This is a genomic window from Erwinia sp. AC075 (genome assembly GCF_979253995.1).
Genome location: NZ_CEEDEU010000001.1, coordinates 279,817 through 337,317 on the forward strand (window position 1 = coordinate 279,817; position 57,501 = coordinate 337,317).

The window sequence follows — 57,501 nt, forward strand, 5'->3', positions numbered from 1 at the left end:
TTGATGCCGCCGGTCAGCATGGTCAGCCCCATGCCCAGCGCCAGTAAGCCTAAAACGGGCAGCTGGGTGGCAATCGACTGAAAGTTGCCCGCGCTGAAGAACCGTCCACCCAGCGTCAGCGAGAACAGCGCCAGCACAATGACAATCATCAGCAGCTGCAGGCGAATAATCCGGTCGCCCGGAAGGATTTTGATTATGGCGTTCATTTCACATCCCCTTCGCCAGTTTGCGTTTTTCATTCCACGCGGTGGCGCTGATGCTGACCAGAATAATCAGCCCGCTAAACACCATATGCCAGTAAGAGGAGACGGCGAGCAGCGTCAGGCCATTTTGCAGGAAGGCCAACAGCAGCACCCCCAGCAGCGTGCCGAATAAGGAGCCGCGGCCGCCGGTCATGCTGGTGCCGCCGAGAACCACGGCGGCCAGCACCGTGAGTTCATAGCCGACCAGCGAATTGGGCGCGACTGACTGGGTGGTCTGCGCCTGAACGATGGCGGCAACACCGGCCAGCAGTCCCATATAGCCGTAGACGTAAAAGTGCAGCGTCAGCAGGTTCATGCCCAGCCGGGAAGCGGATTCGCGGTTGCCGCCCATCGCATAAATCTGCCGTCCCAGCCGGGTATAGCGCATCAGCACGCCGGTCAGCACAAACACCGCCAGCAGGCATAAAAGCGGCAGCGTCAGCCCGTATTCATAGCCATCGGCGGCCGTGAAAGAGAACCAGTTGATGCCGTTCATAAACCACTCGGGGAAACCGTACAGCCAGGTGCCATCGGTAAACCACACCAGCAGGCCATAGAACAGGTTGAGCGTGGCAATAGTGATGATGATCGCCGGGACGCGTAAGAAGTAGACCAGCGCGCCATTGATCAGCCCCAGCAGCAGCCCGCACCCCATGGCAATCGCGAAGATCGTCACGAAGTTGCCGCCGTGCGCCAGCAGGGTACTGGCCATTGCGTACTGCGCAATCGCGGTCATGGCCGGGAAGGAAATGTCGATCCCGCCGGCGATCAGCACCACAAACAGGCCGCAGGCCAGAATACCGAGGATGGCATAGCTGGTGGCGACATCGGTCAGGTTACCGAGCGTTAAAAACTCGCTGGAGCGCAGGCTGAGGCCCGCAGCCAGCAGCAGGATCAGCATCCCCAGCCAGAACTCATGGTGGCCGATCAGATGTCGTAATTTGTTATTCATTGACCACCCCGGCAATCTCGTCTTCCTGGCACTGGTGCGGCGCAAAACTGGCGACCAGTTCGCCTTTCCGCATCACCAGTACGCGATGGCTGTTGTAATACGCTTCCGGGATCTCATCGCAAATCATCAACACGGCCATGCCGGATTCGGCAAGATCGCGGGCAATCCGGTAGATCCCTTCTTTATTGGCGATATCGACGCCGACGGTGGGCGAGTCAAGGATCAGCACTTTCGGATGGGTCGCCACCCATTTGGCGATGGCCACGCGCTGCGCATTGCCGCCGGACAGGGTTTGCACCGGCAGCTGGCTGTCCGACACCTTGATATTCAGTTCGCGGATCAGGGTGGCGACCTGATGACGGGCCTTTTTCTGGTCCATCAGCCCGGCACGGTTATGCAGCCGGTTAAAAATCGGCACCAGCATGTTGTCGAAAATAGATTGCTGCATCACCAGCCCCTGGGTTTGCCGATCTTCGGAAACATAGGCAATACCGTGGCGGATCGCATCCCGGTTGCTGCGCAGGCTGACCGGCTGGCCCTCAACGCAGATTTCACCACTGTCTGGCTGGGTCATGCCAAACAGGGACAGGCACAGCTCGGTGCGTCCGGCCCCGAGCAGGCCAACAATTGAGGTAATCTCACCCCGGCGCAGGCTCAGATTGATCGACTGATACTGGCCTTTGCGCGACAGGTTGCGCACTTCCAGCAGGGGCGTTTCGCTTTTATCGGCCCGTTCAGGCAGATGGCTGAAGGCAAAGCGTTGCCCGGTCATCAGGAACGCCAGTTCGTCGCTGTTCAGCTCGCTGGCCGGGAAGGTTCCCACCAGTTTGCCGTCGCGCATCACGCTGATGCGGTCCGCCACTTCCATGACTTCGTCCAGCTTGTGGCTGACAAACACCACGCAAATCCCGGCGGCTTTCAGCTCGTTGACCACCCGCAGCAGGCCATTGACTTCATGGCGGGTCAGGGAAGCGGTGGGTTCATCCATGATCACCAGGCTGGCATCCGCGGCCAGCGCGCGACAGATAGCCACTAACTGGCGATCGGCAATCGACAGCTTTTCGACTTTGCGGTCCGGATCCAGCGTCACACCAATGCGTTGCAGGGTATCGACCGCCAGTTTGCGCATTGCCGCTCTTTTTACCCAGAAGCCACCGCCGGGCAGATAGCGATGCACGGCGATATTCTCTGCCACCGTCAGATTGGGAAACAGCGACAGATCCTGATAAATCACCTGCACCCCGTAAAAGGCCGACAGGGAAGGGCTGAGATGGTTGAACAGCTTGCCATTGATGCCAATGTGCGAGCCTTTATCGGGCTGATACACCCCGGAAATCACTTTAATCAGCGTGCTTTTCCCGCAGCCGTTTTGTCCGGCCAGGCAGTGTACTTCGCCCTTATTCAGCGTCAGGCTGATGTTATCCAGCGCCTGAACGCCAGGAAAGGATTTGCTGATATGGTCGAGAGAGAGAAAGGTTTGCGACATAGAATTTACTCACCGTAGGGACTGTAGCCGCAGGCGGCCCGCTTGCCGGTCACCGATGTGACCGGCCGGGCCCAGCCATCAGAATCCGAGCGTTTTGGCGTTATCTTTGGTCACTTCCAGAATGCGGTTGAAGCGGATCACATGGGTTTTCATATCCACATCGGCTTTACCGAGGCCATCGATAGTCAGGTCAGGCGTGACCTGCTTGCCATCCAGAATCTGGTCGGCCAGACTCACCAGCGCAAAGCCGGCATCTTTCGGGTCCCACAGCAGCGCTTTTTTGATGTCGCCAGACGCCAGGTACGGCGCGGCCTGCGCTGGCATCGCGATACCCACTACGGCAATTTTGTTTTTCGCCCGTTTGCTTTTCACCGCCTGACCGGCACCAATCGGGCCGAGCGAGCCAAAGCCGATGATCCCTTTCAGGTCAGGGTAGGTGCGCATCAGATCGAGGGTGGTGGCGTAGGATTTATCAATACTCTCCGCCACAGGCAGGCGGGAAGTGACTTCATGCATATCCGGGTATTTCTGTTTCTGGTATTTGATGGCGGCGTCAGCCCAGGCGTTATGCAGTGGCACGGTCAGCGATCCGACATAAATCGCGTAACCGCCTTTGCCGCCCATCGCACTGGCCAGCTCATCCATGTTCTTTTCGGCATATTTCTGGCTGTCGATGGTTTCCACATCCCACTGACCAATCGGCTGATCCGGGGATTCATGGGTCAACACCACGATGCCCTGATCGCGGGCCTTCTTCAGCACCGGCTCCAGCACCTTGGCATCGTTTGGCACCACGATAATGGCATCGACTTTTTTGGCGATCAGATCTTCAATCACCTTCACCTGCTGCGCCGGATCGGGCGTTGAACCGCCGACCTGATAGGCATTGACGTCAAGCTTGGTGGCGGCTTCTTTCACGCCCACTTCCATGCGGGTAAACCAGGGAATGCCGGTGACTTTCGCCACCACAGCGATATCATGTTTTTCAGCTGAGAAGGAGGGTGTTGTAAACAGCATGCAGGCAGAAACCACACATGCATTGAGTAATGCGACGTTGAATTTCATAGCAATACCTTATTGTAGGGCGCGGACTCTCCGCTTTAGTTACCCGCCAGGCGCGAGCTTATAGTGGTCAGATATGGCGTTAGCCACCGGAGCAAGATAGCAAGCAATTTTCAGGACTCTGGCAGCCAGCTGAGTGAAGTGTGATCGCTGACTTTTTTAGTTAAAATTTAGCGTAAATATAGTTAAATAATTGTTAGTTAATTATAAATATTGGATTTATACGCCAAAATAATGTTTTTATTTTGTTAAATTCAGGTGATTTGATATCTTTTCATTAACAATTTGCTGGCAAGGCTAACGGTCTGATTCAAAAATGGCCAACTGTTGACGCCCGTGCGCATTTGATATGCAGGAATTGTGAGTTTCTTCGCAGTTGAAGGGTAAACAAGCCCGAGACTGGCCCAATTTCCCGGTAATTTCCGACGTAATTTGCTTACAGGCGCCCCGTTTACAAACGTTGACGGTTGGCGGACTTTCCTCCACACTTTCCACTCAAGATTATTCCCCTCAACGTCGCCACGATGTTGCGTAAGCGTCTAACGTCAAACAACGCGCCCCTGGCATTGCTCCGGCAATGGCACTTTTGGGCGCGTCTGAACCGGCGAGCCCTTACGTAAAACAAGGACACCCATGTCGACAACACTTTCTGAACGCTCAGCCAAGCCAACCACCTCGCTGGCGAGCATCTCTTTTGCCGTATTCCTCACCTATCTGACCGCCGGCCTCGCCTTGCCGGTGATCCCGCTGTTTGTGCATCAGGAGCTGGGATTGAATAACGTGATGGTCGGGGTCGCGGTCGGTATCCAGTTTTTTGCGACCTTACTGACGCGCGGCTATGCCGGCAGGCTGGCGGATCAGCGCGGTGCCAAACGCTCGGTGTTACAGGGCATGCTCGCCTGTACGCTGGTCGGACTGGCGTATGTGCTGGCGGCGGTGCTGCCGTTACCGGTGATGGGCAAGTTTGCGCTGCTGGTGGTAGGGCGTTTACTGCTGGGCTTTGGAGAAAGTCAGCTGCTGACCGGCAACCTGACCTGGGGAATGGGGCTGGTTGGTCCGAAACGTTCCGGCCAGGTGATGTCGTGGAATGGCATGGCCATCTATGGCGCGCTGGCGGCGGGCGCCCCGTTGGGTTTGATGCTGCATGACAAATGGGGCTTTATGGCGATGGGCATTGCCACCATGATCCTGCCCGTTGTCGCGCTGCTGTTTAATGTTTGGGTCAAGCCGGTGCCCACCCACGGCGGCGAGCGTCCTTCGTTGTGGACGGTGGTGGGGCAGATCCTCTCTCCAGGTTTTGGGCTGGCGTTGCAGGGCGTGGGCTTTGCGGTGATCGGCACCTTCACCTCTCTCTATTTCGCCAGCCAGCAGTGGGGGAACGCCGGTTTTGCCCTGACTGCATTTGGTCTTTCGTTCGTACTGGTGCGCATTCTGTTTGGCTGGATGCCGGACCGTCTCGGCGGTTTGAAAGTGGCGCTGATTTCACTGACGGTGGAAGCGGTTGGCCTGCTGGTGCTGGGCTTATCCACCTCGGCGTGGATGGCGTTGCTGGGTGCGGCGCTGACCGGTAGCGGCTGCTCGTTGGTGTTCCCTTCACTGGGCGTGGAGGTGGTCAAGCGCGTCGCGCCACAGGTGCGCGGCACGGCGCTGGGAGGATTCTCAGCCTTTCAGGATATCGCTTACGGTGCCAGCGGCCCGTTAACCGGTCTGCTGGCCACCTCGATGGGCTACGGCTCGGTGTATCTGGCCGGCGCCATCTGCGCGGTATTGGGCATTGCAGTAACGCTGAACTTTGCCCGCCATCAATAACGCAGCTTCGCCAGTTTCTCGACCGCCTGAATAATCTCTGCCCGTTGCAGAGCAGAGAAGCCTAATATCCATCCTTCCTGCTGCGCATCTCCAGAATATAACGGCGACAGGCGCGGCAGGATTATCCCCCGTTGCAACGCCTCCTCAGTCAATCGCGCTTCTCCGCCTTTTGGCAGCGTCACCGCCAGCTGCAGCCCGCTGCTGTGGCTTAGCGGCACCAGGTTATCGCCCAGCTTGCTGGCTAATTGCTCCAGTAATAATGCTCTGCGGCTGGCGTAGAGCTTGCGCATCAGCCGCAGGTGCGCCTGAAAATGGCCGTTATTGATAAAATCGGCGGTGACGGCCTGCATCAGTTGGGCACTGTGACCGTCCATCACGCTGCGCAGCTTAGACAGCGGATCAACCAGCGAAGGCGGCACCACCAGATACGCCAGCCGCAGTGAAGGGAACAGCACTTTAGAGAAGGTGCCGAGATACAGCACCCGATTGCTGTCATCCAGCCCTTGTAGCGCGGGCATCGGCTGATCCTGGTAATAAAATTCACTGTCGTAATCGTCTTCCAGCAACCAGCAGCCTTCGCGGCGGGCCAAAGCCAGCCACTGCAGGCGGCGCTGGAGCGTCATCGCCACGCCGGTGGGATACTGATGGGAAGGGGTCAGATACACCAGCCTGGCGGCTTTTTTATCGGGTATCGTTGCTCCTTCTTCATCCAGCGGCATCGGGATGACGTTGGCGCCGGCGCTGATAAAAGCATTGCGGGCACCGCTGTAGCCGGGCTCCTCAAGCCAGACGGTATCACCCGCATCGCACAATAGCAGCGCCAGCATTTGCAGCGCCTGCTGGGAGCTGGTGAGGATCATCACCTGCTCCGGTTCGCAGCGCACGCCGCGTGACTGTGCAAGGTAGCGGGCCACCGCGTGCTGCAGCAGCGGCAAACCCTGCGGATGACCATAGCGCATCATCTCTTCCGGCGCGTGCCGCAGGCGCTGACCCACCAGCCTGCGCCAGATGGCATGAGGAAAGGCGTGCAGGTCAGGGGAACCGGCGGCAAACGCCTGCGGAAACAGCGGATCCTGGCAACCGCCGGTGGCCACGATGCGGTTGCCACGGGCGGAAAGGGTGGCCGCCGTCGGCTCAGGCGGTTTTTTGCGTGGCGGATGGTCTGCCAGACTCACCGCCACGAAGGTGCCTTTTCCAATCTGGCGTTGCAGATAGCCTTCACTTTCAAGCTGCGCGTAAGCCGCCTCGACCGTGATTCTGGACAGCGCCAAATCACTGGCCAGCAGCCGTGAGGAAGGCAGGCGCTCGCCACTGGTCAACATGCCGCTGCGGATCAGCTGGCGCAAGGTGGTGCAGAGCTTTTCCCGTTTGGACTGGGCCTGTAGCGAGTCGAACAGCTGAATAATGGCAACCGTGGCGTGCGGCATAATGGTCTTATCCTCTCCTCTGAATGGGTACTATCGCTAAGGCCCATTCATCGTATCATCAGCGTTCACCCAATGCTCAGGAGTTAGCATGTCTCAATCAGCCGTTTTACAGTTTCCGCCACCTTCAGCAGCGACAAGCGAGGCGTGGCTCAGGGATAAGCTGGCGTATTACGCCGATGCCTGGGATGTGGCGCAGGATTTAGCGCGCGGTATCAGCGACATCGTGGTGCTGGATACGCGCTCCGCTGAGCAGTATCAGGCCGGACATATCTGCGGTGCAGTCAGCTTTCCACACCGCACGATGACGGCGGAAACCTTGTCACAGCTGAACAGCGACAAGGTGTACGTCACCTATTGTGATGGCATTGGCTGTAACGGATCGACCAAGGGGGCCTGGAAGCTGGCGGCGGCGGGATTTCGGGTGAAAGAGTTAATCGGCGGGCTGGATTTCTGGCTGCGTGACCGGCATCCGGTCACGCAGGGAGAAGCCGCAGGCGAATGGCCTGCGCAGACAATGCCTGAGGATTGTGGCTGCTAAGGCCTAGAGGAAAATCCACATCAGGAAAACAATCAGCACCAGCACCGCAAAGGCGGTGAAGACCGGACGATTGACCAGCGGCTGCAGCACGGGCGGCAGGTTGCCAGACAGCGGAGCGACAATCGGCTGAGGGTTGATTTCGCTGTCCGGCAGCAGCTGCTCGCGCAGGCGTTCCGCACGACGGGCAAACAGCAGGTTCATCAGATCCTGCGCCTGCGAGGTGGTCAGCACCGCCAGCGGTGGCTGCTGGAAACGTTGCTGGCTGGCATCTTCCAGCAGGCGTTGCTCGGCATGGTCCGGCGGCACTTTTAGCGAGGCTAACAGCATCGGTAAGGTCGGGGCCGGATGCTGGCTCAGCGTCTGGCTCGCCTGCAGGTATTGCGTCAGCAGCGGATAAAGGCGTGACGGGATGGGATCGCCGCTGTGCAAATTCACCATCTTCATCGCCGACGCCCACAGCTTGACCGGCTGTTCGCCGGTGGCGGCAGCCAGGCGGGAAATCTGCTGATTGAGGGTGTGATGCTCTGCCGGAAGCAGGGTGCGATCGGACACGCGACTCTGCTGCGGTTGAGGAATGGCCATCTGGCCGTTCTGCAACATGGTCAGCACCTGCCGCAGCTGGTCCGGGTTCAGCGAGCTGAGCACCGTGTGGCCAAACTGCTGGCGGATAAAGTCACTGACCGCCTGGCGGTTATTTCCCTGCGGCAGCAGATCGGTCAACTGCTGGAACAGCTGGCGGGTTGCATGGGTGTTCTGTACCTGCGACAGGCGCGTATTGAGAAACTGCTCCGCTGCCGGAAAATGGCGCGACAGCAAACCCGCATCGTTTTTCACTCCCACTTCGTGGCGCATTCCGGCCCACAGTTCAGGCGACTTCAGCGAACTCAGCGACATGATTTTGACGATCAGCCTTTCCAGCGTGGTGCGCTGTGCGGGTGATAAGGGTTGATCTCCCGGGCCTGGGCGGGTGGTGCCAGGTTTGGCATCGACCGTCGTCCGGTCGCCGGGGATCGGCGCACCGGGGCCGCTAAGAGGTTGCATGACAAAATCCTTCACTGAAAGGTCAACATCCGGGGCACGCCGGAGAAAGTATGATTGGCTATGATAACAATCCCGCCCGGTGATAGGTAGTGGCGAGGGCATGGCAGCGGGAAATAATTTACGCCGCAGGCAAAGAAAAGGCCGGAAATCTCCGGCCTGCATTTTTTACTCAGCAATGGTCTGCAAACGCCTGCGACGCCAGCGCTTCCAGATGAACGGCACCACCAGAACGGAGACGGCCAGCACTAGCAGCACTTTACAGATCAGACTCTCCCACAGGATAGGCAGACCGCCGTTACTGATCGACAGCGCGCGACGCAGGTTTTGCTCCAGCATCTCACCCAGCACAAAGCCAAGGATCAGCGGCGACATCGGGAAATCCAGCTTGCGCATGATATAACCGAAGATCCCCAGCCCAACCATCAACAGCAGATCAAAGGTGGTGCTGTGTACCGCATAAACCCCCACGGCTGAGATGGCGGCGATGGTCGGTACCAGGAACCACAGCGGGATGGTTAACATGCGAGCGAAGATATTAATCATCGGGATATTCATGATTAACAGCATCACGTTACCAATCAACAGCGCGGCAATCAGACCCCAGACAATATCGGGTTGTTCAGTAAACATTGCCGGGCCTGGCGTGATGTTATACAGCGTCAGCGCGCCGACCATTACCGCCGTTGTACCCGACCCCGGGATCCCTAATGTCAACATTGGAATGAAAGAGCCGCAGGCTGAGGCATTATTGGCTGCCTCTGGCGCTGCTACGCCGCGGATGTCCCCAGTACCGAAGGTTTCCCCGCCGCTGATTTTCTTTTCTGTCATATAGGCAATCGCACTGGCAATAGTGGCACCCGCGCCAGGTAATACGCCGACAAAGAAGCCAATGAAGGAAGACCGCAGTGTGGCACCGGTACACTGGGCGGCTTCTTTCATGTTGAACATCATGCGTCCGCTGGCACGCACCACTTTCTGCCCACCGCTGGTGGATTCCAGCATCAGCAGAATTTCGCTCACCGAGAACAGGCCAATCACCACTACCACAAATTGAATGCCGTCTGAGAGGTGCACGCTACCGAAGGTGAAGCGGTACACACCGGTATTGGCGTCCACGCCAACGGTAGCCATGCCAAGCCCGATTAAAGCGGCGAGGAACGATTTCAGCGGGTTCTGGCTCATCATGCTGCCAAGGCAGGCAATGGCGAAGACCATCAGCGCAAAGTATTCCGCCGGACCAAACGCCAGTGACCAGTTCGCCAGGATCGGCGCAAACAGGATGATGCCCAGAATGGCGATAGTTGAACCGATAAAAGAACTGACCGCAGAGATAGACAGCGCTACGCCCGCTCGTCCTTGTTTAGCCATCGGGTAGCCATCCAGCGCGGTCATGATTGCGCCGGCATCCCCCGGAACGTTAAGCAAAATAGAGGAGATTCGGCCACCATACTCACAGCCGATATACACCGTCGCCAGCAGGATTAGGGCAGATTCGGCAGGCAGATGCAGGGCAAAAGCCAGCGGCATCAGAATGGCTACGCCGTTGATCGGGCCGAGGCCCGGCAGCAGGCCAACGATGGTGCCGATAAAACAGCCGACCAGGGCTATCATCAGGTTGGTTGGCGTCATGGCGACCGCAAACCCCTGCATCAGAAAGGACCAGGTTTCCATCAGGTTTCCTTTAGCTCAGCCAGCTGCCGAGCGGTAAAGTGACTTCCAGCAGGCGGTCAAACGCGAAAAACAGCGCGACGCCCATAACCAGACCAGAGATCGCCGCAGCCCACCAGCGCGCACCGAACAGCATGCCGATGCCAAAGGTCAGCAGCGTGGTCATCAGCGGAAAGCCCAGGCTTTCAAAAAACCAGCCATAGACCATCAGCATGGCCATCAGCGCCAGCAGCCGCTTAAGGGTGTTGCGATTCGGCCAGTGAATGGTGTCGGGTTTGCGGAACAGCAGACAGAGGGCGCAAATCGCCATCAGCCCAAGGATAATCATCGGGAACGGACGAGGGCCAACCGGCTCGTAACTGTATTCGCTGGTGATCCCCCAACCGACAATCAGCCCGCCGATGCACAGCAGCAGCCAAGCGCTGGCAAAAATACGATCGCTCATCGCGTGCTCCTGTTACTTCGCCAGGCCAAAGGATTTGGCCTGCTCACGGTAATCGGCAACCTGTTTTTTCACGTAGCTGTCCAGCTCCTGGCCAAACATATTGAACTCAAACAGGCCACGCATGTCTCGCTGCTTTTTGAACTCATCGGTGGCGACCATTTTCTTGAACGCATCGGACCACCACTGATATTCGGCATCGGTCACTTTCGGGCCAAGGTAGAAGCCACGGATCACCGGCCAGACGATATCGAAGCCCTGTTCTTTGGCGGTTGGGACATCAGCCAGCTGGCCTGGCAAACGCTCAGGTGCCATCACTGCCAGCACGCGGAGTTTTCCTCCCTGCAAATGCGGCACCATCTCGCTCATGTCGCCAGAAACCACCTGAATATGGTTACCCAGCAAGGCTGTTACCGGCTCGCCGCCGCCTTCGAACGCCACATAACGCATTTTGCGCGGATCGATTCCGGCATCGCGGGCCAGCAAGGCGGTTTTCATCCAGTCCTGGCTACCAATCGAAGCCCCTGCACCAACCACCACTTTGTTCGGATCGGTTTTCATGGCGTCCATCAGCTCTTTCAGGTTTTTGTACGGCGAGTCTGCCCGCACCGCTACCATGCCGTAATCGGTGCCAACGGCTGCCAGCCACTTCACGTCATCTACGGAGTAGCGACCAAATTTCCCTTGAGAAAGGTTCAGTAAAGACCCGCCGGAAAACGCCACCACGGTGCCAGCTTCGGCAGGGCGCTGAGCAACGATGGCGTTATAGGCCACCGCCCCCACGCCGCCAGGCATGTAGGTCACGCGCATTGGCGACTCAATCTGTTTGGTTTCCTGCAGCGAGACCTGCAGCAGCTTACAGGTCAGGTCAAAACCCCCGCCGGGTTTAGCCGGGGCAATACATTCGGTTCGGGATGGGGCTTGAGCGGCAAAAGTGGCTTGAGAGGCCAGGGCCAGTAAAGCACCGGCCAGGGCGGTGCGGGTGAACTTTTTCATCATATGCTCCGTTCTTTTCTTCCAGAGTGTGAGCCTCGCCGAAAATCGAGGGTTATAGAATTGTTAAAACATTAACCTTTCATTTACCTTTCAATGGACGGAAAAACTGACAGGATGTGATATGCGTCTCTTACTGGTAGAAGACACGGCCGATTTGGCTTGCTGGTTACAAAAAGCCTTAACGCAGGCTGGCTTCGCCGTAGACTGGCTGGCCGATGGGCTGGCGGCAGATCAAGTGCTGCAAACAGAACAGTACTCGCTGGTGGTGCTGGATATTTCGCTGCCCAGGCTGGATGGCCTGGCGCTGCTGGGGCGAATGCGCAAACGAGGGCAGAGCACGCCGGTTCTGCTACTGACGGCAAGAACAGGCGTTGCTGACCGCGTGCGGGGCCTGAATCAGGGCGCGGATGATTACCTGAGTAAGCCCTTTGAGCTGGAAGAACTGGAAGCCCGCATCCGTGCTCTGCTCCGGCGCAGTAATGGCCAGAGCCAGCAGGCCCAAACCTTTGGCGAACTGGTTTTTCACGATGAAGGGTATTTCGAGCTGCAGGAGAAACCGCTGGCGCTGACTCCACGCGAATCCAGCGTGCTTACCACGCTGATGCAGCGTCGGGGGCGACCGGTTTCACGTCAGCAGCTTTACGAGCAAACCTTCACCCTGGCGGACGAGGCCAGCCCGGAAAGCATCGAGCTTTATGTCCACCGTGTCAGGAAAAAACTCTCTGGCAGTAACGTCTCGATCGTTACCCTTCGGGGCTTAGGCTATAGCCTGGAATGCCAGTTATGAGGCCAGTTTCACTGCGCCGTCAGCTGTTGTTATGGCTGGGATTGCCACTGATCCTGCTGTGGGGACTATCGGTCTATACCCACTATGCCAGCGCCATTCAGGCGGCGACTCAGGCCTACGATCGCTCCTTACTGGCTTCGGCCCGCACCGTGGCAGAACGCCTGCGGGTCAAAAACGATCATCTGGAAGTGGATGTGCCCTGGGTGGTGCTGGACAGTTTTGAACGCAATATGAACGACCAGCTATTCTACCAGGTGATTTCACCAGAGGGAAAAACACTCTCTGGTTATGACGATATTCCCCCTTTGCCTGCCGGTACGCCGCGATCGGTTAACTATCCTGCACTGGTCCATTTTTATGACGCGACCTACCGTAACCAGCCGATCCGGGTGGCGGCGCTGTGGCAACCGATTAGCGATGCGCGATTACAGGGAATGGCTTTGATTCTGGTGGCAGAAACCCTGACCTCGCGGGAGGAATTTGCTGGAAAACTGTTGAAAACGGCGCTGCTTAGCCAGGGCGCGCTGGTGCTGATGACGCTGCTGCTGGCGGCATGGATGCTGAAAAAAGTTCTCCGTCCGCTAAGACGCCTTTCCAGCCTGATGCTGAGACGCGATCCCGGTGATTTAACGCCGCTTCCAGCCGTGCTTCCGTGGGCTGAAATGCAGCCGCTGATCCTGTCCGTTAATCGCTATATTGAACGACTCCGCCAGATGATGGCTCGCCAGCAGCGCTTCAGTGCTGATGCGTCTCACCAGCTGCGAACACCGCTGACTATCCTGAAAACGCAGGTTGCGGTGGCGTTGAAAAGCGATCGACCGGAAAGCTGGAAAGAGAGTCTTGAAGGGATGCGTGTGACGCTGGATGAGACGATCCTGCTCACTGACCGGTTGCTTCAGCTGTCCCGTTTGCGGGCGCATCAAACGTCAGAACTGCCTTCCAAATCGGTCGATCTGGCTGAACTGGCGAAGGAGGCTTGCCTGTCGCATTACGCTCAGGCTAGGGCAAAACAGATCGATTTGGGGTATGAAGGGCAGGAGAGTTGCCTGGTGCGCGGCGATGCGCTATTGCTGAGTGAGCTGTGCGCCAACCTGATCGACAACGCGATTAAATACACGCCTGTTGCTGGCACCGTCACGGTAAGCGTACGCGGGGGAGAACTGCAGATTGAGGACAGTGGCAAAGGGATTGCCGTGGACGAGCGTCAACAGGCGATGCAGCCCTTTAATCGCCTTGAAGGCGCGGCATCGGTTGGCGGAGCGGGGCTTGGGCTGGCATTGGTGAAAGACATTGCCGACTGGCATGGCACCCACGCCGAACTCCGGGGCAGTCCGGCGTTGGGTGGTTTGCAGGTTAGTCTGCTTTTTTCAGTGCAGGATCGACCGCTGGTACTTTCTTCAAACGCAGAGGGGTTCGAAGACGCTGTGCCAAGATCACCCCAAGCAAGGTTACGCCACCGCCGATAAAATGATAGCTGTGCAGCTGCTCATGCAGGAACAGCACGGCGATAATGGCGGTAAAGATCGGCGCAAGATTCATAAAGATGGTCGCGGTGTTGGCACCCATCCGCATCACGCCGTGGATCCACAGGAAAGGGGCGAGAATTGAAGCGAACAGACCGGCAAACAGCACCAGCGGAATATTGTGCAGGTTGAGCGAAACGTCTTTCGCCATCAGAAAGTTCGGTAACAGCATCAGCACGCCAAACAAAATCTGCACATACAAACTCTGCCAGTTGGGCAGTGGGATCGCCCAGCGTTTGGTCAGCACGCCGTACAGCGCATAGGAGGTCGAGGCGGCGAACATCATCAGTTCGCCCTGGCCCATGCCGTGCGACAGTAACTGTTGCGGATGCCCCTGGCTGACCAACCACACCAGACCGCCAAACGACAGCAGGCTGCCGATAACGATACCCACCGTTGGCGCCACCCGCAGCAGCACAATACTGATTAACACCGTTAACAGCGGGATCAGCGCATTGAGGATACCCATAAACAGCGCGGTCACGCTGTGCGCGGCGTAATAGGCCAGGCTCTGATACAGCACCATGCCCAGCAGGCCAAGGATCAATAGTTTCCACCACACCTTGAGGATCTGCTGACGGTTACGCCAGACGGAAGGCAGCACAAAGGGCGTCAGGGTCAGCAACGCCAGCAGCCAGCGATAAAAGGAGATCGCCGCAGGATCGATCGCGCCAGCCGACACTTTGCTGACGATGGCGTTCACTGACCAAATCAGCACGGCCAGCAGGGGAAACAGAAAATTCATTGGTAAAACCCGGTTGGGAAGCAAGTGGAAACAGTGTACGCTTGTCGTTTTAAAGACAGATAGTGAATATCGGACAATAACCGTTACTGACCGGACAGAATGAACGCGCAAATTACCTATACCGCCCCGCTGGATGCCAGCAGCCTGCACTATTTCTTACGTTATGAGCAGGCCAACGCCAATACCGAATATTTGCCGCATACGCACGTCTGGGGACAGGTGATTTTTGTCCAGAGCAACGTATTGCAGATGCAGGTGGCGGGACAGCGCCTGCTGACGCCCACCGCGATCCCTATCTGGATCCCGCCCGGGATTGAACACACCAGCTTTAATCCGAAACAGGCCTTTTTCTACACCTTTAACGTGGCGGCGGAATTCTGCGCGGGCCTGCCCACCAGCGCCTGCCTGCTGAACGTCAATCCGATCGTTAAGGCGATCATGGAGGACTTCGCGCAGCGCGCCGTCTCGGTGCCTGCCAGTGAGGAAGATCGGCGACTGTGCGGGGTACTGTTGGATCAGCTCAAGCTGGCAGAAGAGCAGGAGAGTTATCTGCCGACCTCCGACGATAAAATCCTGTCGCCGGTATTGCTGGCGTTAGAACAGGATCCGGCGGATAACACCACGCTGGCGCAATGGGCGACGCGCGTGTTCACCACCGAGCGCACGCTGTCGCGGCGCTGCCAGGCACAGCTGGGGATGTCGTTTAGCGAATGGCGGCAACGCCTGCGCTTTCTGCATGCCATCTCGCTGTTGGAACAGGGAAAAACCGTGCAGGAGACGGCACTGGATCTGGGATACAACTCCGCCTCGGCATTGATTGTCATGTTTCAGCAGCAGTCTGGCACCACGCCGGAGCGCTATCGCCACGCATTACGGCCTTGTAAACGGACAACATCCTAATCACCGCACCTGAGGGTTATCCGGCCCGCGGGTTTATGGCAGAATATTGCCCCACCCGACCCAAGCAGGAACACGATAGTGAAAATCCTCGTTGATGAAAATATGCCTTACGCCCGCGAGCTGTTCAGCCGCACCGGAACCGTGGTTGCCGTGCCGGGCCGTCCTGTGCCGCAGGCCGAGCTGGACGATGCGGATGGTTTGATGGTGCGTTCCGTCACCAAAGTGAACGCGGAACTGCTGAGCGGCAAACCGGTGAAATTTGTCGGTACCGCCACCGCCGGTACGGATCATATTGATGAGGCGTTTCTGCAGGAGCAGGGCATTGCCTTCTCTGCGGCGCCTGGCTGCAATGCGATTGCCGTGGTGGAATACGTGTTCTCTTCTCTGCTGTTGTTGGCGGAGCGTGACGGCTTCCTGCTGAAGGACCGCACGGTCGGTATCGTCGGCGTGGGTAACGTGGGTGGCCGTTTGCAGGCTCGCCTTGAGGCGTTAGGGATCAAAACCCTGCTGTGCGATCCGCCGCGTGCCGATCGCGGTGATGACGGCGAGTTTCTGCCGCTCTCCACGCTGGTGGCCGACGCCGATATCCTGACTTTCCATACGCCGCTGTATAAGCAGGGTGACTATAAAACGCTGCACCTTGCTGACGAAGCGCTGCTGAAGGCGCTGAAGCCGGGCACCATCCTTATTAACGCCTGTCGTGGCCCGGTTGTTGATAACGCCGCGCTGCTGAAGGTGCTGGAACAGCGTGACGATCTGAGCGTAATCCTTGACGTCTGGGAGCCGGAACCCGAGCTGTCTCTGCCGCTGCTGGCTAAAGTGGACATCGCCACCGCGCACATTGCTGGCTATACGCTGGAAGGCAAGGCGCGCGGCACCACGCAGGTATTTGAAGCCTGGACGGCGTTCCTCGGCAAGCCCCAGCAGGTGGCGCTGGACACCCTGTTGCCGGCGCCTGAGTTTGGCCAGATCACCCTGCATGGCGAGCTGGATCAGCCAACGCTAAAAAGACTGGTGCATCTGGTGTATGATGTGCGCCGCGATGATGCGCCGCTGCGAGCCGTGGCCGCAATCCCAGGCGAATTTGATCGCCTGCGTAAGAATTATCTGGAACGTCGCGAATGGTCGTCACTGCAGGTGCAGTGCGACGTGGAGCCGGTCGCGGCGTTGCTGAAAAAACTCGGATTCAACGCCGTTTTTCAGCCGGCAACCTAAGGTTAGGATAAGCCTTAGTCCATAGTCTTATTCTGCGGGCGGTGTGAACACCGCCTTCTCTTTTTGTTTCATTTCTGGAGTTAACCAACATGTCTGACGGCTGGAACATTGCGCTATTGGGCGCTACAGGCGCAGTAGGGCGAGCTTTACTGGAACTGCTGGCGGAACGCCAGTTCCCGGTTGGTGAACTGCATTTGCTGGCCAGCGAACGCAGCGCGGGCGAAACTCTGCGTTTTGATGGCAAATCCGTGCTGGTGACGGATGCGAAAGATTTTGACTGGTCGCAGGTGCAGCTGGCGTTCTTTGTCGCCGGACGCGAAGCTTCCGCAACCTATGCGGAAGAAGCGGCCAACTCGGGTTGCCTGGTGATTGACAGCAGCGACCTGTTCGCGCTGGAGCCGGATGTGCCGCTGGTGGTGCCCGATGTCAATCCGCAGGTACTCGGCGATTACCGCAATCGCAATATCATCAGCGTTGCGGACAGCGTGACCAGCCAACTGCTGTGCGCCATCAAACCGCTGGTCGATCAGGCTGGTTTAAGCCGCATTCAGGTCACCAGCCTGATTGCCGCCTCGGCACACGGCAAAGCCGCGGTCGATTCCCTGGCCAGTGAAAGTGCCCGTCTGCTGAACGGTCTGCCGGTCGAAGCCGGTTTCTTCGATCGTCAGCTGGCCTTTAACATGTTGCCGTTACTGCCGGATGCGGAAGGTAGCGTGGTGCAGGAGCGTCGTCTGGTGGAGCAGGTGCGCAAAGTGCTGCAGGACGAAGGATTGCCGGTCTCGGTTTCTACCGTGCAGGCGCCGGTGTTCTACGGTAACGCGCAGATTATCCATCTGGAAAACCTGCGTCCGATGTCCGCCGAAGAGGTGCGCGAAGTGCTGCTTCAGGCGGAAGATATCGCGCTGTCTGACGAAACGGATTACCCGACTCAGGTTGGCGATGCCTCCGGCAACGATCACCTGAGCATCGGCTGCGTGCGTAACGATTACGGCGTGCCGGAAATGCTGCAGTTCTGGTCAGTGTCTGACAACGTCCGTTTCGGCGGCGCGTTGATGGCGGTGAAAACGGCCGAGAAACTGGTTCAGGAGTATATGTACTGATGTCAGAAGCAGCCTTGCCGGAGCAAACGCATAAGCTGGCGCTCGGCATTGAATATGACGGCAGCCACTATTATGGCTGGCAGCGGCAGCAGGAAGTCCGCAGCGTGCAGGAAAAGCTGGAAAAGGCGTTGTCGAAAGTGGCAGACCATCCGGTCAGCGTGTTTTGTGCCGGCCGCACCGATGCGGGCGTGCACGGCACCGGTCAGGTGGTGCATTTTGAAACCACCTCGCTGCGTAAAGATGCCGCCTGGACGCTGGGGGTGAATGCAAATTTGCCCGATGATATCGCGGTGCGCTGGGTAAAACCGGTCAGCGACGATTTTCATGCCCGCTTCAGCGCCACTGCACGCCGTTACCGTTACGTCATCTATAACCGCCGTTTGCGTCCGGCCATTCTGCATGGCGGCGTGACGCACTTTTACCATCCTCTGGATGTGGAAAGGATGCAGCGAGCCGGGCAGAGCCTGTTGGGCGAAAATGATTTCACCTCATTCCGCGCCGTGCAGTGTCAGTCCCGCACGCCGTGGCGCAGAGTGTTCCACCTGAACGTCAGCCGCTTTGGCGCTTACGTGATCGTGGACATTAAAGCCAACGCCTTTGTCCACCATATGGTGCGCAATATTGTCGGAAGCCTGATGGAAGTAGGCTGTGGTAATCAGCAGGAAAGCTGGATAGCAGAGCTGTTGGCAGCGAAAGATCGCACGCTGGCGGCGGCGACTGCCCGGGCTGAAGGACTGTACCTGGTGTCAGTCGATTATCCTGACCATTTTGAATTACCACGTCCGCCGATGGGACCGTTGTTCCTCGAGGATTAATTTTAAGCCTTACGAATTAAGGAAAGGTGTATGGAACTGATTCGTTTTGTAGTCGACTTTATCCTGCATATTGATGTCCATCTGGCGGAGCTGGTGGCGCAGTACGGCATGTGGGTGTATGCCATTTTGTTCCTGATCCTGTTCTGTGAAACCGGACTGGTGGTGACCCCATTCCTGCCTGGGGATTCGCTGCTGTTTGTCGCCGGTGCGCTGGCGGCGTTGCCGACCAACGATCTGAATATCCATGTGATGGTGGCGCTGATGGCCGTGGCGGCTATCGTCGGCGATGCGGTGAACTACACCATTGGCCGGTTGTTTGGCGATAAATTGTTCAGTAACCCGAACTCGAAAATCTTCCGTCGCAGCCACCTCGATAAAACCCATCAATTTTACGAGCGTCACGGCGGGAAAACGATTATTCTTGCGCGCTTCGTGCCGATCGTCCGGACATTTGCGCCGTTTGTCGCCGGTATGGGAAAAATGTCCTATCGCCACTTTGCCCTGTATAACATCTCGGGCGGGTTGCTTTGGGTGCTGCTATTCTCCTACGCGGGTTACCTGTTTGGTGATTTGCCGGTTGTGCAGGAGAATCTGAAGCTGCTGATCGTGGCAATAATCGTCCTGTCGATTCTGCCGGGTGTGATTGAAGTCTGGCGTCACCGTCGGGCAGCAAAGCAGCAAAAATCGCAGTAATACATCGCTAAACTGCCGCCCGGATACCAGATTTTTATCCACAGCATCGGGCGGTTATGGTTTAATGAGCGACATTATGGTCTGCGCTGCCTGCGGCGTGGAAAAAAGAAAACTGGTTTCACCAGGTTCAAACAGAAAGGTCATCAATGAGCTGGATTGAACGAATTCTCAATAAAAGCACCACCACTCCATCGCGTAAAGCCAGTATTCCTGAAGGCGTCTGGACCAAATGCGACAGCTGCGGCCAGGTCCTGTACCGCGCCGAGCTGGAACGTAATCTGGAAGTTTGCCCGAAATGCGATCACCACATGCGTATGCATGGTCGCGACCGCCTGCACAGCGTGCTGGACGAAGGCTCAATGACAGAGCTGGGCAGCGAACTCGAGCCGAAAGATCTGCTCAAGTTCAAAGACTCCAAGAAATATAAAGATCGTCTGGTTGCGGCTCAGAAAGAGACCAACGAAAAAGACGCGCTGATCGTGATGAAAGGGACGTTGCACGGCATGCCGGTCGTGGCTGCTGCGTTTGAGTTCTCCTTTATGGGCGGCTCAATGGGTTCTGTTGTTGGCGCGCGTTTCGTTCGTGCGGTTGAACAGGCGCTGGAAGACAACTGCCCGATGATCTGCTTCTCCGCTTCCGGCGGTGCCCGTATGCAGGAAGCGCTGATGTCGCTGATGCAGATGGCAAAAACCAGCGCCGCGCTGGCGAAAATGCAGGAACGCGGTCTGCCGTACATTTCGGTACTGACTGACCCAACCATGGGTGGCGTGTCTGCCAGCTTCGCGATGCTGGGCGATCTGAACATTGCTGAACCTAAAGCGCTGATTGGCTTTGCCGGTCCACGCGTTATCGAACAGACCGTGCGTGAGAAACTGCCACCAGGCTTCCAGCGCAGTGAGTTCCTGATCGAGAAGGGCGCTATCGATATGATCGTTCGCCGTCCGGTGATGCGCTTCAAGCTGGCCAGCATTCTGGCGAAGATGATGAATATCCCTGCGCCAGTGGAAGATACGCATAAAGAAGCGGTCCAGGACGAAGACGCGTCGCAGGGCCATGAGGCCTGATCAACGATTGAAAGGGGCGCACAGCCCCTTTTACCAATGAACCGTAACGTTGTGAACGGGACAAATGGATAATCTTCCTCAAGCCACGTCACCTTTGGTCACGTGGCTTCATTATCTTGAGAATCTCCATACTCAAGCTATCGAACTCGGGCTGACACGCGTCCATCGCGTGGCTACGTCGCTCGACCTGTTAACGCCTGCTCCCGTGGTTTTCACCGTCGCCGGGACCAACGGCAAAGGCACCACCTGTCGAACCCTTGAAACGCTGCTGATGGCCGCAGGCTATCGCGTCGGCGTGTTCAGCTCCCCGCATCTGCTGCGCTATACCGAACGGGTGCGCATTCAGGGCGAAGAGCTGCCCGAAGCCGATCACACCGCGTCGTTTGCGGATATCGACGCCGGACGGGGCGACACTTCACTGACCTACTTTGAATTCGGGACGCTCTCCGCTTTGTGGCTGTTTAAACGCGCTAAGCTGGATGTGGTGATCCTCGAAGTTGGGTTGGGCGGTCGACTGGATGCCACCAATATCGTCGATGCCGACGTCGCGGTGGTGACCAGTATCGCGCTGGATCACACCGACTGGCTGGGTCCGGATCGTGAAAGCATCGGTCGCGAGAAAGCCGGCGTGTTCCGTGGCGGTAAACCGGCGGTAGTTGGTGAACCTGATATGCCGTACACCATCGCCGAAGTGGCCGATAATCTCGGCGCGCAGCTGCTGAAGCGCGGCCGTGACTGGTCTTACACCGCGGAAGAGGGCAGCTGGTCATTTAGCGATGCGCAGGGCACGCTAAGCGCACTGCCTCTGCCGCAGGTGCCGATGCCTAATGCTGCCACCGCGCTGGCTGCGTTGCGCTGTTCCTCGCTGCAGGTGGATGATGCAATCATCTACCAATGGCTGGACAAGGCGATTCTGCCAGGCCGTTTTCAGACGGTCGCCGAGTCACCGAGGGTGATCCTGGACGTGGCGCACAATCCGCATGCGGCCAGCTATCTGGCGGGTCGACTCAGTGAACTGCCAAAAAGCGGCAAGGTTCACGCGGTGGTCGGTATGCTGCATGACAAAGACATTGCCGGTACGCTGGCCTGTCTGCAACCTGAAGTGGATTACTGGTATTGCGCGCCGCTGGACGGCCCGCGCGGTGCCAGCGCTGAACAGCTGAAGGCCCATTTGCCGACAGCGCAGACCTTTACCAGCGTGGCCGATGCTTATCGCCAGGCGCTGCAACAGGCTGAAGCGCAGGATATTGTGCTGGTGTGCGGATCGTTCCACACCGTGGCACAGGTTATGGAAACGAGGGAAACGGAGAACGGCAGTGGCCAGTAAGTTTCAGAACCGTTTAGTCGGGACCGTCATAATAGTTGCACTGGGTGTCATCATTCTGCCAGGCCTGCTCGACGGCAAGAAGAAGCACTATAAAGAAGAGTTTGCCGCGATCCCGCTGGTGCCTAAACCGGGCGACCAGCAGGAGAACGATCTGGTTCCTCCGGTAACGCAGTCTTTACCTTCGCAGCCGCCGGAAGGTGCAGCCACGGCGGTGGAAGGCAAAACGCCGGGCAATACCTCGCAGGCTGAAAGTGGCTCAACCGCGCCAAAATCCGTCAATAAGCCCAGCGTGATTTCCCCGCCGCCGATGGTCGAGTCTAAGCCGGTACAGCAGCCGAAGCCGGTGGAAAAACCGAAGCCGAAGCCGGTTGAAAAACCGGTTGAGAAACCGAAAGCACAGCCGAAGGCCGAACCGAAGCCAGAGCCGAAGCCAGAACCTGCACCTCAGGCCGCCGAGCCGGAGAGCGCACCAACCGGTCAGGCTTACGTCGTTCAGCTCGGCGCACTGAAGAATGCCAGCAAGGTGAACCAGGTTGTCGCCCAGCTGCGTCTTTCCGGTTATCGCGCCTTTACCGTGCCTTCCACGCCGGTTCAGGGCGAAATCACCCGTATTTATGTCGGGCCGGACGCGTCGAAAGCGAAAATGCAGGCATCAATCTCAGAGCTGAAAGGCATATCAGGATTGGGCGGCGTGGTGAAACCATATAGCGCTCGCTAACGTTAGCCTGTCGCTATTACTGTAAGAGTCTGCGCCTTGCCAACGGCCGTTTTCGGCCAGGCGCTTCACTCGGGTAAAACCGCCTTTTGGGCGGCTTACCCGATGCAAATCAAAAGATTGCAGTACCGGGCTGTCCGACAAGGTCGGATAGCCGCCAGCGCGCATGATTGCTGGTTTTTTTAGCAAATTGTTTTAATTAAACTGGCAAAGGAAAACCCTACGCAAACGTTTTCTTTTTCTGTTAGAATTCGCCCCGAACTGGATGCAGGGGCACAGTCGCTGGAAGAGTTCATGGTCTGGATAGATTACGTCATTATTGCGGTTATTAGTTTTTCGGCTCTTGTCAGCCTGATCCGTGGGTTCGTTCGGGAAGCATTATCACTCGTCACCTGGGGTTGCGCATTTTTTGTCGCCAGTCATTACTACTCCTTCCTCGCGGTCTGGTTCACCGGTTTTGAAGACGAACTGGTTCGAAATGGGATCGCCATTGCGGTGTTGTTCGTTGCCACGCTGTTAGTCGGGGCTATCGTCAACTTCGTTATTGGGTCGCTGGTTGAAAAAACCGGCCTGTCGGGTACCGACAGAGTGTTGGGAGTCTGTTTCGGGGCATTACGTGGCGTGCTGATAGTCTCAGCCATTCTGTTTTTCCTCGATACATTCACTGGATTTTCCAAAAGTCCGGACTGGCAACAGTCTCAGCTGGTTCCCCAGTTCAGTTACATCATCAGGTGGTTTTTTGACTACCTGAAAAGCACGTCGAGTTTTTTGCCCCGGTAATAGAACCTGGGTTGCGGCTTATGAGGAAATAACCACATGTGCGGTATTGTCGGGATCGCCGGATTTATGCCGGTCAACCAGTCGATTTATGACGCGTTAACGGTGCTCCAGCACCGTGGGCAGGATGCCGCAGGCATCGTAACCATTGATGCATTGAATTGCTTCCGCCTGCGTAAAGCAAACGGCCTGGTTAGCGATGTATTTGAAGCCCGCCATATGCAGCGTATGCAAGGCAATATGGGCATCGGTCACGTCCGTTACCCAACTGCGGGAAGCTCCAGTGCTTCCGAAGCGCAGCCTTTCTACGTGAACTCGCCTTACGGCATTACGCTTGCGCACAACGGTAACCTGACCAACGCGCACGAACTGCGTAAGCAGCTGTTCGAAAGCGGTCGTCGTCACGTTAACACCACATCAGATTCTGAAATCCTGCTCAATATCTTTGCTCAGGAGCTGGATCGTTTTCAGCACTTCCCGCTGGAAGCAGACAATATTTTTGCCGCTGTGGCAGCGGTTCATCAGCACGTTCGTGGCGCGTATGCCTGCGTGTCGATGATCATCGGCCATGGCATGGTCGCGTTCCGCGATCCTAACGGCATCCGTCCGTTGGTGATTGGCAAGCGTGGCATGAAAGACGGTCGCCATGAGTATATGGTTGCCTCTGAAAGCGTGGCGCTGGATACGCTCGGCTTCGAATTCCTGCGTGATGTTGCGCCGGGCGAAGCGGTTTATGTCACCGAGAAAGGTCAGCTGTTCACGCGTCAGTGTGCAGAGAATCCGAAATGCAATCCGTGCCTGTTTGAGTACGTCTATTTTGCCCGCCCGGACTCGTTCCTGGACAAAATTTCCGTCTACAGCGCCCGCGTTCGCATGGGCACCAAGCTGGGTGAGAAAATCGCCCGTGAGTGGGAAGACCTGGACATTGACGTGGTCATTCCAATCCCGGAAACCTCCTGCGATATCGCGCTGGAGATGGCCCGCATTCTGGACAAGCCATACCGTCAGGGGTTTGTGAAAAACCGCTACGTCGGCCGTACTTTTATCATGCCGGGTCAGCACCAGCGCCGCAGCGCGGTTCGCCGCAAGCTGAACGCGAACCGTGCTGAGTTCCGTGGTAAAAACGTGCTGCTGGTCGATGACTCCATTGTTCGCGGCACCACCTGTGAGCAGATCATCGAGATGGCCCGTGAAGCGGGTGCGAAGAAAGTCTATCTGGCTTCCGCGGCACCGGAAATCCGTTTCCCGAACGTGTACGGCATTGATATGCCGAGCGCAACGGAGCTGATTGCCCATGGCCGTGAAGTGGAAGAGATCCGTCAGCTGATTGGAGCTGATGGCCTGATCTTCCAGGACCTGGACGATCTGATCGAAGCGGTCAAAGAAGAAAACCCGGATATCGCGCAGTTCGAGTGCTCGGTGTTCAACGGGATCTACGTGACCAAAGATGTCGATCAGCAATATCTGGAGTACCTCCAGTCGCTGCGTAACGATGATGCCAAAGCGATGGCGCGCGTTAACGAAGTGGAAAACCTGGAAATGCACAACGAAGGTTAATCCCTGAGTGGTGTGGCAGGTCAGATGGGCCGGAAGAGATTCCGGCCCATTTCTATTTTAGCGTCGCAGATGGCATACTTCAGTCTTTAGCTACCCCCGCAGGATATTTATGAAACGACTTATTATTGGCATCTCAGGTGCCAGCGGCGTCATTTATGGCGTCCGTGCGCTGCAGATTTTGCAGCAGGTCAGCGGGGTGGAAACCCATCTGGTGATGAGCGCGGCTGCACGCCAGACGCTGGCACTGGAAAGTGATTATTCGGTACGTGACGTGCAGGCGATGGCCGATGTGGTCCATGACGTGCGCGACATTGCCGCCAGCATCTCCTCCGGTTCCTATAAAACCGACGGCATGGCCATTCTGCCATGCTCAATGAAAACCCTCTCGGGCATTGTGCACAGCTACTCCGACGGCCTGTTGACCCGCGCCGCCGATGTGGTGTTAAAAGAGCGCCGCCGGCTGGTGCTGTGCGTGCGTGAAACCCCACTGCATGTCGGCCATTTGCGGATGATGACCACCGCTGCCGAACTTGGCGCGATCATTATGCCGCCGGTCCCCGCCTTCTATCATCGTCCTGAAAGCATCATGGATATCGTCGATCAGACCGTCAATCGCGTGCTCGACCAGTTCGAGATCACGCTCGATAAAGATCTGTTTACGCGCTGGCAGGGTGCATAAAGCCGCCTGCTATGCACCATCATGGTGCTTTAATTGGTGCTGAATCGCATTTCGTGCATTGAGTGCACCAAAATGCAACATTGTTACCACCTCGAATGTACAAACCTGTTATATATTTCCCCACAATCAAGGCGTTTACGCCGCCAACAGGCGAAACGCGCTGATTGCGCAGCAATGGGGCAGGGCAGCACAAAACTGGCATGAAATCTGCAAAAGACAACTGTTCCAACTGCGCTAACAACATCACGACTGACATAATAAAAAATCATCTTCGAGGGTAATCTATGAAAAAGCAGGTCCTGGCTCTTTCTCTGCTGCTGGCTCTCTCCAGCGCAAGCAGCGCGTTTGCTGCTGCGCCGAAAACGCTGCGCATCGGCACCGATCCGACCTATGCTCCGTTTGAGTCTAAAAACGCTCAGGGGCAACTGGTTGGCTTCGATATCGATCTGGCGAATGAGATCTGTAAGCGTATGGAGACCAAATGTACCTACGTGGAAAGTGATTTCGATGCTTTGATCCCCTCTCTGAAAGCGAAAAAAATTGATGCCATCATCTCCTCGCTCTCAATTACCGAAAAGCGTCAGATGGAAATCGCTTTCTCGGAAAAACTGTACGCAGCTAACGCCCGTCTGATCGCGCCGAAAGGCTCGAAAATCATGCCGACGCTGGATTCGCTGAAAGGCAAAACCATCGGTCTGCTGCAGGGCACCACGCAGGAAACGTACGCCAACGAAAACTGGCGTCCAAAAGGCATCACCGTTACCCCTTACGCGAACCAGGACCTGGTGTATCAGGATCTGACCGCGGGACGTATCGATGCCGCCTTCCAGGATGAAGTTGCCGCCAGCGAAGGCTTCCTGAAGCAGCCTGCCGGTAAGGGCTTTGCCTTTGCAGGTCCGGCAGTAAAAGACGAGAAAATCTTCGGTGTGGGTACCGGGATGGGCATGCGTAAAGATGATGCCGACCTGAAAGCCGCGATCGATAAAGCGTTCGATTCCATGCGTAAAGATGGAACCTACGATAAGTTAGCGAAAAAATATTTCGACTTTGACGTGTACGGCGGTTAAGTAAAACCTGTCATGGGGGCCGACAGTCGGTAGACTGCGGCCCCTGTTTTGTACGCCACAGGCGGATGAAACGCGAAGTTAATCCAAAGACAGGACATCCTTATGCTGTATGGCTATTCTGAAGTGATTTTTAAAGGTGCGCTGGTCACGCTTGAGCTGGCTCTCAGCTCGGTGCTGCTCTCCGTTATCCTTGGGTTGATTGGCGCAGGGGCCAAACTCTCCAGCAATCGGGCGTTACGCCTGATTTTCGAAGGTTACACCACGCTGATCCGTGGCGTGCCCGATCTGGTTCTGATGCTGCTGATCTTCTACGGTCTGCAAATTGCGTTGAACCAACTCACTGATGCACTGGGCGTCGATCAGTTTGATATTGATCCGATGGTTGCCGGTATCATCACCCTTGGCTTTATCTACGGCGCGTACTTCACTGAAACTTTCCGCGGCGCCTATATGGCGGTGCCGAGAGGCCAGATTGAGGCCGCGACGGCGTTCGGTTTTACCTCTTCCCAGACTTTCCGTCGGATCCTGTTCCCAGGCATGATGCGCTATGCGCTGCCGGGCATCGGCAATAACTGGCAGGTGATCCTCAAGGCAACGGCATTGGTGTCATTGCTGGGGCTGGAAGACGTGGTCAAAGCGACCCAGCTGGCGGGGAAAAGTACCTGGCAGCCGTTCTATTTTGCGGTGGTGGCCGGGGTGATCTATCTGGTGTTTACCACGCTGTCCAACGGCGTGCTGTTGTGGCTTGAACGCCGTTATTCGGTGGGTGTAAGAAGGGCTGACCTATGATCGACATTATTCATGACTACTGGCAAGCCCTGCTGTGGACTGACGGATACCGTTTTTCAGGCGTGGCGATTACGCTGTGGCTGCTGATTATTTCCGTGGTGCTGGGCGGCTGCCTGGCGGTATTGCTGTCCATTGCGCGCGTCTCCTCGATTACCGCCGTGCGTTTCCCGGTGTGGCTGTTCACCTATATTTTCCGTGGCACGCCGTTATACGTGCAGCTACTGATCTTCTACTCGGGCATGTACACGCTGGAGATTGTGAAGGGCAACGATTTGCTCAACGCCTTCTTCCGCAGCGGCCTTAACTGTACGCTGCTGGCGTTAACGCTGAATACCTGTGCCTACACCACCGAAATCTTTGCCGGGGCAATCCGTTCAGTGCCGCACGGTGAAATTGAAGCGGCGCGGGCCTATGGTTTCTCCACCTTCAAACTGTATCGCTGCATCATCATGCCTTCCGCACTGCGCACCGCGCTGCCTGCTTACAGCAATGAAGTGATCCTGATGCTGCACTCGACGGCGCTGGCGTTTACCGCCACGGTGCCCGATCTGCTGAAGGTCGCCCGCGACATTAACTCCGCAACCTATCAGCCGTTTGTGGCCTTTGGCATTGCGGCGGTGCTGTATCTTATGATCTCGTATGTGTTGATTAGTCTGTTCCGCAAGGCGGAAAAACGCTGGCTGAAGCACGTTAAACCTTCATCAACTCATTGAGCAGAATTATGGCCGACAATAAATTAAGCGTAACTGAACTGCATAAACGTTATGGCGAGCATGAAGTGCTGAAGGGCGTATCGCTGCAGGCCAATGCCGGCGATGTGATCAGCATTATCGGCTCGTCCGGTTCAGGTAAAAGTACCTTCCTGCGCTGCATTAACTTCCTTGAGAAGCCAAGCGAAGGCACCATCGCGGTGAACAACCAGATGATTAACCTGGTGCGTGATACCGATGGCCAGTTGAAGGTCTCCAACAAAGAACAGCTGCGTGAACTGCGCACCAGCCTGACCATGGTATTCCAGCACTTCAATCTGTGGAGCCATATGACGGTGCTGCAGAACGTGATGGAAGCGCCAATCCAGGTACTGGGCCTGAGCAAAGCGGAAGCGCAGTCACGGGCGATCAAGTACCTCGATAAAGTGGGGATTGATGAGCGTGCGCGCGGCAAATATCCGGTGAATCTGTCAGGGGGTCAGCAGCAGCGTGTGTCTATTGCCCGCGCATTGGCGATGGAGCCCGAAGTGCTGCTGTTTGATGAGCCCACCTCTGCGCTGGATCCTGAGCTGGTCGGTGAAGTGCTGAAGATTATGCAGAAGCTGGCAGAAGAGGGGAAAACCATGGTGGTGGTGACGCACGAAATGGAGTTTGCCCGCCACGTTTCCAGCCATGTGATCTTCCTGCATCAGGGGAAAATTGAGGAAGAAGGACCGCCGCAGGAACTGTTCAATAATCCGAAAAGCACCCGTCTGCAGCAATTCCTTTCCGGTGCGCTGAAGTAACCGGTTCGCACCGCCATCAACCCCGGTTTCCGGGGTTGATGCTTGCGCTTACACCACGTCTGCCAGCGCCTCGTCCAGCTGATACCAGCGGAAGGCAAACCCCGACTCTTCCAGCCTCTTAGGCAACACGTGTTGCCCGCCCAGCACCAGAATCGCCGATTCGCCCATCATCAGCTTAATGGCGGTCGCCGGCGTGCGCATAAAGGCCGGGCGGTGCATGGCGTGCCCCAGCGTGGCAGCGAACTGTTCGTTGCGCACCGCATACGGCGCCACCATGTTGAACGGACCGCTTAAGCCAGGGCTGTCCAGCAACCACAGGATGGCGTTCAGCATGTCATCCAGATGGATCCACGGCATATACTGCTTGCCACTGCCTATCGGGCCGCCGATGCCCATTCTGAAGGGCAATTTCATTTTGCTTAACGCGCCACCTTCTTTCGCCAGCACCACGCCGGTACGCATCAGGCAAACCCGGGTATGTTCGCTGGCCGCCGCCAGCGCCAGCTGTTCCCAGTGCGCGCAAAGCTGATGGGTAAACTCATCGTGACCGGGATCGTCTTCGGTCAGCACCAGGTCGCCGGTATCGCCGTAAAAGCCGGTGGCGGAGCCGGAAATCAGCACCGAAGGCGGGTTACTGCTGGCATGGATTAGGCTCACCAGCCGTTCGGTGATTTGCCAGCGGCTTTCGCACAGGTGGCGCTTCTGCTGCTCGGTCCAGCGCTTATCGGCAATCGGTTCACCGGCCAGATTGATTACCGCATCAACGTCATTCAGATCCAGTTGTTGATCGAGGCCGGACCAGAGGTGCACTTCCGGGCCCAGCTTCGCCCGTGCTGCGGCGACGTCGCGTGTCACCACGCTGACGGTTTCACCCCGATGCAGCAGGCGGGGAATAAGGTGGCTGCCAATCAGGCCGGTGCCGCCTGTCAGTAAAATATGCATGCTGTCTGTCCTTAATCAGAGAAATAAAAAATCCAACAGCCTGCTTTCAGCTTAGGTGAAGTTTGGGGGATTGCCTTTATGTGAAAAAATGGGTAAACAGGTTGCAGACGCCGCCTTGTAAGGATATCAGGATGAATTACCCAAACGTAACGCTGTGGTCCGATGCCTGTTTTTTTAGCCCCTATGTGATGTCGGTCTTTGTTGCGCTGAGCGAGAAGGGCGTGCCGTTCTCGATGCAGCATGTTGATCTCGCCAGCCAGCAGCATCTTGAAAATGCGTTTGGCGAGATCTCGCTGACGCGTCGCGTACCGGCCTTACAGATTGATGATTTCCTGCTTTCCGAATCTTCCGCGATTGCCGAATATCTGGAAGAGCGTTTTCCTGCCCCGGAATATGAACGCCTGTATCCTAAAGATCGTGAAAAACGGGCCAGAGCGCGTGAAATTCAGGCCTGGCTGCGCACCGATTTTCTGCCGATCCGCCAGCAGCGCCCCACGGAAGTGCTGTTTGCCGATGAAAAATTTCCGGCCTTAACCGTAGATGCGCAGGCGTCTGCGCAAAAGCTGTTTGACGCGGTGGAGCGTCGGCTCTCGCCGGGCCAGCAAAACCTGTTTGGCGAATGGTCAATTGCTGATACCGACCTGGCGGTGATGATCAATCGGCTGGCTCTGCACGGCGATCCGGTGCCCGATCGCGTGGCTGACTATGCCCATTTCCAGTGGCAACGTGCATCCGTGCAACTTTGGCTCTCAGAATCCTCCAAGACCGCCTGTTAATCACACTCGCGGGTTATAATTTTTTTACGGTCCGTGGCACACTGTGCGGGCAAGAGTAAACGTGCGCTGATGCGCCAGAACAAATAAGGGTTACGGATGGTGGAGCAAGAGAGCGGCACGGAGTGGGTAGACATCGTTAATGAAGAAAACGAGGTCGTCGCACAGTCCAGCCGTGCGCATATGCGGGCACAATGTTTGCGCCATCGCGCGACCTACATCGTGGTACACGATGGGATGGGCAAAATTCTGGTACAGCGCCGTACAGAAACCAAAGACTTTATGCCGGGTATGCTGGATGCGACCGCCGGTGGCGTGGTGCAAAGTGGCGAAGATATGCTGGAATCAGCGCGCCGTGAGGCGGAAGAGGAGCTGGGTATTGCGGCGGTGCCTTTTGCTGAACACGGTCTGTTCTACTTTGAAGATCAGCACTGCCGCGTCTGGGGCGGATTGTTTAGCTGCGTCTCACACGGTCCGTTTGCCATGCAGGAAGAAGAAGTGGATGAGGTCACCTGGATGACGCCGGAAGAGATCACCGCCCGTTGCGATGAATTCACCGATGATTCACTGAAAGCCCTGTCACTGTGGCTCAGCCGTAATAACGAGTCCGGCCGTTCCAGCTCTGGCAGTTCACGCCAGGAGTAACCTCCGGCGGCTCGCCTGAGTGCAAAAAAAAACGCCTGATGAATTTCGTCAGGCGTTTTGCTTTTCAGCCATCGACTCTAGTTTGCCGGTGCCGACTGACGCATTTTCTCGCCGCGCCTTCTCAGCAGTTCCATGACGATCAGCAGGATCAAGGACGCGCCAATCATCAACGTCGCCGCCGCGGCGATGGTCGGGTCAAGATTTTCCCTGATGCCGGCAAACATCTGAATGGGCAAGGTTCGCTGACGCGGGCTGGCGAGAAACAGCGTCACCACCACTTCATCGAAAGAGGCGGCGAAGGCGAACAGCGCACCGGAGAATACGCCGGGCGCAATCAGCGGCAGCGTTACTTTGCGGAAGGTATACAGCGGCGAAGCCCCCAGACTGGCGGCCGCGCGCGACAGATTGCTGTCATAGCTCTTAAGTACCGCCACCACGGTGATCACCACAAACGGCACGCCAAGCAGCGCATGAGCAAGGACCAGCCCGAGGTAGCTGTTCAGCAGCGAGAGTTTCGCAAAGAAGAAGAACATCCCCACGGCGATGATCACCACCGGCGCCACCATCGGCGAAATCAGAATGGCCATCACGATCCCTTTGCCACGGAATTCCCCCCGCACCAGCCCCATCGCCGCCAGCACGCCCAGCACCGTTGCCACTAAGGTGGCCATCGGCGCAATCATCAGGCTGTTGCCGAGCGCATTCAGCCACTCACCTGAATGGAAGAAGGTCTGATACCAGCGCAGCGAGAAGCCGCTGAGGGGATAGCTTAAAAACGAACTTGAGTTAAACGACAGCGGCACAATCACCAGGACCGGCACGATCAGAAACAGCAGTACCGCCGCGCCATAAAAGGTGAAGAAGGCGTTCCACAGGCGAAGCAGTTGGCTTCCATTTTGTCTCATCATCGTCTCCTTAATGGGCTGCCGATTCGGCAGAGGTGCGGGTCACGCGGACATAAACCACATACAGCAACATCACGATAATCAGCAGCTGGCTGCCCAATGCTGCGGCCATGCCCCAGTTCATGGTGCTGTTAGTAAAGAACGCCACAAAGTAGCTGACCATCTGGTCATCCGGTCCGCCCAGCAGGGCGGGCGTTACGTAGTAGCCAATCGCCATCATGAAGACCAGCAGCGCACCCGCGGCAATCCCGGCGTAGGTTTGCGGCACGTAGACGCGCCAGAAAGCGAGGAACGGATGCGCGCCAAGGGAAATAGCCGCGCGCACATAGGTGGGGGAAATGCCTTTCATCACTGCATATAACGGCAGCACGATAAACGGCAGCAGAATGTGGGTCATCGAGATAAAGACGCCAATGCGGTTAAACACCAGCGTTAACGGGTGGTCGATTAAGCCCACTGCCATCAGTGCGCGGTTAATTAACCCACCTGACTGCAACAGCACAATCCAGCTGGCGGTGCGGACGATCAGCGAGGTCCAGAACGGCAGCAGGACCAGGATCATCAGCAGATTCGCGCGATTAGAGGGCTGCTTTGCCAGCCAGTACGCCAGCGGATAGCCAATGCCCACGCAGAGTAAGGTCACCACCAACGCCATCCACAGCGTGCGCAGCAGCACGTTAACATACAGCGCCTGCTCAGCCGGGATCTTCACTACCTCACCGGTTTTGACATCCACCTTACGATCGAAGACCGACAGCAGATAGTAGCTGGTCAGCGGTTTGGCGGCGCGTTGCAGCGTCTGCCAGGTAGACAGTTCGCCCCACAACGGCTGACGGGCGATCATCGCTTCTTTTACCTGGCTTCCCGAGTCGGGCACCAGACGCGGCGCGGTCACAATCAGCCGGCGGAAGCTGGGATCCTCATAGCTCATCCGTTTGGCGATGGCCGCAATCTGGCCTTGCTCGCGGGCGTTCTTCAGCTCTTTGCCCAGCGTGGCATACAGGGATTCATCGGGCAGGGCGTTGCCTGACCACTGCGCCAGCGCGGCGGTGGTTTCCGGCAGCGTGTCGTGGAACTCCGGGTTCTCAACACTTTTACTCAGAATGGAAACGATCGGAAAAAGAAAACAGGCCACCACGAAGATCAGCAAAGGCGCTATCAGCATCAGTGAGCGGCGGGTCTTCGCCCGGTCCACGCGGCGCAGACGCTGACTGAGGGACAGCTCGCCGTTCAGTGCAGGGGGCATGTTGGACTCCAGAACCGGATTTTGACTCATTGCTGACTCCTTAATTCAGGTGTGGCCGGGCGCGATGCTGGCCCGGCCGGCTTAACTTATCTGGCTGCCCAGGCGTTGAAGCGCTGTTCGAGATCTTCGCCGTGCTCAAGCCAGAAATCACTGCTCACCTGTAACGACTTCGCCAGGTTTTCCGGCGCGGTTGGCAGGGTGCTCAGGCGTTTAGGATCCAGCATCTTGCCGGCGCTAAGGTTGGTCGGGCCGTAAGGAATGTTTTCAGCAAACACCTTCTGGTTTTCAGGCTGGTTAGCGAAGGCAATAAACTGTTCGGCCAGGGCCTTGTGCTTCGAGCCTTTGACGATCGCCCAGTTATCCAGGTCGTATAGCGCGTTGTCCCAGACGATGTTGAAGTTATGTCCTTCAGCCTGCGCGGCACCAATGCGGCCGTTGTAGGCCGAGCTCATCACCACATCGCCGGAAACCAGCCACTGCAGCGGCTGAGCGCCGGATTCCCACCACTGAATATTCGGTTTGATCTGGTCGAGCTTTTTAAAGGCGCGATCGACCCCGGCAGGGGTGGCTAACACCTTATACACGTCTTCACGCTTCACGCCGTCGGCCATCAGCGCGATTTCCAGCGTGTATTTGGCGCTTTTGCGCAGCGCACGTTTACCCGGGAAGTCTTTGGTGTCCCAGAAGTCCGCCCAGCTGGTTGGCCCTTTCTTTAACTTGGTGGCATCGTAAGTCAGCACGGTAGACCAGACAAAAATACCGGCGCCACATTCGGTGACCGCTGCCGGGATAAAGTCAGATTTTTTACCCAGTTTGTTCCAGTCCAGCGTTTCAAACAGACCTTCTTCACAACCGCGCTGCAGTTCCGGGGTTTCCAGTTCCACCACGTCCCAGCCAATCTGGCCGGTTTCGACCATCGCGCGGATGCGCGCCATCTCGCCGTTATACTCGCCGGCTTCAATGGTGCCTTTACCTGCGGCGGTAAAGGGTTTGTAGAAAGCCTTCTCCTGCGCATCCTTGTTGGTGCCGCCAAAAGAAACGACGGTCAGGGTTTCTGCCTGCGCCTGTACGGCAAAAGCAGCCAGAATCATTAGTGCCAACGTCTTAACCATGCCAAAACTCCCCTCGTTATTGTTATCAGCAGCCAACGCTGCCGGTGCGTTATTGCAGTATTTGTGCCAGCGGAGCTACGCGCGCAACAGCGTGTCGAGCAGCGTCAACGCCTGTTGAAACTGGGCGTCCGGGATAGTCAGTGGATAAAGGAAGCGGATGACGTTGCCATGCACGCCACAAGTCAGCAGGATCAACCCGTGTTCCAGCGCTTTTTGCTGAATGTTTTTGGCGATTTCCGCAGAAGGCTTGCCGGTTGCAGGATCGTTGAATTCGGCGGCCACCATCGAGCCTCGGGCACGCACTTCAATCAGCGCTGGATTGCCGCAGCCGTTGAGCGTTTCAACCAGTTCTGCACCCAGACGCAGCGCGCGTTCGCACAGCGCTTCTTCGTCAATCACCTCCAGTACCGCCAGCGAAGAGGCGATGGCCAGCGGGTTGCCGGCATAGGTGCCACCCAGTCCGCCAGGCAGTGGGGCATCCATCACTTCGGCGCGTCCGGAGACGGCAGAGATCGGCAGACCACCGCCCAGGCTCTTCGCCATGGTGATCAGGTCAGGTTTGGCATCCGGGTAGTATTCGCAGGCAAACAGCTTGCCGGTGCGGGCAAAGCCGGTCAGAATTTCGTCGGCGATCAGCAGAATGCCGTGTTGATCGCAGAGCGCGCGCAGTTTGCTGACAAACTCGGCTGGCGCGATATTGAAGCCGCCTTCGCCCTGGATCGGTTCGAAGATAATGGCGGCGACCTGCTGTGGGCTGATGTCGCAGCGGAACAGGGATTCCAGGCTCTCCATCGCATCGTCGATGCTGTGCCCATGCAGCGCGTTCGGGTAACGGGCATGGAACACCGACCCCGGGAACGGTCCAAAGCCGGTTTTGTAGGGGACCACTTTGCCGGTCAGGCCCATGGTCATCATGGTGCGGCCATGGAAAGCGCCGGTGAAGGCGATAACGCCCGGACGACCGGTGGCCGCGCGGGCAATCTTCACCGCGTTTTCAACCGCTTCCGCGCCGCTGGAGAAAAAAGTGGTTTTTGCCGGGCCGGCAATCGGCACCCGCTGATTCAGGCGCTCGGCCAGCAGCAAATAATTCTCGTAGGGAATGACCTGAAAAGCGGTATGCGTGAAGCAGTCCAGCTGGTTGCGAACCGCTTCAACCACTTTTGGATGACGGTGTCCGGTATTCAGAACGGCGATCCCGGCGGTAAAATCGGTATACTCTCGTCCCTGATGATCCCACAGCGTGGCGTTTTCTGCGCGAACGGCGTAGAAATCACACATCACGCCAACGCCGCGCGGCGTGGCAGCTAAACGACGCTGTTGCACTTCACTGTTCATGGTTGTACCTCATCAGATGTCTTCGCGTGGAACGGTCCACGTGGTATTGGGTTGACTCGTTTTTACCGTTTTGTGGGTTTTATAATCCAGAGCCAGTTTTTTTTATTGCGAGGTACCAATTTTGCGAACGTTACTTGGCGACCTGCTCGCACACCGTTTAAGCCAGGCTCCCGCAGGCGCGCTGGGCAAGCGTTTGTACGATGTTTTGCAGTCGGCGATCCAGCAAGGGGCTATTGCCACCGGCAGCCGTTTACCGGCCACCCGCGATCTGGCAAAAGATCTCTCCGTTTCGCGAAACACGGTGCTTTCGGCCTACGAACAGCTGCAGTCTGAGGGCTATCTGCAAACCAAAACCGGCAGTGGGACCTTCGTCTGCGAGCGGCTGCCGGAGATGGCGCCGGAGGCCAACGCGTCACCCGTCCCGGCGGGAAAACCATTTAACTACATCCGCCTGTCCAGCCGTGGCACACGCGTGTTGGCGCGTAGCGGTGCCGGCGCCTTCCAGTGGGGCGCGTTTATGCCTGGCGTGCCCGACGTCAGCCATATGCCGCACGATATCTGGCGCAAAATCCAGTTACGGCTGAGCCGTCGGATGCCGGTGGAGGCACTGAGCTACTCCAGCCACGGCGGCTGCGTGCAGCTGCAGCAGGCGCTGGCCGAATACCTGCGGGTTATTCGCTCGCTGAACTGTTCGGCGGATCAGATTCTGGTCACCGCTGGCACGCATCAGTCGCTGGATTTGCTGGCGAAAATGCTGTGCGATCCGGGCGACAGCGCGTGGATTGAAGAGCCGGGTTACTGGGGATTTCGCAATGTGCTGGCGGTGAACGGCGTTGAACTGCTGCCGACGCCGGTGGATGAGCACGGCATGGTGCTGCCGGATATTGCCGCCTTCAGCCACGTCAGCCGACCGCCAAGGCTGATTTGCGTCACACCATCGCATCAGTATCCGCTGGGATCGGTGATGAGTTTGCAGCGGCGTCAGCAGCTGCTGGACCTGGCGAAAAACGCCGGAAGCTGGGTTGTTGAGGATGATTATGACGGCGAGTTTCGCTTTGGCGACAGCCCGATCCCTTCGCTGCAGGGATTGTCTTCGGATGCGCCGGTTATCTACCTCGGCACCTTCAGCAAAACGCTCTATCCCGGCCTGCGGCTGAGCTACATGGTGGTGCCTAAACCGCTGGCCGCGCGGATGAAGATGGCCCATTCGGAACTGTATCGCGGCGGGAACGGACTGGTGCAGCTGACGCTGGCCGAATTTATTCGCGAAGGACACTACGCCGCGCACGTCCGCAAGATGCGCCAGCTGTACAGCCGCCGCCGTGCCGCGCTGGTGGACGCCATCACCTCAAGCCTTGGACCGGCGTTTTTGGCGCAGCAAAGCAACGCCGGGCTGCACCTGATCCTCTCGCTTCCCGACGGTATCGACGATGTAGCCGTTGCAGCGGAACTGGAACAGCAGGGCGTGCTGACTCGGCCACTTTCAGCGTATTACCTGCAGGGCACCACGCGCCGGGGTTTGATCCTTGGCTATGCCTGCGTCGAGGAGCAGAACATGGTGGCAACCTTCGCGCCGGTGCTGGCGTGTTTGCAACGGCGGCTGAAACCCAGCTGAACGACTGCCTCAAAACAGGGCGAATGCACGATTATAGTGCGCATGATCTTGCCTGATCCTACGCGGGTGATGAACGTGATAAATTTTTGTTGATTAAAAATGATTTAAAATCATTACGTTGATTGTGTTGTGAATGATTTCAGACATGATGGCTTGTCAAATTCTGCTTGTGGGAAGGAAATTTGTTGTGGTAGAGCTAAAAAGGAGCCACCCAATGCGCCTGACGGAATAATCCGCGGAGCACTGGACCCCTTTCCTGCCTCGACGAGAGAATGCCATGAGATCACTGGTCAGTTTTAAGAACATCAAAAAGAGCTACGACGGCGAAAAGCTGGTGGTGCGCAATCTCAATCTGGACGTGCAGGAAGGCGAATTTCTGACGCTACTGGGGCCTTCCGGTTCCGGAAAAACCACCAGTCTGATGATGCTGGCCGGGTTTGAGACGCCGACCGACGGCGAGATTTTCCTGCGTGATAAGCCGCTGCACACGCTGCCACCGCATCAACGGGATATCGGCATGGTGTTCCAAAACTATGCGCTGTTCCCGCATATGACGGTGGCCGAGAACCTGGCGTTTCCGCTGTCGATCCGCAAGCTGAGCAAGGCGGACGTGAAGGATCGGGTCAGCCGGATCCTCGATATGATCAAGCTGACCTCGCTGGCCGATCGATATCCGGCGCAAATGTCGGGTGGACAACAGCAACGCGTGGCCCTGGCCAGAGCGCTGGTGTTTGAACCTAAACTGGTGCTGATGGATGAACCCTTAGGGGCGCTGGATAAGCAGCTGCGGGAACATATGCAGATGGAAATCAAACAGCTGCACGAGATGCTGGGTCTGACGATTGTCTATGTCACCCACGACCAGAGCGAGGCGATGACCATGTCGAATCGCGTGGCGGTGTTTAACGACGGCATGATCCAGCAGATGGACAGCCCAAATCGCCTGTACGAACAGCCGGCGAATGCCTTTGTGGCGCAATTTATCGGGGAGAATAACAGCCTGCTGGCGACTCAGGTCGGCTCGGAAGGGGATTACTATCAGGTGCAGCTGGATGACGGCACGCGTCTTGATGCGCTGAAGGTACGCCCAAGCTCGCCGGGTAAAAAGATCCAGCTCAGCATTCGCCCCGAGCGCGTCAACGTCAATGCGCCAGAAGCGAGTGACCAGCAGGTTCGTGCGCGAATTCAACAGTTTATCTATCTGGGGGATCACGTCAGAATGCTGACCGAAGTCGGTGGGCAGGGCAACTTTATGGTGAAGCTGACGCCAGCCAAAGTCGACAACAGCTGGAAGCCGGGCAGCGAAGTAACGCTCTCCTGGCAGCCAGCGCATCTGCGGGCGCTGGATGTGATGATTCAGTAACGCCTGCAACCACAAAAAAAAGGCCGCTTAATTTTAGCGGCCTTTTTCGATTACGGGCGTCAGGGATTAACGAACGACTACCTGACGAGGCTGCGTTTTACGACCCATCATGCCAAGTGCGCCGGCAACGGCGGCTTCAATCAGCAGAACGATTAAGGTCATCCAGCTGGCTTTGGCAGTGGCGGCCGCAGCCTGTTGAGCGGCTTCACGCGCTTTCTGCTCGGCCTGAGCCTTCAGTTCCTGATATTTCTGACGCGCCTGCTCGTAGCTTTTCTGTGTTTGCGCAACGATCTGATCGACTTCCTGATCGCTTTTTCCGGTCCGCGCTTTGATGATATTTTTCAGCGCATCAACATCGGCTGCCTGCAGCGTATCCTGATTGCGTTGCAGCACGCCTTTGAACCAGTTTGCTAAATCCGTATCGGCATTTTGTGGATTATTCGCCGTATTCTGTGCCTGATTCTGGGCCGTCTGCGATTCCTTATTCGCATCATTTTTCAGCGCCTGCGGCTGTAACTCTGGCTTGCCAGTTTGTTGCAGCGTTTTTTCCAGTTCGCTCTGTACATTTCCCAGATCGAAGTTATTTTCCTTCAACGTTTCTTTCGCTTTATTGGCGATGGAAGGCGCGATAGCAGAAATACCGTTGCCCACCATGCTAAAGCCCGAACCAATTACGCTGGCGGTACCGCTCACCGCGCTGCTTAATAGTGAGATAGCTAACCAAACCACAAACAAGGTATTTACCGCCCACATCAGCAGGCCGTGTAACGCGCCTTCACGCTGAGCCAGACGGCCGGTAATAAATGCCCCCGCGCCAATGGAAATTAGCATGCTTAAACCCGTATAGATTGCGGCCCCTGTGCCCAGTCCATCCAGAGGGTTTTGCTCTTTTAACGGATCGATGGTGGTGGCACCAATTGCGGTACCAAGAATGGTCAGCAATAAATAAATGACCACTGATAAGATCACGCCAGCAAAAATGGCACTCCACGAGATGCGTTTAAGCGTGACGCCAGTATTAACATCATTGTAAACCGGATGGATATTATGGTCACTCATAACTGTTCTCTCTTAATCTGATTATAAGCAGGGATAGCAAGTTAATATTATTATTAAGCTTTTTACGCTCCTGATGGCTTTCCTGATTAAGACTAGTCCTGGATAGCATTTTGTCCATAAAATAATTACGCCGCTAAATTACAGATAGCTTTCAACGAATTAAACCCTTTTGAATTATTGCCAGATGTGAAAATGGAGCCTGCGCGAAAAAATACAGGGGAAATAAAACGCATAAGCACAGGAATGGAAAGTCAGTGAATATTTTTTTAAATTTGTGATGTCAGTAAAAAGAGGTTAAAAAAAAGGCGAATCTAGGGGATCCGCCTTTACGTGGTCATCAGCGTCATTTAACGCACAGAATAGCCCGCTTTAGCCTTCAGCCTGTTTGGACTGAATTGCCGTCAGTGCGATGGTATAAACAATATCGTCTACCAGTGCACCGCGAGACAGGTCGTTTACCGGCTTACGCATACCTTGCAGCATTGGCCCGATGGAGATCAGGTCCGCAGAGCGCTGCACGGCTTTGTAGGTGGTGTTACCGGTGTTCAGGTCCGGGAAGATAAACACGGTGGCACGGCCCGCTACCGGCGAGTTTGGCGCCTTGGATTTTGCCACGTCCGCCATGATCGCCGCGTCATACTGCAGCGGACCATCGATCACCAGATCCGGGCGTTTTTCCTGAGCGATGCGCGTCGCTTCGCGCACTTTCTCAACATCACTGCCTGCACCGGAAGTACCGGTTGAGTAGGAGATCATCGCCACGCGCGGCTCGATGCCGAAGGCGAGGGCGGAATCCGCAGACTGAATCGCGATTTCTGCCAACTGCTCCGGGTTAGGATCCGGGTTGATGGCGCAGTCGCCATACACCAGCACCTGCTCAGGCAGCAGCATAAAGAACACCGACGAAACCAGCGAGCTGTTCGGCGCGGTTTTGATCAGCTGCAACGGCGGACGAATGGTGTTGGCCGTGGTGTGGATGGCACCGGAAACCAGACCGTCAACTTCGCCACGCTCCAGCATCAGCGTACCGAGCATCACGTTATCTTCCAGCTGCTCTTTGGCCACCACTTCGGTCATGCCTTTGCTCTTACGCAGCTCAACCAGCCGCGCGACATAGTTCTCACGCGCGACTTCCGGATCGACAATCTCGATGCCTTTACCCAGCTCAACGCCCTGCACGGCGGCAACGCGGTGGATCTCTTCCGGGTTGCCCAGCAGGACGCAGGACGCGATGCCACGTTCGGCGCAGATGGCTGCTGCTTTGATGGTGCGTGGCTCTTCGCCTTCTGGCAGCACGATGCGCTTGCCGGCTTTGCGCGCCAGCTCGGTCAGCTGGTAACGGAAGGCCGGAGGCGACAGACGACGGCTGCGCTCGGATGCCGCAGTCAGCGATTCAACCCAGTCGGAGTCGATATGGCTGGCGACATATTCCTGCACGCGCTCAATACGCTGGGTATCGTCGCTTGGGACTTCCAGATTGAAGCTTTGCAGGCTCAGGGAGGTCTGCCAGGTGTTGGTTTTCACCATAAACACCGGCAGGCCGGTGGCGAAGGCGCGCTCACACAGCTTGCGGATCGGCTCATCAATCTGGTAGCCACCGGTCAGCAGGATGGCCCCGATTTCCACGCCGTTCATTGCCGCCAGACAGGCAGAAACGATCACATCCGGACGGTCTGCAGATGTCACCAGCAGTGAACCGGGACGGAAGTGCTCCAGCATATGCGGGATGCTGCGCGCGCAGAAGGTTACGGACTTCACGCGGCGCGTCAGAATATCGCCTTCGTTGATCACTTCTGCGTTCAGGTGGCGGCACATATCGATGGCGCGGGTGGCAATCAGTTCAAAGCTCCACGGCACGCAGCCCAGTACCGGTAGCGGGCTGTTGGCAAACAGCTGCTTAGGATCGATATTGGCAACGCTGGCTTTGTTGGAGTCATCAAAGATTTCGGACAGATCCGGACGGGTACGGCCTTGTTCATCGACTGGCGCGTTCAGTTTGTTGATGATCACGCCGGTAATGCTTTTGTTTTTGCTGCCGCCGAAGCTGCTCTGGGTCAGTTCGATGCGTTCTTTTAACTGAGCCGGAGAATCATTGCCCAGTGACATCACGAAGACAATTTCGGCATTCAGGGTTTTGGCAATTTCATAGTTCAGCGCAGAGGCGAACTGGTGCTTACGGGTCGGCACCAGGCCTTCAACCAGCACCACTTCGGCATCTTTGGTGTTTTCGTGATAACGCGCGATGATCTCTTCCATCAGCACGTCCTGCTGGTTCGAACCCAGCAACGACTCCACACGGCTCATCTGCAGCGGTTCGGCTGCGGGAATAGAGGAGCTTTTACGGATGATGGTGGTGGTCTGGTCCGGCGAGTCGCCGCCGGTGCGAGGCTGGGCGATAGGTTTGAACACGCTCAGGCGCACGCCTTTACGTTCCATGGCGCGGATCACACCGAGGCTGATACTGGTCAAACCGACACTGGTGCCGGTGGGGATGAGCATAATAGTACGAGACACAATGAACCTCTCGAATTGGCTCAGGATCCCTGAAGCGCGGGCTTGCGCGATCCTGAGTGGCTGGTGTCAAAAACAACTCCGTCAGCCTGAGCTGACGGAGGGAAGGGCTTATGCAGTCAGACGGCTGGCGTCCTGGGCAATCACCAACTCTTCATTGGTTGGGATGACCAGAGCCGGGCGTGTGCCTTCTTTATTGATGTAGCCTGATTTGCCGAAGCGGGCAGCCAGGTTGCGTTCATGATCCACTTCAAAGCCAAGCAGGCCCAGGCGACCCAGCGACAGTTCACGAACCATCGCGGCGTTTTCACCGATGCCGCCGGTAAAGATGACCGCATCCAGGCGACCGTCCATCAGCGCGGTGTACGAACCAATGTATTTTGCCAGGCGGTGGCAATAGACGTCCATGGCGCGCTTGGCATCTTCTTTGGTGGTGTAGTTGTCTTCAACGTAACGGCAGTCGCTGGTGACTTCGGTCAGACCCAGCAGGCCAGACTCTTTGGTCAGCAGACGGTTAATCGCATCAACGCTCATGCCCAGCGTGTCGTGCAGGAAGAACACCACTGCAGGATCGATATCGCCTGAACGGGTTCCCATCACCAGACCTTCCAGCGGGGTCAGGCCCATCGAGGTATCGACACAGACGCCATTGCGGATAGCCGCAACCGAACCGCCGTTGCCCAGATGGCAAGTGATGATGTTCAGCTCTTCAACCGGCTTGTTCAGCACTTTGGCCGCTTCGTGAGTGACATAGAAGTGGCTGGTACCGTGTGCGCCATAGCGACGAACGCCGTGCTCGCGATACAGTTTGTACGGCAGGGCATAAAGATAGGATTCTTCCGGCATTGTCTGATGGAAAGCGGTGTCGAAAACCGCCACATTCTTATCTGACAGGTGCGGGAAGTTCTTCATGGCTTCATCAATGCCGATCAGGTGCGCCGGGTTGTGCAGCGGCGCGAAGGACGACGCATCTTTAATGCCTTGAATCACATCCTGATCGATGATCACTGACTGGGTCAGCTTTTCGCCACCGTGAACGATGCGGTGACCTATCGAAGTGATAAGTGCAGACAGCTCTGGTTTTTGTGCCAGAATAGTTTTAACGATGAAGTTAAGTGCCTCGCTGTGTGCCGCGCCAGCGCCTAAGGCTTCTTCGTGTTTAGCGCCTTCCATCTTCCACTTAATGCGTGCTTCTGGCAGGTGGAAACATTCGGCTAAACCTGAGAGATATTCTTCACCATTTGCCGGATCGATAATGGCAAACTTAAGTGAAGAACTGCCGCAGTTCAGAACCAAAACTAACTTACTCGACATGGAAGGTCCTATTGGTTAAAAGTGGCGAAAAAAAACTCAATCAGACTATCAGCGTAGCGCATGAAAGCTGGTACATTAATGATGAACGTCAAGCTCACGGCAAATTTTGTCCAAAAGCAAAAAAACTTTATAAACTTTACGCCTTTTTTTGAACGTAGAGTGATTTTTGACTGGCCTTACTGCTAGCTAATAGCAACCTCGTAACAGCCATTCAACAATCGCGCACAGGATAACCAGTGTGCCTGTTAAAGACAAAATATTTTGAAGGATGTAAGGTAAAGTTGTTGAGTTGTCTATTTTGTTTAAATTTTATCTCCGAAGTTGAGGTCAACCATGGCTAATGAATCCGGCACCGTCGGTTGGTTTAAACTGTTCCAGTGTGGGCAGCATTATATGAAAACATGGCCTGCCGATAAGCGCCTGGCGGCCATTTTTCCGGAGAACCGGGTTTCACGTGCAACACGGTTTTCTATCCGCTTTATGCCGCCGCTGGCCGTTTTCGCCATGAGCTGGCAAATTGCGCTGGGCGGTCAGTTGGGCCCTGCCGTGGCGACCGCGCTGTTCGCCTGCAGCCTGCCAATGCAAGGGCTGTGGTGGTTGGGTAAGCGTTCCGTAACGCCATTACCGCCCACGCTGCTCAACTGGTTCCATGAAGTTCGCGAGAAACTGCAGGCCGCCGGCCAGGCCATTGCGCCAGTGGAAGGCAAACCCACGTATCAGTCGTTAGCCGATGTGCTGAAACGTGCCTTCAAGCAGCTTGATAAGACCTTCCTCGACGATCTTTAACGTCCTGACCGGGTTTTCTGCGCATTTATTTGACGAAACCCGGTCTGGATCAAAGAAGCGTCTGCTTGCCGTACCGCCCCCAAGCCTGTTGTGCGATCCTTAGTCATCCCCTTCAAATTTCGTTACGCCCAGTGCGGCACAGGAGTTAATGATGGAAATGACCAATGCCCAGCGTTTGATCCTCTCTAATCAGTACAAAATGATGACCATGCTTGATCCCGATAATGCCGAGCGCTATCGCCGTCAGCAAACCATTATTGAGCGAGGCTACGGCTTGCAGATGCGTGAGCTGGACCGCGAATTTGGCGAGCTGACCGAAGCAGTTTGCCGCAGCATTATCGATATTATGGAGCTGCATCACGCGCTGCATGTGTCCTGGACAAATCTGAAAGATCCCACCGTCATTGAAGAACGCCGCCTGACCTTCCTCGGTTTTGATGCCGCCACAGAAGCCCGATATCTCGGCTATGTGCGCTTTATGGTGAATGTGGAAGGGCGCTACACCCATTTTGATTCCGGTACGCATGGCTTTAATGCCCAAACGCCGATGTGGGAAAAGTATCAACGCATGCTGACTGTGTGGCACACTTGTCCGCGGCAGTACCATCTGAGTGCGAATGAGATCGCGCAAATCATCAACGCCTGAGAAGGAAAAGCGTCGTGAAGTGTAAAGGTTTTCTGTTTGATTTGGACGGCACGCTGGTCGATTCATTACCGGTTGTCGAACGCGCCTGGTCTAATTGGGCATCACGGCACGGCATCGCAGCCGAAGAAGTGTTGAACTTCATTCATGGCAAGCAGGCTATCACCTCATTGCGCCACTTTATGGCTGGCTCTTCTGAAGAGGCCATTCAGCAGGAGTTCATCGCGCTGGAGAAGCGTGAGGCGGAAGATACCGACGGCATCGTCGCGTTGCCTGGCGCGGTTGAGCTGCTGGCCAGATTGAATGAGCTGGATATTCCGTGGGCTATCGTCACCTCGGGCTCTGTTCCGGTGGCGTCTGCCCGCCGTAAAGCCGCGGGTTTGCCGGAGCCGGAAGTCTTTGTCACTGCCGAACGCGTGCAGAATGGCAAGCCTGAGCCCGATGCCTATCTGCTCGGCGCACAGTTGCTGGAGCTCGAGCCGGAGGAGTGCGTGGTGGTGGAAGATGCCGCAGCCGGCATTCTTTCAGGCCTGGCAGCAGGTTGCCATGTGGTGGCAGTCAACGCACCGGCCGGATCGCCAAGGCTGGAAGATGTCGATATGCTGCTCAATTCGCTGGAAGAATTGGTGATCCACAAAAATGCCGATGGCAGCATTGATGTGCACAGAAAGCACTAAGACATGATGTAACCCCGCTATAGCGGGGTTTTTTTTATGTGATGATCTGTACCGCCATTCCCCTGTACAGAGATCCCCGTGAACAATGAGTTGATTTGGGTCCTCAGCCTGCTGGCGATCACCATTCTGTTGTTTATCTCCGGCAAATTACGCATGGATGTAATTGCGCTGTGTGTGATCGTTGCTTTTGTCCTCAGCGGAACCCTTACCCTGCAGGAAGCCACCCTCGGTTTCAGCGATCCCAACGTGATTCTTATTGCCGCCCTGTTTGTGATTGGCGAAGGCCTGGTGCGCACCGGCGTCGCGCTGAATATGGGGGAATGGCTGGTCAGGGTCGCGGGCAGTAGCGAAACGAAAATGCTGGTTTTTCTGATGCTGACGGTGGCCGGACTCGGGGCCTTTATGAGTTCGACCGGGGTGGTTGCCATCTTTATTCCGGTGGTGCTCAGCGTGTCGGCCAGAATGGGCAGTTCACCGGCCAGGCTGATGATGCCGTTGAGCTTCGCCGGTCTGATCAGCGGCATGATGACACTGGTCGCCACGCCCCCCAACCTGGTGGTGAACAGCGAATTGCTGCGCGAGGGGTTGACGGGATTTCGCTTCTTCGACGTTACGCCGGTGGGCATGGTGGCGCTGATCCTTGGCATTGGCTATATGCTGGTGGCACGCAAATGGCTGGCAGATCCCGGGCAGAAAGGTACAGGCCGAGCGCTGAGTTTCAGAAAAACGGCGGTGGATAGCCTTGAGGTTGCACCGGCAAAAAGTCAGGCTCCTCACGCAATTTTCTGTATGGCACTGATGGTGGCGATGATGCTGACCAACGCCATTCCGAATCCGATCGCCGCGATAATAGCCTGCCTGCTGATGGGCAAATTCCGCTGTATAGATATGGAGAGCGCCTATCGGGCGATTCAGTGGCCGGGGCTGATCCTGATTATCGGCATGATGCCGTTTGCGTTAGCGTTGCAGAAAACCGGTGGGGTGACGTTGATCGTCGAGGGCTTGATGGATCTGGCGGGCGGCAAAAGTCCGCATGTGATGCTGCTGTGCCTGTTTATCCTGTGCGCCACCGTCGGACTGTTTATTTCCAACACCGCCACGGCGGTGCTGATGGCGCCGATCGGGATTGCCGCCGCGCAGCAGATGGGCCTGTCTCCCTATCCGTTTACCCTGATTATTGCGGTGGCCGCGTCCGCCGCCTTTATGACGCCAGTCTCCTCACCGGTGAACATGCTGGTGATGGGCCCTGGCGGCTATCGCTTCAGTGACTTTGTCAAAATTGGCGTACCCTTCACCCTGATGATCATGGTGGTCAGCGTGTTGCTGGTGCCGGTACTGTTTCCCTTCTGACGCTACAGCGAATCCTGACTGATTTCATCCAGCGACAGGCTGAAGCTCGGGACAAACACCTCAACAAAGTAGTCCATTTCCGGGCTGTGGCGCTCACTAAGGGTTTTCTCCAGCCGGGCTTTTGCCAGCTGAAATTCATGGTTACCGGCGGAGAGTTCTTCCAGACATTTCAGGTAGGCGCAAAGCGCATCAGCCTGTTTCACAATCGCTTTTTCTTCTTCGCTGTGCTGATGCTCATCCAGCAACGGCCGGTAAGCATTGCGCAGCTCTTCAGGCAGCATTTCAATCAGCTTTTGCTGGGCAATCTTTTCGATTTTTTTGTATTCATGGGCAATTTGCGCGTTGTAATACTTTACCGGCGTCGGTAAATCACCGGTCAGCACTTCGCTGGCGTCATGATAGATCGCCATCATCGCGATGCGTTCAGCATTCAGGTTGCCATTGAATTTTTGATTTTTGATCACCGCCAGCGCATGGGCGACCATTGCCACCTGCAGGCTGTGTTCGGAAACATTTTCAGTGCGCACGTTGCGCATCAGGGGCCAGCGATTGATCAGCTTAAGACGGGAAAGGTGGGCGAAAAAATGGCTCTGGTTCATGTGTGGCGATTTCCTGTAGCGTGACTGCGGGGAACGGACGGCTCCGTTCCCCAAGCTGCCAGTATAACGCCATACTGATGACGGCGTCAGTGGCGGTTTTGCTACAGATTACTGACGGTAACCTTCGAGGAAACGACCAAACTTGCTGATGGCCATTTCCAGATCGTTAACGTGGGGCAGGGTGACGATTCGGACATGGTCCGGATACGGCCAGTTAAAGGCGGAGCCCTGAACCAGCAGCACTTTTTCTTGCAGCAGGAAGTCCAGTACCATTTTCTGGTCGTCGTGCAGATTGAACTTCTTGGCGTCAATTTTTGGGAACATATACAGCGCGCCGTCAGGCTTAACGCAGCTGACGCCTGGAATCTCATTGATCAATTCCCATGCCCGGTTGCGCTGCTCATAGAGCCGACCGCCAGGGACGATAAACTCGCTGATGCTCTGGTAGCCGCCTAATGCCGTCTGAATCGCATGCTGTGCAGGCACGTTGGCGCACAGACGCATGGATGCCAGCATTTCCAGACCTTCGATATAGCCTTTTGCGTGCTTCTTCGGGCCATTCAACACCATCCAACCCTGGCGGAAACCGGCCACGCGATAGGTTTTGGACAGGCCGTTAAAGGTGATGGTCAGCAGGTCGGGGGCCAGCGTGGCAATAGAATGATGCTGTGCCGCGTCGTACAGGATTTTGTCGTAGATCTCATCAGCAAAAATAATCAAATTATGCTGACGTGCGATTTCCACCACTTCCATCAACAGCTCTTTGCTGTAAACCGCACCGGTCGGGTTATTGGGGTTAATAATCACGATGCCACGGGTGCGTGGGGTGATTTTACTGCGAATATCGTCGAGGTCCGGGAACCAGCCGGCGGATTCGTCACAGAGGTAATGCACCGCTTTGCCGCTGGAAAGAGACACGGCTGCGGTCCACAGTGGGTAATCCGGTGCCGGAACCAGCATCTCGTCGCCCATATTCAGCAACGCCTGCATCGACTGCACGATCAGTTCGGAAACGCCGTTGCCGATATAGACATCTTCCACGGTCATGTCGCGCATACCGCGCGCCTGATAATGCTGAACGATGGCTTTCCGGGCGGAGTAAAGGCCTTTTGAATCACAATAACCCTGCGCGCTCGGCAGATTACGGATCACATCTACCAGGATCTCATCGGGGGCTTCAAAACCAAACGGCGCTGGATTGCCGATATTCAGCTTAAGGACCTTATTGCCTTCTTCCTCAAGACGCTTTGCTTCTTTTAACACCGGTCCACGGATGTCGTAACACACGTTATCCAGTTTGCTTGATTTTTCAATTGGATTCATTTCTCTCGCCTTTGACTTGCAGAACTGCCTTCCTGCCATGGAAAACTAAACCAGCACAATGTACTCCTGTCTGCGGTGCTTTTGAAGGGCATCAGCAGGCTTTGGTGGCTTACCGGAAGAAAACGGTTTTGGCCGGGAGGAGGGAAGGGATGCAGCCGATGAGTTGGCATAAAATGCTGACTATTCTCATCATGCTGAAACTAAAAACTGAACCGCGAGTCTTCTTATTGAGGCGAAAGGGCACTAATGGGTCTTGAAAGAGTTAGATATGTAAGAATTTGGTAAAATTCGATGGATTGATGAACTCTGTAACTGTCAAAATTGTCTTAATTGACTGGTTAAAAATCAATCAGTTTGGCTTAGGGCTATTTTCAGGGGGTTACCCGCGTCGAAGTGGTCCACCTTTACCTTGAGTCAGGCACCCGGGCACGGAATGATAAATTTTTGTATCGGAAGGCCTGATAGCCGGGCTTCGGCCAATAAAATGTTACTTTACTGATAAGAATAATAGGATTGGGGCTTAAAAAGTAAACGACAGTATGGCAGGATAATAACCAGAGGACCTTGCGCCGTGCGTGCAGGTTTCTCAGGTGATATTACGTCGTATACTGTCACCGGTAAGCTTAAGTACGGCTTATCATTTTTCCGCTGTATCTGCAGCGTTCTGGTTTTTCAATTTTACATGGTTTTTTTACACTATCAGCACCGTAGTCAGGCATTACTGTCAGGCTGGCGGCGTTATTTGACCATATTAGTGCCGCTTTCTGTTTCTTATGAGTCAGTGCTGCACATCGAAGTGATGTATCAGATGGAACAAACTGTCATCGGCTCCACCTGCGGTTAATACCGGGGACATTCAGGCTGATGGAGTTTTGACGTCTGCGAGAAAAAGTAGTGCAACGTGCAGTTCAGCGCACCGCATTACGCCATTGTTATCACTGTATCCTATTGATACAGAAGGTAATGACACCAGGGTAGCTGTTCGTATAAATCTTATAAAGTGAAGAAAACATGACTAGTGCAAATCGTCCGATCCTCAATCTTGACCTCGATCTGCTGAGAACATTTGTTGCTGTTGCCGATCTGAACACCTTTGCTGCTGCGGCAGCTGCGGTTTGCAGAACGCAATCAGCGGTTAGCCAGCAGATGCAGCGTCTGGAACAACTGGTTGGCAAAGAACTGTTTGCCAGACATGGACGTAATAAATTACTGACGGAACATGGTATTCAGCTTCTTGGCTATGCCAGAAAGATCCTTCGTTTCAACGACGAAGCCTGTACTTCGTTGATGTACAGCAATATTCAGGGCGTACTGACTATCGGTGCTTCTGATGATACGTCTGATACCATCCTGCCTTTCTTGCTGAACCGCGTCACGTCTGTCTATCCCAAGCTGGCGATTGATGTGCGGGTGAAGCGCAATCCGTTCATGATGGAGATGTTAAATCAGGGTGAAGTGGACTTAGTTGTGACCACCTCGAGCCCGATGAACTTCGCCTTCCAGGTATTGCGTACTTCTCCGACCCTTTGGTATTGCGCCGCTGACTATATCTTCCAGCGCGGGGAAGCGATTCCTCTGGTACTGCTGGACGAGCCAAGCCCGTACCGTGATATGGCCATTGACCACCTCAACGAGGCTGGCATCCCATGGCGCATCTCTTATGTTGCTTCCACTCTTGCGGCCGTCCGCGCAGCGGTGAAAGCGGGTCTGGGCGTGACTGCACGTCCGGTTGAGATGATGAGTCCGGAACTGCGCGTAATGGGTGCGGCAGAAGGTCTGCCGGTTCTGCCTGATACCGAATACCTGCTGTGTCGTAATCCGGAAAGTGACAACGAGCTGGCGCTGGCCATCTTCAATGCCATGGAATCAAGCAACGATCCGTACAACCTGACGCTTGCCGCTCAGGATGCCGCTTCGCTGACGGATGAAGACGAGTAAGTTTCGCTGTAAAAGTTTATTTTTAGTTGTTAATTTTTAACGCTTAATAAGAACTATTTACGGAAATAAAGCCCTTCAGTGCATCTTTGCATTGAAGGGCTTTTTTATTGAAATTTTCTCGCCCTTTTTTGCCGCAAAATTCCCCGCAAATTTCCCTGCTGATGCAAAAACCCTCCGCGACAGATTTTCCCTGTTTTGGACAATTTCTGTCAGCGAAGAAACTATTTAGTGAATTGATTTTGCGCACTGAATTGCGCTGCTTTTTAACTCATAAAAGGCAAAAGTGTGTGCTGGATCAAAAAAATAGCCCCAATAAGGGGAAGGAAAACCCGCAGAATCCTGCCAAAATAGGCGTTGTTAAATCCGCGATCCGCACAGGGAAATACCCGCTACACTTTGACTGAGAAGCTGAACTGACTCGATTTAGCTCACTTTCTGCGCATCATATGTTAAATAAATGCTGCGGGTGTAAATTAATGTGTGGATACTTTTGTCAAAGTTGACAGAAGGTTATAGAAAGGAGTAAAAAACCACATAAAATCGCTGCCTAATCAAAAAAGTCAGCAAAGTTTATAAGGTTTTTTATTTTTCCCTTGAATCGATGGGGTAGGTCAACTGCCAATTACAGAGCAGAATACCGGGCACCCCGAGTTGAGTTAAGCAGAGCGTATGTCTACAACTACTGAAGTTATCGCCCATCACTGGGCTTTTGCCGTATTCCTGATCGTCGCAATTGGCCTTTGCTGCGCAATGTTGGCCGGAGCATGGTTTTTAGGCGGAAAAGCCCGTGGACGCTATACCAACACGCCTTTCGAGTCCGGAGCCCCTGCGGTAGGAACGACCCACCTTCGAATGTCTGCCAAGTTCTACCTGGTGGCCATGTTCTTCGTCATCTTCGACGTTGAAGCCCTCTATTTATACGCCTGGTCGACTGCCATCCGTGAAAGCGGCTGGATCGGCTTCGTGGAAGCCACAATTTTCATTTTGGTACTGCTGGCTGGTTTGGTTTATCTGGTGCGGATCCGCGCGCTGGATTGGGCTCCTGCACCTCGTCGTGTCGTTGTCAAACCCACTACCATCTCGCATTCCAACCGTCATACGCAGTAAAAGCGAGGCTTAAAGATGGACTATACGCTCACCCGCGCGGACCCGAACGGCGAGAATGACCGTTACCCATTACAGAAACAGGAGATCGTCACCGATCCCCTGGAAAAACACGTTCATCAAAACGTCTACATGGGCAAGTTAGAACATGCCATGCACGACATGGTGAACTGGGGACGCAAAAACTCACTCTGGCCGTTTAACTTCGGTCTCTCCTGCTGTTACGTCGAAATGACCACCTCGTTCACCTCGGTGCACGACGTGGCGCGTTTTGGTTCGGAAGTTATCCGTGCCTCGCCACGTCAGGCCGACTTTATGGTGGTTGCAGGAACCTGCTTCACCAAAATGGCACCGGTGGTTCAACGTCTGTATGACCAGATGCTGGAGCCAAAGTGGGTGATCTCGATGGGTGCCTGTGCCAACTCGGGCGGGATGTATGACATCTACTCGGTGGTGCAGGGCGTGGATAAATTCCTGCCTGTTGACGTCTATATTCCGGGTTGCCCACCGCGCCCAGAAGCCTACATGCAGGCACTGCTGCTGCTGCAGGAATCCATTGGTAAAGAGCGTCGGCCGCTCTCGTGGGTGGTGGGCGATCAGGGTGTTTATCGCGCCAATATGCAGTCCGAGCGCGAAAGAAAGCAGGCTGAACGTATTGCCGTCACCAACCTGCGCACACCTGACGAAATTTAACCGCTACCGCCATTAAGACGTTGCGAGCCTTCGCAGCGTCAGAACAGCAGGTAGAGCAGTTTATGGATGCCCGGCAGCGTATAAAAATCACAACACGCGCACGGTCCATCCTGACGCCAATACTGAGTGCCTGCCTGCAGGCCCACAGGGTGAACAACTTATGACAGATTTGACCACGCAAGATCTCGCTCAGCCTGAATGGCAAACCCGTGATCACCAGGATGACCCGGTGATCGGCGAGCTGCGTAACCGTTTTGGGCCTGATGCCTTCACCGTTCAGCCTACCCGTACCGGCGTGCCGGTGGTGTGGGTGAAGCGTGAACAGCTGCTGGAGATCGTAGAATTCTTACGCAAGCTGCCAAAACCTTATGTGATGCTGTATGACTTACATGGGATGGATGAGCGTCTTCGTACTCACCGCGCCGGTTTACCTGCCGCGGATTTTTCCGTTTTCTATCACTTCATTTCCATTGAACGTAACCGTGACATCATGCTCAAGGTGGCGTTGTCTGAAAACGACCTGCATGTGCCAACCGTCACCAAAATTTTCGCCAATGCCAACTGGTATGAGCGTGAAACCTGGGAAATGTTCGGCATCACCTTTGATGGCCACCCGCACCTGACGCGCATCATGATGCCGCAGGACTGGGAAGGGCATCCGCTGCGTAAAGACTATCCGGCACGCGCCACCGAATTCGATCCGTTTGAACTGACCAAGAAAACGGAAGATTTGGCGATGGAGCAGATGACCTTCAAGCCGGAAGACTGGGGCATGAAGCGGGGCAACGCGACTGAGGACTTTATGTTCCTCAACCTCGGGCCTAACCACCCGTCAGCGCACGGTGCTTTCCGCATCATTCTGCAGCTGGATGGCGAAGAGATTGTCGACTGTGTGCCGGACGTGGGTTACCACCACCGTGGCGCAGAGAAGATGGGCGAACGTCAGTCCTGGCACAGCTACATTCCTTACACTGACCGCATCGAATACCTTGGCGGTTGCGTAAACGAAATGCCGTACGTGCTGGCGGTTGAAAAGCTGGCCGGTATCAAGGTGCCCGAGCGCGTTGACGTGATCCGCGTGATGCTTTCAGAGCTGTTCCGTATAAACAGCCACCTGCTGTATATCTCGACCTTTATTCAGGACGTTGGGGCGATGTCTCCGGTGTTCTTTGCCTTTACCGATCGCCAGAAAATTTACGACGTGGTTGAAGCCATCACCGGTTTCCGTATGCATCCGGCCTGGTTCCGCATTGGCGGCGTGGCGCACGACCTGCCGAAAGGCTGGGAAGGCCTGCTGCGTGAGTTCATCAACTGGCTGCCAAAACGTCTGAAGGCGTACGAGCAAACCGCGCTGAAAAACTCGGTGTTGATCGCCCGTTCGAAAGGCGTTTCTGCCTACAACATGGAAGAAGCGTTAGCCTGGGGCACCACCGGCGCCGGTCTGCGTGCGACGGGGCTGGACTTCGATGTGCGTAAATGGCGTCCGTACTCCGGCTACGAAAACTTCGACTTCGAAATTCCGATTGGCGATGGCGTGAGCTGTGCTTACACCCGTGTGATGCTGAAGATGGAAGAGATGCGCCAGAGTCTGCGCATTCTTGAACAGTGTCTGAACAACATGCCGGAAGGCCCGTTCAAAGCGGATCACCCGCTGACAACGCCGCCACCGAAAGAGCGCACGCTGCAGCATATCGAAACCCTGATTACTCACTTCCTGCAGGTGTCGTGGGGCCCGGTGATGCCGGCCAACGAATCCTTCCAGATGATTGAAGCGACGAAAGGGATCAACAGTTACTACCTGACCAGCGACGGCAGCACCATGAGCTACCGCACCCGTGTGCGCACGCCGAGCTTCCCGCACCTGCAGCAGATCCCGTCAGTGATCAACGGCAGCCTGGTATCCGATCTGATCGTATACCTCGGTAGTATCGATTTTGTTATGTCAGACGTGGACCGCTAATTATGCACGATCAAAGAATTGCGATCGAAACGATCGAGGATAACAACGCTTTTGTGCTGAGCACGTTGGAACGTGACGCTATCGAGCATGAGAAGCACCATTACGAAGATGCCCGCGCCGCGTCGATTGAAGCACTGAAAATTGTGCAGAAACAGCGTGGCTGGGTGCCGGATGGCGCGATCCATGCCATTGCTGATGTGCTGGGCATTCCAGCCAGTGATGTTGAAGGCGTGGCAACGTTTTACAGCCAGATCTTCCGTCAGCCGGTCGGCCGTCACGTGATCCGCTATTGCGACAGCGTGGTGTGCCATATCACCGGTTTCCAGGGCATTCAGGCCGCGTTAGAAGACAACCTGAATATCAAACCTGGCCAGACCACGGCGGATGGCCGCTTTACGCTGTTGCCAACCTGCTGCCTCGGCAACTGTGACAAGGGCCCGACGATGATGGTGGACGAAGATACTCACGTTCACCTGACGCCGGAAAACATCGTCAACTTACTGGAGCAGTATCAATGACATTCAAACAGATCATTCGTACTGCCGAAATGCATCCGCTGACCTGGCGTCTGCGTGACGACAAGCAGCCGGTGTTCTTTGACGAATACCGCAGCAAAAACGGTTACGCCGGTGCTGATAAAGCGCTGAAAACCATGTCACAGGATGAAATTGTGGCAGCGGTAAAAGACTCCGGCCTGAAAGGTCGCGGTGGCGCAGGCTTCTCAACCGGTCTGAAGTGGAGCCTGATGCCGAAAGACGAATCCATGAACATCCGTTACCTGCTGTGTAACGCCGATGAAATGGAGCCGGGCACCTATAAAGACCGTCTGTTGATGGAGCAAATGCCGCACCAGCTGGTGGAAGGCATGCTGATCAGTGCATTCGCGCTGAAAACCTACCGTGGGTACATCTTCCTGCGCGGCGAATACATCGAAGCAGCAGTGAACTTACGTCGGGCGATTGCGGAAGCGACCGAAGCCGGTTACCTGGGGAAAAATATCCTTGGAACCGGTTTTGACTTCGAGCTGATCGTTCACACCGGTGCGGGCCGTTATATCTGTGGTGAAGAAACCGCGCTGATTAACTCGCTGGAAGGACGTCGCGCTAACCCGCGCTCCAAGCCGCCATTCCCTGCATCTGCAGGTGCCTGGGGCAAGCCGACCTGCGTGAACAACGTGGAAACCCTGTCTAACGTTCCGGCGATCCTCGCCAACGGCGTTGACTGGTACAAAGGCATTTCAACCAGCGATGACACCGGCACCAAAATGATGGGCTTCTCCGGTCGGGTAAAAAACCCAGGCGTCTGGGAGCTGCCGTTTGGCACCACCGCCCGTGAGATCCTTGAGGATTACGCCGGCGGCATGCGCGATGGCCTGAAATTCAAAGCCTGGCAGCCAGGCGGTGCAGGGACGGACTTCCTGACCGAATCTCATCTCGACCTGCCGATGGAATTTGCCAGCATTGGTAAAGCCGGAAGTCGTCTGGGAACGGCGCTGGCGATGGCCGTCGATCACGAAATCGGCATGGTGTCGCTGGTGCGTAACCTGGAAGAGTTTTTTGCCCGTGAATCCTGCGGCTGGTGTACGCCATGCCGTGATGGCCTGCCGTGGAGTGTGAAAATCCTCCGCGCGCTGGAGCGCAAAGAAGGGCAGCCGGGCGATATCGAAACCCTGCTGCAACTTTGCCGCCAGCTCGGCCCGGGTAAAACCTTCTGTGCGCACGCGCCAGGTGCAGTAGAGCCACTGCAAAGCGCGATCAAATATTTCCGCGAAGAGTTTGAGGCGGGTATCGCGCCTCAGGTCTATAGCAATGCGCACGCGATTGCCGGTATCCAGCCAAACCTGTTAAAGGCGCGCTGGTAACACTGCAGATTTGAATTGATTAACGCTCGTCTCAGACGAGCCTTACGGAAGCATGTTCACTATGGCTACAATTCATGTAGACGGTAAAGAATATGATGTTGATGGTGCGGACAACCTGCTTCAGGCTTGCCTCTCCCTCGGCTTAGATATTCCTTATTTTTGCTGGCACCCGGCGCTCGGTAGCGTCGGTGCCTGCCGCCAGTGTGCGGTGAAGCAATTCCAGAATGCCGAAGATACCCGTGGTCGCCTGGTGATGTCCTGTATGACACCAGCGTCCGACGGGACGTTCATCTCGATTGACGATGGCGAAGCGAAAGAGTTCCGCGAAAGCGTGGTGGAGTGGCTGATGACCAACCACCCACACGATTGTCCGGTCTGCGAAGAGGGCGGTAACTGCCACCTTCAGGATATGACCGTGATGACCGGCCACAGCTTCCGTCGCTACCGCTTCACTAAACGTACTCACCGTAATCAGGATCTCGGCCCGTTCATTTCCCATGAAATGAACCGCTGTATCGCCTGTTATCGCTGCGTGCGTTACTACAAAGATTATGCCGACGGCACCGATCTGGGTGTCTATGGCGCTCACGACAACGTCTACTTCGGTCGTCCGGAAGACGGTACGTTGGAAAGCGAATTCTCCGGTAACCTGGTCGAAGTCTGCCCAACCGGCGTGTTCACCGATAAAACGCACTCAGAGCGTTATAACCGTAAATGGGACATGCAGTACGCCCCGAGCATCTGCCAGCAGTGCAGCATCGGTTGTAACACCAGCCCGGGTGAGCGTTATGGCGAAATTCGCCGCATCGAGAACCGCTATAACGGCGTCATCAACC

The 57,501-nt window shown here is 55.9% G+C and carries 55 protein-coding genes (2 of these 55 cut by a window edge); 35 read left to right on the top strand and 20 right to left on the bottom strand.

Annotated elements, in window-relative coordinates; genetic code table 11:
• The 4 genes from AC0IXH_RS01435 to AC0IXH_RS01450 all read right to left on the bottom strand — a co-directional run.
• Positions 1–206, bottom strand: the start of a protein-coding gene (locus AC0IXH_RS01435) for an ABC transporter permease (protein WP_013203139.1). The gene continues 748 nt to the left of window position 1, outside the view; 206 of the gene's 954 nt are visible here — the first part of the coding sequence; the start codon lies at positions 204–206; the stop codon falls past the left edge of the window.
• 1 nt (position 207) lies between these two features.
• Positions 208–1,194 (bottom strand): ABC transporter permease, encoded by a 987-nt coding sequence (locus AC0IXH_RS01440; protein WP_013203138.1) that lies wholly within the window; start codon positions 1,192–1,194, stop codon positions 208–210.
• Positions 1,187–2,680: a sugar ABC transporter ATP-binding protein gene (locus AC0IXH_RS01445; RefSeq protein WP_013203137.1), complete on the bottom strand. Its 1,494-nt coding sequence runs from the start codon at positions 2,678–2,680 to the stop codon at positions 1,187–1,189. Before AC0IXH_RS01445 ends, AC0IXH_RS01440 begins: the two co-directional genes overlap by 8 nt.
• A 78-nt stretch (positions 2,681–2,758) precedes the next feature.
• A complete protein-coding gene (locus AC0IXH_RS01450; protein WP_013203136.1) occupies positions 2,759–3,745 on the bottom strand; it encodes an autoinducer 2 ABC transporter substrate-binding protein in 987 nt (328 codons plus the stop codon).
• A 630-nt stretch (positions 3,746–4,375) separates the two neighbouring features.
• On the opposite strand from AC0IXH_RS01450, the gene AC0IXH_RS01455 reads away from it, so the two are divergent.
• Complete coding sequence (locus tag AC0IXH_RS01455; protein ID WP_346566486.1) at positions 4,376–5,551, top strand: MFS transporter; 1,176 nt, start codon at positions 4,376–4,378, stop codon at positions 5,549–5,551.
• Here AC0IXH_RS01455 and pdxR (AC0IXH_RS01460) read toward each other — a convergent pair.
• Positions 5,545–6,978 carry a MocR-like pyridoxine biosynthesis transcription factor PdxR gene (pdxR, locus tag AC0IXH_RS01460; RefSeq protein WP_471719837.1) on the bottom strand — a complete coding sequence of 478 codons (1,434 nt, stop codon included), beginning with the start codon at positions 6,976–6,978 and terminating at the stop codon, positions 5,545–5,547. The genes AC0IXH_RS01455 and pdxR (AC0IXH_RS01460) overlap by 7 nt on opposite strands.
• Positions 6,979–7,066: 88 nt before the next feature.
• Here pdxR (AC0IXH_RS01460) and AC0IXH_RS01465 point away from each other — a divergent pair, with 88 nt between their 5' ends.
• Positions 7,067–7,516 (top strand): rhodanese-like domain-containing protein, encoded by a 450-nt coding sequence (locus AC0IXH_RS01465; protein WP_013203133.1) that lies wholly within the window; start codon positions 7,067–7,069, stop codon positions 7,514–7,516.
• Between the two features lie 3 nt (positions 7,517–7,519).
• On the opposite strand, the gene flk is transcribed toward AC0IXH_RS01465, so the two are convergent.
• The 4 genes from flk to AC0IXH_RS01485 form a co-directional block, all read right to left on the bottom strand.
• Positions 7,520–8,557: a flagella biosynthesis regulator Flk gene (gene flk, locus AC0IXH_RS01470; RefSeq protein WP_013203132.1), complete on the bottom strand. Its 1,038-nt coding sequence runs from the start codon at positions 8,555–8,557 to the stop codon at positions 7,520–7,522.
• Between the two features lie 165 nt (positions 8,558–8,722).
• Positions 8,723–10,228 carry a tripartite tricarboxylate transporter permease gene (locus tag AC0IXH_RS01475; RefSeq protein ID WP_471719838.1) on the bottom strand — a complete coding sequence of 502 codons (1,506 nt, stop codon included), beginning with the start codon at positions 10,226–10,228 and terminating at the stop codon, positions 8,723–8,725.
• Between the two features lie 10 nt (positions 10,229–10,238).
• Positions 10,239–10,670, bottom strand: coding sequence for a tripartite tricarboxylate transporter TctB family protein (locus AC0IXH_RS01480; RefSeq protein WP_424693727.1), 432 nt, complete (start codon positions 10,668–10,670; stop codon positions 10,239–10,241).
• 12 nt (positions 10,671–10,682) lie between these two features.
• A complete protein-coding gene (locus AC0IXH_RS01485; RefSeq protein WP_206403890.1) occupies positions 10,683–11,666 on the bottom strand; it encodes a Bug family tripartite tricarboxylate transporter substrate binding protein in 984 nt (327 codons plus the stop codon).
• Between the two features lie 118 nt (positions 11,667–11,784).
• Between AC0IXH_RS01485 and tctD the strand changes: the two genes are divergently transcribed.
• On the top strand, positions 11,785–12,450 hold the full coding sequence (tctD, locus tag AC0IXH_RS01490; RefSeq protein WP_471719839.1) for a transcriptional regulator TctD: 666 nt from the start codon (positions 11,785–11,787) through the stop codon (positions 12,448–12,450).
• The gene (locus tag AC0IXH_RS01495) at positions 12,447–13,916 is read left to right on the top strand and encodes a sensor histidine kinase N-terminal domain-containing protein (protein WP_471719840.1); all 1,470 of its coding nucleotides are present in this window, start codon (positions 12,447–12,449) and stop codon (positions 13,914–13,916) included. The genes tctD and AC0IXH_RS01495 overlap by 4 nt, the downstream gene beginning before the upstream one ends.
• Here the strand turns inward: AC0IXH_RS01495 and AC0IXH_RS01500 are convergent.
• Positions 13,804–14,718, bottom strand: a complete 915-nt coding sequence (locus AC0IXH_RS01500; RefSeq protein WP_471719841.1) for a DMT family transporter — start codon at positions 14,716–14,718, stop codon at positions 13,804–13,806. The two genes, AC0IXH_RS01495 and AC0IXH_RS01500, sit on opposite strands and share 113 nt — an antisense overlap.
• Positions 14,719–14,817: 99 nt before the next feature.
• On the opposite strand from AC0IXH_RS01500, the gene AC0IXH_RS01505 reads away from it, so the two are divergent.
• The 15 genes from AC0IXH_RS01505 to hisP all read left to right on the top strand — a co-directional run bounded on the left by AC0IXH_RS01505 (position 14,818) and on the right by hisP (position 28,911).
• Positions 14,818–15,618 (top strand): AraC family transcriptional regulator, encoded by an 801-nt coding sequence (locus AC0IXH_RS01505; RefSeq protein ID WP_471719842.1) that lies wholly within the window; start codon positions 14,818–14,820, stop codon positions 15,616–15,618.
• A 78-nt stretch (positions 15,619–15,696) separates the two neighbouring features.
• Positions 15,697–16,833 carry a 4-phosphoerythronate dehydrogenase PdxB gene (gene pdxB, locus AC0IXH_RS01510; protein WP_346566492.1) on the top strand — a complete coding sequence of 379 codons (1,137 nt, stop codon included), beginning with the start codon at positions 15,697–15,699 and terminating at the stop codon, positions 16,831–16,833.
• An 89-nt stretch (positions 16,834–16,922) separates the two neighbouring features.
• Complete coding sequence (locus AC0IXH_RS01515; protein WP_471719843.1) at positions 16,923–17,933, top strand: aspartate-semialdehyde dehydrogenase; 1,011 nt, start codon at positions 16,923–16,925, stop codon at positions 17,931–17,933.
• On the top strand, positions 17,933–18,748 hold the full coding sequence (gene truA, locus AC0IXH_RS01520) for a tRNA pseudouridine(38-40) synthase TruA (protein WP_013203127.1): 816 nt from the start codon (positions 17,933–17,935) through the stop codon (positions 18,746–18,748). Before AC0IXH_RS01515 ends, truA begins: the two co-directional genes overlap by 1 nt.
• Before the next feature lie 30 nt (positions 18,749–18,778).
• On the top strand, positions 18,779–19,441 hold the full coding sequence (locus AC0IXH_RS01525; RefSeq protein WP_013203126.1) for a DedA family protein: 663 nt from the start codon (positions 18,779–18,781) through the stop codon (positions 19,439–19,441).
• Positions 19,442–19,587: 146 nt separating this feature from the next.
• Positions 19,588–20,505: an acetyl-CoA carboxylase, carboxyltransferase subunit beta gene (accD, locus tag AC0IXH_RS01530; RefSeq protein WP_013203125.1), complete on the top strand. Its 918-nt coding sequence runs from the start codon at positions 19,588–19,590 to the stop codon at positions 20,503–20,505.
• Positions 20,506–20,569: 64 nt separating this feature from the next.
• Complete coding sequence (gene folC / locus AC0IXH_RS01535; RefSeq protein ID WP_346594018.1) at positions 20,570–21,832, top strand: bifunctional tetrahydrofolate synthase/dihydrofolate synthase; 1,263 nt, start codon at positions 20,570–20,572, stop codon at positions 21,830–21,832.
• Positions 21,822–22,550: a cell division protein DedD gene (gene dedD / locus AC0IXH_RS01540; RefSeq protein WP_053144315.1), complete on the top strand. Its 729-nt coding sequence runs from the start codon at positions 21,822–21,824 to the stop codon at positions 22,548–22,550. Before folC ends, dedD begins: the two co-directional genes overlap by 11 nt.
• Before the next feature lie 291 nt (positions 22,551–22,841).
• Positions 22,842–23,327, top strand: coding sequence for a colicin V production protein (gene cvpA, locus AC0IXH_RS01545; RefSeq protein ID WP_013203122.1), 486 nt, complete (start codon positions 22,842–22,844; stop codon positions 23,325–23,327).
• Positions 23,328–23,363: 36 nt separating this feature from the next.
• Positions 23,364–24,881 carry an amidophosphoribosyltransferase gene (purF, locus tag AC0IXH_RS01550; protein WP_013203121.1) on the top strand — a complete coding sequence of 506 codons (1,518 nt, stop codon included), beginning with the start codon at positions 23,364–23,366 and terminating at the stop codon, positions 24,879–24,881.
• Between the two features lie 109 nt (positions 24,882–24,990).
• A complete protein-coding gene (locus AC0IXH_RS01555) occupies positions 24,991–25,560 on the top strand; it encodes a UbiX family flavin prenyltransferase (protein WP_013203120.1) in 570 nt (189 codons plus the stop codon).
• Positions 25,561–25,844: 284 nt separating this feature from the next.
• On the top strand, positions 25,845–26,627 hold the full coding sequence (gene argT / locus AC0IXH_RS01560; RefSeq protein WP_013203119.1) for a lysine/arginine/ornithine ABC transporter substrate-binding protein ArgT: 783 nt from the start codon (positions 25,845–25,847) through the stop codon (positions 26,625–26,627).
• 102 nt (positions 26,628–26,729) lie between these two features.
• Entirely contained in the window at positions 26,730–27,416 is a 687-nt protein-coding gene (locus AC0IXH_RS01565; RefSeq protein WP_013203118.1) for a histidine ABC transporter permease HisQ, read from the top strand.
• Entirely contained in the window at positions 27,413–28,129 is a 717-nt protein-coding gene (locus AC0IXH_RS01570) for an ABC transporter permease (protein WP_013203117.1), read from the top strand. Before AC0IXH_RS01565 ends, AC0IXH_RS01570 begins: the two co-directional genes overlap by 4 nt.
• Before the next feature lie 8 nt (positions 28,130–28,137).
• A complete protein-coding gene (gene hisP, locus AC0IXH_RS01575; RefSeq protein WP_013203116.1) occupies positions 28,138–28,911 on the top strand; it encodes a histidine ABC transporter ATP-binding protein HisP in 774 nt (257 codons plus the stop codon).
• Between the two features lie 48 nt (positions 28,912–28,959).
• On the opposite strand, the gene AC0IXH_RS01580 is transcribed toward hisP, so the two are convergent.
• On the bottom strand, positions 28,960–29,853 hold the full coding sequence (locus AC0IXH_RS01580) for a TIGR01777 family oxidoreductase (RefSeq protein ID WP_053144308.1): 894 nt from the start codon (positions 29,851–29,853) through the stop codon (positions 28,960–28,962).
• Positions 29,854–29,984: 131 nt separating this feature from the next.
• On the opposite strand from AC0IXH_RS01580, the gene yfcF reads away from it, so the two are divergent.
• On the top strand, positions 29,985–30,629 hold the full coding sequence (gene yfcF / locus AC0IXH_RS01585; protein WP_471719844.1) for a glutathione transferase: 645 nt from the start codon (positions 29,985–29,987) through the stop codon (positions 30,627–30,629).
• A gap of 96 nt (positions 30,630–30,725) precedes the next feature.
• Entirely contained in the window at positions 30,726–31,271 is a 546-nt protein-coding gene (yfcD, locus tag AC0IXH_RS01590) for an NUDIX hydrolase YfcD (RefSeq protein WP_013203113.1), read from the top strand.
• A 77-nt stretch (positions 31,272–31,348) separates the two neighbouring features.
• Here the strand turns inward: yfcD and AC0IXH_RS01595 are convergent, their stop codons facing one another.
• The 4 genes from AC0IXH_RS01595 to AC0IXH_RS01610 form a co-directional block, all read right to left on the bottom strand.
• Positions 31,349–32,176 carry an ABC transporter permease gene (locus AC0IXH_RS01595; protein ID WP_471721107.1) on the bottom strand — a complete coding sequence of 276 codons (828 nt, stop codon included), beginning with the start codon at positions 32,174–32,176 and terminating at the stop codon, positions 31,349–31,351.
• A 10-nt stretch (positions 32,177–32,186) separates the two neighbouring features.
• On the bottom strand, positions 32,187–33,452 hold the full coding sequence (locus AC0IXH_RS01600; protein ID WP_471719845.1) for an ABC transporter permease: 1,266 nt from the start codon (positions 33,450–33,452) through the stop codon (positions 32,187–32,189).
• A 56-nt stretch (positions 33,453–33,508) separates the two neighbouring features.
• A complete protein-coding gene (locus tag AC0IXH_RS01605; protein ID WP_346594024.1) occupies positions 33,509–34,534 on the bottom strand; it encodes an ABC transporter substrate-binding protein in 1,026 nt (341 codons plus the stop codon).
• A gap of 75 nt (positions 34,535–34,609) precedes the next feature.
• Positions 34,610–35,869 (bottom strand): 4-aminobutyrate--2-oxoglutarate transaminase, encoded by a 1,260-nt coding sequence (locus AC0IXH_RS01610; RefSeq protein WP_471719846.1) that lies wholly within the window; start codon positions 35,867–35,869, stop codon positions 34,610–34,612.
• 121 nt (positions 35,870–35,990) lie between these two features.
• On the opposite strand from AC0IXH_RS01610, the gene pdxR (AC0IXH_RS01615) reads away from it, so the two are divergent.
• Positions 35,991–37,484 carry a MocR-like pyridoxine biosynthesis transcription factor PdxR gene (pdxR, locus tag AC0IXH_RS01615; protein WP_013203108.1) on the top strand — a complete coding sequence of 498 codons (1,494 nt, stop codon included), beginning with the start codon at positions 35,991–35,993 and terminating at the stop codon, positions 37,482–37,484.
• 277 nt (positions 37,485–37,761) lie between these two features.
• The gene (locus AC0IXH_RS01620) at positions 37,762–38,847 is read left to right on the top strand and encodes an ABC transporter ATP-binding protein (RefSeq protein WP_471719847.1); all 1,086 of its coding nucleotides are present in this window, start codon (positions 37,762–37,764) and stop codon (positions 38,845–38,847) included.
• 66 nt (positions 38,848–38,913) lie between these two features.
• Here the strand turns inward: AC0IXH_RS01620 and AC0IXH_RS01625 are convergent, their stop codons facing one another.
• The 3 genes from AC0IXH_RS01625 to ackA form a co-directional block, all read right to left on the bottom strand.
• Positions 38,914–39,906, bottom strand: a complete 993-nt coding sequence (locus tag AC0IXH_RS01625; protein ID WP_471719848.1) for a TIGR04086 family membrane protein — start codon at positions 39,904–39,906, stop codon at positions 38,914–38,916.
• 369 nt (positions 39,907–40,275) lie between these two features.
• Positions 40,276–42,420, bottom strand: coding sequence for a phosphate acetyltransferase (gene pta / locus AC0IXH_RS01630; RefSeq protein ID WP_173363015.1), 2,145 nt, complete (start codon positions 42,418–42,420; stop codon positions 40,276–40,278).
• A gap of 108 nt (positions 42,421–42,528) precedes the next feature.
• Positions 42,529–43,731 (bottom strand): acetate kinase, encoded by a 1,203-nt coding sequence (gene ackA, locus AC0IXH_RS01635; protein ID WP_053144295.1) that lies wholly within the window; start codon positions 43,729–43,731, stop codon positions 42,529–42,531.
• 333 nt (positions 43,732–44,064) lie between these two features.
• Here ackA and yfbV point away from each other — a divergent pair, with 333 nt between their 5' ends.
• The 4 genes from yfbV to AC0IXH_RS01655 all read left to right on the top strand — a co-directional run bounded on the left by yfbV (position 44,065) and on the right by AC0IXH_RS01655 (position 47,187).
• On the top strand, positions 44,065–44,517 hold the full coding sequence (gene yfbV / locus AC0IXH_RS01640; protein WP_013203102.1) for a terminus macrodomain insulation protein YfbV: 453 nt from the start codon (positions 44,065–44,067) through the stop codon (positions 44,515–44,517).
• A 151-nt stretch (positions 44,518–44,668) separates the two neighbouring features.
• Positions 44,669–45,163 (top strand): YfbU family protein, encoded by a 495-nt coding sequence (locus AC0IXH_RS01645; protein ID WP_013203101.1) that lies wholly within the window; start codon positions 44,669–44,671, stop codon positions 45,161–45,163.
• 14 nt (positions 45,164–45,177) lie between these two features.
• Positions 45,178–45,837 (top strand): sugar phosphatase, encoded by a 660-nt coding sequence (locus AC0IXH_RS01650; protein WP_471719849.1) that lies wholly within the window; start codon positions 45,178–45,180, stop codon positions 45,835–45,837.
• A 78-nt stretch (positions 45,838–45,915) separates the two neighbouring features.
• Positions 45,916–47,187: an SLC13 family permease gene (locus AC0IXH_RS01655; RefSeq protein WP_013203099.1), complete on the top strand. Its 1,272-nt coding sequence runs from the start codon at positions 45,916–45,918 to the stop codon at positions 47,185–47,187.
• Positions 47,188–47,189: 2 nt separating this feature from the next.
• On the opposite strand, the gene yfbR is transcribed toward AC0IXH_RS01655, so the two are convergent.
• Complete coding sequence (gene yfbR, locus AC0IXH_RS01660; protein WP_013203098.1) at positions 47,190–47,786, bottom strand: 5'-deoxynucleotidase; 597 nt, start codon at positions 47,784–47,786, stop codon at positions 47,190–47,192.
• A gap of 108 nt (positions 47,787–47,894) precedes the next feature.
• Positions 47,895–49,109: a pyridoxal phosphate-dependent aminotransferase gene (locus AC0IXH_RS01665; RefSeq protein WP_013203097.1), complete on the bottom strand. Its 1,215-nt coding sequence runs from the start codon at positions 49,107–49,109 to the stop codon at positions 47,895–47,897.
• Between the two features lie 1,011 nt (positions 49,110–50,120).
• On the opposite strand from AC0IXH_RS01665, the gene lrhA reads away from it, so the two are divergent.
• The 8 genes from lrhA to nuoG all read left to right on the top strand — a co-directional run.
• Entirely contained in the window at positions 50,121–51,047 is a 927-nt protein-coding gene (lrhA, locus tag AC0IXH_RS01670) for a transcriptional regulator LrhA (protein WP_013203095.1), read from the top strand.
• A 107-nt stretch (positions 51,048–51,154) separates the two neighbouring features.
• Positions 51,155–51,451: a hypothetical protein gene (locus tag AC0IXH_RS01675; protein ID WP_134824624.1), complete on the top strand. Its 297-nt coding sequence runs from the start codon at positions 51,155–51,157 to the stop codon at positions 51,449–51,451.
• Positions 51,452–51,716: 265 nt separating this feature from the next.
• A complete protein-coding gene (locus AC0IXH_RS01680) occupies positions 51,717–52,154 on the top strand; it encodes an NADH-quinone oxidoreductase subunit A (RefSeq protein WP_013203092.1) in 438 nt (145 codons plus the stop codon).
• A 15-nt stretch (positions 52,155–52,169) separates the two neighbouring features.
• A complete protein-coding gene (locus AC0IXH_RS01685; protein ID WP_013203091.1) occupies positions 52,170–52,844 on the top strand; it encodes a NuoB/complex I 20 kDa subunit family protein in 675 nt (224 codons plus the stop codon).
• Between the two features lie 160 nt (positions 52,845–53,004).
• Complete coding sequence (gene nuoC, locus AC0IXH_RS01690; RefSeq protein ID WP_013203090.1) at positions 53,005–54,804, top strand: NADH-quinone oxidoreductase subunit C/D; 1,800 nt, start codon at positions 53,005–53,007, stop codon at positions 54,802–54,804.
• Between the two features lie 2 nt (positions 54,805–54,806).
• Complete coding sequence (gene nuoE, locus AC0IXH_RS01695; RefSeq protein ID WP_013203089.1) at positions 54,807–55,322, top strand: NADH-quinone oxidoreductase subunit NuoE; 516 nt, start codon at positions 54,807–54,809, stop codon at positions 55,320–55,322.
• Positions 55,319–56,665: an NADH-quinone oxidoreductase subunit NuoF gene (gene nuoF, locus AC0IXH_RS01700; protein ID WP_013203088.1), complete on the top strand. Its 1,347-nt coding sequence runs from the start codon at positions 55,319–55,321 to the stop codon at positions 56,663–56,665. Before nuoE ends, nuoF begins: the two co-directional genes overlap by 4 nt.
• Positions 56,666–56,726: 61 nt before the next feature.
• Positions 56,727–57,501: the 5' end (the start) of an NADH-quinone oxidoreductase subunit NuoG gene (gene nuoG / locus AC0IXH_RS01705; protein ID WP_013203087.1), read on the top strand. 1,952 nt of this gene lie beyond the right edge of the window; 775 of the gene's 2,727 nt are visible here — the first part of the coding sequence; the start codon lies at positions 56,727–56,729; the stop codon falls past the right edge of the window.

Coding starts and splice junctions, on each gene's coding strand:
- AC0IXH_RS01450 (WP_013203136.1), bottom strand. CDS start 3,745: ATGAAATTCAACGTCGCATTACTCAATGCATGTGTGGTTTCTGCCTGC.
- ackA (WP_053144295.1), bottom strand. CDS start 43,731: ATGTCGAGTAAGTTAGTTTTGGTTCTGAACTGCGGCAGTTCTTCACTT.
- accD (WP_013203125.1), top strand. CDS start 19,588: ATGAGCTGGATTGAACGAATTCTCAATAAAAGCACCACCACTCCATCG.
- nuoF (WP_013203088.1), top strand. CDS start 55,319: ATGACATTCAAACAGATCATTCGTACTGCCGAAATGCATCCGCTGACC.
- AC0IXH_RS01445 (WP_013203137.1), bottom strand. CDS start 2,680: ATGTCGCAAACCTTTCTCTCTCTCGACCATATCAGCAAATCCTTTCCT.
- AC0IXH_RS01565 (WP_013203118.1), top strand. CDS start 26,730: ATGCTGTATGGCTATTCTGAAGTGATTTTTAAAGGTGCGCTGGTCACG.
- yfbR (WP_013203098.1), bottom strand. CDS start 47,786: ATGAACCAGAGCCATTTTTTCGCCCACCTTTCCCGTCTTAAGCTGATC.
- yfbV (WP_013203102.1), top strand. CDS start 44,065: ATGGCTAATGAATCCGGCACCGTCGGTTGGTTTAAACTGTTCCAGTGT.
- truA (WP_013203127.1), top strand. CDS start 17,933: ATGTCAGAAGCAGCCTTGCCGGAGCAAACGCATAAGCTGGCGCTCGGC.
- nuoE (WP_013203089.1), top strand. CDS start 54,807: ATGCACGATCAAAGAATTGCGATCGAAACGATCGAGGATAACAACGCT.
- yfcD (WP_013203113.1), top strand. CDS start 30,726: ATGGTGGAGCAAGAGAGCGGCACGGAGTGGGTAGACATCGTTAATGAA.
- folC (WP_346594018.1), top strand. CDS start 20,570: ATGGATAATCTTCCTCAAGCCACGTCACCTTTGGTCACGTGGCTTCAT.
- purF (WP_013203121.1), top strand. CDS start 23,364: ATGTGCGGTATTGTCGGGATCGCCGGATTTATGCCGGTCAACCAGTCG.
- argT (WP_013203119.1), top strand. CDS start 25,845: ATGAAAAAGCAGGTCCTGGCTCTTTCTCTGCTGCTGGCTCTCTCCAGC.
- AC0IXH_RS01595 (WP_471721107.1), bottom strand. CDS start 32,176: ATGAGACAAAATGGAAGCCAACTGCTTCGCCTGTGGAACGCCTTCTTC.
- hisP (WP_013203116.1), top strand. CDS start 28,138: ATGGCCGACAATAAATTAAGCGTAACTGAACTGCATAAACGTTATGGC.
- flk (WP_013203132.1), bottom strand. CDS start 8,557: ATGCAACCTCTTAGCGGCCCCGGTGCGCCGATCCCCGGCGACCGGACG.
- AC0IXH_RS01645 (WP_013203101.1), top strand. CDS start 44,669: ATGGAAATGACCAATGCCCAGCGTTTGATCCTCTCTAATCAGTACAAA.
- pdxR (WP_471719837.1), bottom strand. CDS start 6,978: ATGCCGCACGCCACGGTTGCCATTATTCAGCTGTTCGACTCGCTACAG.
- nuoC (WP_013203090.1), top strand. CDS start 53,005: ATGACAGATTTGACCACGCAAGATCTCGCTCAGCCTGAATGGCAAACC.
- AC0IXH_RS01475 (WP_471719838.1), bottom strand. CDS start 10,228: ATGGAAACCTGGTCCTTTCTGATGCAGGGGTTTGCGGTCGCCATGACG.
- AC0IXH_RS01495 (WP_471719840.1), top strand. CDS start 12,447: ATGAGGCCAGTTTCACTGCGCCGTCAGCTGTTGTTATGGCTGGGATTG.
- AC0IXH_RS01440 (WP_013203138.1), bottom strand. CDS start 1,194: ATGAATAACAAATTACGACATCTGATCGGCCACCATGAGTTCTGGCTG.
- AC0IXH_RS01515 (WP_471719843.1), top strand. CDS start 16,923: ATGTCTGACGGCTGGAACATTGCGCTATTGGGCGCTACAGGCGCAGTA.
- AC0IXH_RS01505 (WP_471719842.1), top strand. CDS start 14,818: ATGAACGCGCAAATTACCTATACCGCCCCGCTGGATGCCAGCAGCCTG.
- AC0IXH_RS01555 (WP_013203120.1), top strand. CDS start 24,991: ATGAAACGACTTATTATTGGCATCTCAGGTGCCAGCGGCGTCATTTAT.
- AC0IXH_RS01620 (WP_471719847.1), top strand. CDS start 37,762: ATGAGATCACTGGTCAGTTTTAAGAACATCAAAAAGAGCTACGACGGC.
- AC0IXH_RS01605 (WP_346594024.1), bottom strand. CDS start 34,534: ATGGTTAAGACGTTGGCACTAATGATTCTGGCTGCTTTTGCCGTACAG.
- AC0IXH_RS01625 (WP_471719848.1), bottom strand. CDS start 39,906: ATGAGTGACCATAATATCCATCCGGTTTACAATGATGTTAATACTGGC.
- cvpA (WP_013203122.1), top strand. CDS start 22,842: ATGGTCTGGATAGATTACGTCATTATTGCGGTTATTAGTTTTTCGGCT.
- AC0IXH_RS01500 (WP_471719841.1), bottom strand. CDS start 14,718: ATGAATTTTCTGTTTCCCCTGCTGGCCGTGCTGATTTGGTCAGTGAAC.
- AC0IXH_RS01525 (WP_013203126.1), top strand. CDS start 18,779: ATGGAACTGATTCGTTTTGTAGTCGACTTTATCCTGCATATTGATGTC.
- AC0IXH_RS01570 (WP_013203117.1), top strand. CDS start 27,413: ATGATCGACATTATTCATGACTACTGGCAAGCCCTGCTGTGGACTGAC.
- AC0IXH_RS01455 (WP_346566486.1), top strand. CDS start 4,376: ATGTCGACAACACTTTCTGAACGCTCAGCCAAGCCAACCACCTCGCTG.
- AC0IXH_RS01465 (WP_013203133.1), top strand. CDS start 7,067: ATGTCTCAATCAGCCGTTTTACAGTTTCCGCCACCTTCAGCAGCGACA.
- AC0IXH_RS01680 (WP_013203092.1), top strand. CDS start 51,717: ATGTCTACAACTACTGAAGTTATCGCCCATCACTGGGCTTTTGCCGTA.
- tctD (WP_471719839.1), top strand. CDS start 11,785: ATGCGTCTCTTACTGGTAGAAGACACGGCCGATTTGGCTTGCTGGTTA.
- AC0IXH_RS01580 (WP_053144308.1), bottom strand. CDS start 29,853: ATGCATATTTTACTGACAGGCGGCACCGGCCTGATTGGCAGCCACCTT.
- AC0IXH_RS01685 (WP_013203091.1), top strand. CDS start 52,170: ATGGACTATACGCTCACCCGCGCGGACCCGAACGGCGAGAATGACCGT.
- AC0IXH_RS01485 (WP_206403890.1), bottom strand. CDS start 11,666: ATGATGAAAAAGTTCACCCGCACCGCCCTGGCCGGTGCTTTACTGGCC.
- yfcF (WP_471719844.1), top strand. CDS start 29,985: ATGAATTACCCAAACGTAACGCTGTGGTCCGATGCCTGTTTTTTTAGC.
- AC0IXH_RS01665 (WP_013203097.1), bottom strand. CDS start 49,109: ATGAATCCAATTGAAAAATCAAGCAAACTGGATAACGTGTGTTACGAC.
- lrhA (WP_013203095.1), top strand. CDS start 50,121: ATGACTAGTGCAAATCGTCCGATCCTCAATCTTGACCTCGATCTGCTG.
- AC0IXH_RS01600 (WP_471719845.1), bottom strand. CDS start 33,452: ATGAGTCAAAATCCGGTTCTGGAGTCCAACATGCCCCCTGCACTGAAC.
- AC0IXH_RS01610 (WP_471719846.1), bottom strand. CDS start 35,869: ATGAACAGTGAAGTGCAACAGCGTCGTTTAGCTGCCACGCCGCGCGGC.
- AC0IXH_RS01480 (WP_424693727.1), bottom strand. CDS start 10,670: ATGAGCGATCGTATTTTTGCCAGCGCTTGGCTGCTGCTGTGCATCGGC.